Annotated in this window: 47 protein-coding genes (1 of these 47 running past the window's edge); 28 read left to right on the top strand and 19 right to left on the bottom strand. The window is 69.7% G+C overall.

All coding sequences use genetic code 11. From position 1 onward, the window contains the following. The 3 genes in view from VF106_RS07655 to VF106_RS07645 are tightly spaced (at most 5 nt apart) and all read left to right on the top strand, a layout consistent with a single transcriptional unit that may run on beyond the window. Nucleotides 1-1,521 carry the 3' portion of an FAD-dependent oxidoreductase gene (locus tag VF106_RS07655; protein ID WP_330838881.1) on the top strand. 231 nt of this gene lie to the left of the window's left edge, so 1,521 of the gene's 1,752 nt are visible here — the last part of the coding sequence; its start codon lies off the left edge, out of view; its stop codon occupies nt 1,519-1,521. 5 nt (nt 1,522-1,526) lie between these two features. Next, on the top strand, nt 1,527-2,582 hold the full coding sequence (locus VF106_RS07650; RefSeq protein ID WP_330838880.1) for a maleylacetate reductase: 1,056 nt from the start codon (nt 1,527-1,529) through the stop codon (nt 2,580-2,582). Next, nucleotides 2,579-3,466, top strand: coding sequence for a hydroxyquinol 1,2-dioxygenase (locus VF106_RS07645; protein WP_330838879.1), 888 nt, complete (start codon nt 2,579-2,581; stop codon nt 3,464-3,466). The genes VF106_RS07650 and VF106_RS07645 overlap by 4 nt, the downstream gene beginning before the upstream one ends. Nucleotides 3,467-3,499: 33 nt before the next feature. On the opposite strand, the gene VF106_RS07640 is transcribed toward VF106_RS07645, so the two are convergent. Next, nucleotides 3,500-4,237 (bottom strand): M15 family metallopeptidase, encoded by a 738-nt coding sequence (locus tag VF106_RS07640; RefSeq protein WP_414638892.1) that lies wholly within the window; start codon nt 4,235-4,237, stop codon nt 3,500-3,502. A 174-nt stretch (nt 4,238-4,411) separates the two neighbouring features. Here VF106_RS07640 and VF106_RS07635 point away from each other — a divergent pair, with 174 nt between their 5' ends. After that, on the top strand, nt 4,412-5,071 hold the full coding sequence (locus VF106_RS07635; protein ID WP_330838878.1) for a peptidylprolyl isomerase: 660 nt from the start codon (nt 4,412-4,414) through the stop codon (nt 5,069-5,071). Here VF106_RS07635 and VF106_RS07630 read toward each other — a convergent pair. Next, complete coding sequence (locus tag VF106_RS07630; RefSeq protein WP_330838877.1) at nt 5,068-5,577, bottom strand: GNAT family N-acetyltransferase; 510 nt, start codon at nt 5,575-5,577, stop codon at nt 5,068-5,070. The two genes, VF106_RS07635 and VF106_RS07630, sit on opposite strands and share 4 nt — an antisense overlap. Before the next feature lie 32 nt (nt 5,578-5,609). Here VF106_RS07630 and VF106_RS07625 point away from each other — a divergent pair, with 32 nt between their 5' ends. The 16 genes from VF106_RS07625 to VF106_RS07550 all read left to right on the top strand — a co-directional run bounded on the left by VF106_RS07625 (nt 5,610) and on the right by VF106_RS07550 (nt 24,302). Then, nucleotides 5,610-8,432, top strand: a complete 2,823-nt coding sequence (locus VF106_RS07625; protein WP_330838876.1) for a helix-turn-helix transcriptional regulator — start codon at nt 5,610-5,612, stop codon at nt 8,430-8,432. A gap of 196 nt (nt 8,433-8,628) precedes the next feature. Then, nucleotides 8,629-9,090, top strand: a complete 462-nt coding sequence (locus tag VF106_RS07620) for an AtaL-like protein (RefSeq protein WP_330838875.1) — start codon at nt 8,629-8,631, stop codon at nt 9,088-9,090. Next, on the top strand, nt 9,087-10,505 hold the full coding sequence (locus VF106_RS07615; protein WP_330838874.1) for an MFS transporter: 1,419 nt from the start codon (nt 9,087-9,089) through the stop codon (nt 10,503-10,505). The genes VF106_RS07620 and VF106_RS07615 overlap by 4 nt, the downstream gene beginning before the upstream one ends. 29 nt (nt 10,506-10,534) lie before the next feature. Further along, a complete protein-coding gene (locus VF106_RS07610) occupies nt 10,535-11,137 on the top strand; it encodes a malonic semialdehyde reductase (RefSeq protein ID WP_330838873.1) in 603 nt (200 codons plus the stop codon). Nucleotides 11,138-11,178: 41 nt separating this feature from the next. Continuing rightward, nucleotides 11,179-11,937 carry an SDR family NAD(P)-dependent oxidoreductase gene (locus VF106_RS07605; RefSeq protein ID WP_330838872.1) on the top strand — a complete coding sequence of 253 codons (759 nt, stop codon included), beginning with the start codon at nt 11,179-11,181 and terminating at the stop codon, nt 11,935-11,937. Further along, nucleotides 11,930-12,964 (top strand): methyltransferase, encoded by a 1,035-nt coding sequence (locus VF106_RS07600; protein ID WP_330838871.1) that lies wholly within the window; start codon nt 11,930-11,932, stop codon nt 12,962-12,964. Before VF106_RS07605 ends, VF106_RS07600 begins: the two co-directional genes overlap by 8 nt. A gap of 204 nt (nt 12,965-13,168) precedes the next feature. Further along, nucleotides 13,169-14,344: a 3-deoxy-7-phosphoheptulonate synthase gene (locus VF106_RS07595; RefSeq protein ID WP_330838870.1), complete on the top strand. Its 1,176-nt coding sequence runs from the start codon at nt 13,169-13,171 to the stop codon at nt 14,342-14,344. Beyond that, on the top strand, nt 14,337-16,283 hold the full coding sequence (locus VF106_RS07590) for an anthranilate synthase family protein (protein WP_330838869.1): 1,947 nt from the start codon (nt 14,337-14,339) through the stop codon (nt 16,281-16,283). Before VF106_RS07595 ends, VF106_RS07590 begins: the two co-directional genes overlap by 8 nt. Nucleotides 16,284-16,329: 46 nt before the next feature. Beyond that, nucleotides 16,330-17,577 carry an aspartate kinase gene (locus tag VF106_RS07585; RefSeq protein WP_330838868.1) on the top strand — a complete coding sequence of 416 codons (1,248 nt, stop codon included), beginning with the start codon at nt 16,330-16,332 and terminating at the stop codon, nt 17,575-17,577. Nucleotides 17,578-17,597: 20 nt separating this feature from the next. Further along, the gene (locus tag VF106_RS07580; protein ID WP_330838867.1) at nt 17,598-18,422 is read left to right on the top strand and encodes a 2-amino-3,7-dideoxy-D-threo-hept-6-ulosonate synthase; all 825 of its coding nucleotides are present in this window, start codon (nt 17,598-17,600) and stop codon (nt 18,420-18,422) included. A gap of 34 nt (nt 18,423-18,456) precedes the next feature. Next, nucleotides 18,457-19,557: a 3-dehydroquinate synthase II family protein gene (locus VF106_RS07575; RefSeq protein ID WP_330838866.1), complete on the top strand. Its 1,101-nt coding sequence runs from the start codon at nt 18,457-18,459 to the stop codon at nt 19,555-19,557. Then, nucleotides 19,547-20,479 (top strand): amidohydrolase family protein, encoded by a 933-nt coding sequence (locus VF106_RS07570; protein ID WP_330838865.1) that lies wholly within the window; start codon nt 19,547-19,549, stop codon nt 20,477-20,479. The genes VF106_RS07575 and VF106_RS07570 overlap by 11 nt, the downstream gene beginning before the upstream one ends. Next, nucleotides 20,373-21,629, top strand: coding sequence for an AMP-binding protein (locus VF106_RS07565; protein WP_330838864.1), 1,257 nt, complete (start codon nt 20,373-20,375; stop codon nt 21,627-21,629). The genes VF106_RS07570 and VF106_RS07565 overlap by 107 nt, the downstream gene beginning before the upstream one ends. A 28-nt stretch (nt 21,630-21,657) precedes the next feature. Beyond that, entirely contained in the window at nt 21,658-22,836 is a 1,179-nt protein-coding gene (locus VF106_RS07560) for an FAD-dependent monooxygenase (RefSeq protein ID WP_330838863.1), read from the top strand. Continuing rightward, entirely contained in the window at nt 22,833-23,627 is a 795-nt protein-coding gene (locus tag VF106_RS07555; RefSeq protein ID WP_330838862.1) for a 2,3-dihydro-2,3-dihydroxybenzoate dehydrogenase, read from the top strand. The genes VF106_RS07560 and VF106_RS07555 overlap by 4 nt, the downstream gene beginning before the upstream one ends. An 18-nt stretch (nt 23,628-23,645) precedes the next feature. Further along, complete coding sequence (locus VF106_RS07550; protein ID WP_330838861.1) at nt 23,646-24,302, top strand: isochorismatase family protein; 657 nt, start codon at nt 23,646-23,648, stop codon at nt 24,300-24,302. Nucleotides 24,303-24,306: 4 nt separating this feature from the next. Here VF106_RS07550 and VF106_RS07545 read toward each other — a convergent pair whose 3' ends face one another. Then, a complete protein-coding gene (locus VF106_RS07545) occupies nt 24,307-25,527 on the bottom strand; it encodes a helix-turn-helix transcriptional regulator (RefSeq protein ID WP_330838860.1) in 1,221 nt (406 codons plus the stop codon). Between the two features lie 189 nt (nt 25,528-25,716). On the opposite strand from VF106_RS07545, the gene VF106_RS07540 reads away from it, so the two are divergent. Continuing rightward, on the top strand, nt 25,717-27,336 hold the full coding sequence (locus VF106_RS07540) for an FAD-dependent monooxygenase (RefSeq protein ID WP_330838859.1): 1,620 nt from the start codon (nt 25,717-25,719) through the stop codon (nt 27,334-27,336). Next, nucleotides 27,330-27,557, top strand: coding sequence for an SGNH/GDSL hydrolase family protein (locus VF106_RS07535; RefSeq protein ID WP_330838858.1), 228 nt, complete (start codon nt 27,330-27,332; stop codon nt 27,555-27,557). The genes VF106_RS07540 and VF106_RS07535 overlap by 7 nt, the downstream gene beginning before the upstream one ends. On the opposite strand, the gene VF106_RS07530 is transcribed toward VF106_RS07535, so the two are convergent. Beyond that, entirely contained in the window at nt 27,558-28,223 is a 666-nt protein-coding gene (locus VF106_RS07530; protein WP_330838857.1) for a M15 family metallopeptidase, read from the bottom strand. It abuts the gene before it with no gap. 80 nt (nt 28,224-28,303) lie between these two features. Then, nucleotides 28,304-31,237: an AfsR/SARP family transcriptional regulator gene (locus tag VF106_RS07525; protein ID WP_330838856.1), complete on the bottom strand. Its 2,934-nt coding sequence runs from the start codon at nt 31,235-31,237 to the stop codon at nt 28,304-28,306. Between the two features lie 228 nt (nt 31,238-31,465). On the opposite strand from VF106_RS07525, the gene VF106_RS07520 reads away from it, so the two are divergent. Further along, nucleotides 31,466-32,812, top strand: coding sequence for an FG-GAP repeat domain-containing protein (locus VF106_RS07520; protein WP_330838855.1), 1,347 nt, complete (start codon nt 31,466-31,468; stop codon nt 32,810-32,812). Between the two features lie 50 nt (nt 32,813-32,862). Here VF106_RS07520 and VF106_RS07515 read toward each other — a convergent pair whose 3' ends face one another. After that, nucleotides 32,863-35,394 carry a hypothetical protein gene (locus VF106_RS07515; RefSeq protein WP_330838854.1) on the bottom strand — a complete coding sequence of 844 codons (2,532 nt, stop codon included), beginning with the start codon at nt 35,392-35,394 and terminating at the stop codon, nt 32,863-32,865. A gap of 283 nt (nt 35,395-35,677) precedes the next feature. Between VF106_RS07515 and VF106_RS07510 the strand changes: the two genes are divergently transcribed. Further along, the gene (locus VF106_RS07510; RefSeq protein ID WP_330838853.1) at nt 35,678-35,839 is read left to right on the top strand and encodes a hypothetical protein; all 162 of its coding nucleotides are present in this window, start codon (nt 35,678-35,680) and stop codon (nt 35,837-35,839) included. Between the two features lie 9 nt (nt 35,840-35,848). Here the strand turns inward: VF106_RS07510 and VF106_RS07505 are convergent, their stop codons facing one another. Further along, entirely contained in the window at nt 35,849-39,877 is a 4,029-nt protein-coding gene (locus VF106_RS07505; protein ID WP_330838852.1) for a glycosyl hydrolase 115 family protein, read from the bottom strand. 222 nt (nt 39,878-40,099) lie between these two features. Here VF106_RS07505 and VF106_RS07500 point away from each other — a divergent pair, with 222 nt between their 5' ends. After that, nucleotides 40,100-43,375 (top strand): S8 family serine peptidase, encoded by a 3,276-nt coding sequence (locus VF106_RS07500; RefSeq protein ID WP_330838851.1) that lies wholly within the window; start codon nt 40,100-40,102, stop codon nt 43,373-43,375. 70 nt (nt 43,376-43,445) lie between these two features. On the opposite strand, the gene VF106_RS07495 is transcribed toward VF106_RS07500, so the two are convergent. Further along, nucleotides 43,446-44,333, bottom strand: a complete 888-nt coding sequence (locus VF106_RS07495; protein ID WP_330838850.1) for an SAM-dependent methyltransferase — start codon at nt 44,331-44,333, stop codon at nt 43,446-43,448. A 92-nt stretch (nt 44,334-44,425) separates the two neighbouring features. On the opposite strand from VF106_RS07495, the gene VF106_RS07490 reads away from it, so the two are divergent. Next, nucleotides 44,426-45,967: an outer membrane protein assembly factor BamD gene (locus VF106_RS07490; protein ID WP_330838849.1), complete on the top strand. Its 1,542-nt coding sequence runs from the start codon at nt 44,426-44,428 to the stop codon at nt 45,965-45,967. Nucleotides 45,968-45,993: 26 nt separating this feature from the next. Here VF106_RS07490 and VF106_RS07485 read toward each other — a convergent pair whose 3' ends face one another. The 9 genes from VF106_RS07485 to VF106_RS07445 all read right to left on the bottom strand — a co-directional run bounded on the left by VF106_RS07485 (nt 45,994) and on the right by VF106_RS07445 (nt 55,278). Then, complete coding sequence (locus VF106_RS07485; RefSeq protein ID WP_330838848.1) at nt 45,994-47,130, bottom strand: mandelate racemase/muconate lactonizing enzyme family protein; 1,137 nt, start codon at nt 47,128-47,130, stop codon at nt 45,994-45,996. Next, entirely contained in the window at nt 47,127-48,026 is a 900-nt protein-coding gene (locus VF106_RS07480; protein ID WP_330838847.1) for a dihydrodipicolinate synthase family protein, read from the bottom strand. The genes VF106_RS07485 and VF106_RS07480 overlap by 4 nt, the downstream gene beginning before the upstream one ends. Beyond that, complete coding sequence (locus VF106_RS07475; protein ID WP_330838846.1) at nt 48,023-49,276, bottom strand: MFS transporter; 1,254 nt, start codon at nt 49,274-49,276, stop codon at nt 48,023-48,025. Before VF106_RS07475 ends, VF106_RS07480 begins: the two co-directional genes overlap by 4 nt. Before the next feature lie 181 nt (nt 49,277-49,457). After that, on the bottom strand, nt 49,458-50,102 hold the full coding sequence (locus VF106_RS07470) for a GntR family transcriptional regulator (RefSeq protein ID WP_330838845.1): 645 nt from the start codon (nt 50,100-50,102) through the stop codon (nt 49,458-49,460). A 97-nt stretch (nt 50,103-50,199) separates the two neighbouring features. Then, on the bottom strand, nt 50,200-50,799 hold the full coding sequence (locus VF106_RS07465; RefSeq protein ID WP_330838844.1) for a TetR/AcrR family transcriptional regulator: 600 nt from the start codon (nt 50,797-50,799) through the stop codon (nt 50,200-50,202). Between the two features lie 27 nt (nt 50,800-50,826). After that, complete coding sequence (locus VF106_RS07460) at nt 50,827-51,885, bottom strand: hypothetical protein (protein WP_330838843.1); 1,059 nt, start codon at nt 51,883-51,885, stop codon at nt 50,827-50,829. After that, nucleotides 51,882-53,330 carry an NAD(P)/FAD-dependent oxidoreductase gene (locus tag VF106_RS07455; RefSeq protein ID WP_330838842.1) on the bottom strand — a complete coding sequence of 483 codons (1,449 nt, stop codon included), beginning with the start codon at nt 53,328-53,330 and terminating at the stop codon, nt 51,882-51,884. The genes VF106_RS07460 and VF106_RS07455 overlap by 4 nt, the downstream gene beginning before the upstream one ends. Before the next feature lie 258 nt (nt 53,331-53,588). After that, entirely contained in the window at nt 53,589-54,587 is a 999-nt protein-coding gene (locus VF106_RS07450) for a pentapeptide repeat-containing protein (RefSeq protein ID WP_330838841.1), read from the bottom strand. 43 nt (nt 54,588-54,630) lie between these two features. Next, the gene (locus VF106_RS07445; protein WP_330838840.1) at nt 54,631-55,278 is read right to left on the bottom strand and encodes a TetR/AcrR family transcriptional regulator; all 648 of its coding nucleotides are present in this window, start codon (nt 55,276-55,278) and stop codon (nt 54,631-54,633) included. 45 nt (nt 55,279-55,323) lie between these two features. Here VF106_RS07445 and VF106_RS07440 point away from each other — a divergent pair, with 45 nt between their 5' ends. Both VF106_RS07440 and VF106_RS07435 read left to right on the top strand, forming a co-directional pair. Beyond that, a complete protein-coding gene (locus VF106_RS07440; RefSeq protein ID WP_330838839.1) occupies nt 55,324-56,115 on the top strand; it encodes a thioesterase family protein in 792 nt (263 codons plus the stop codon). A 66-nt stretch (nt 56,116-56,181) separates the two neighbouring features. Next, complete coding sequence (locus tag VF106_RS07435; RefSeq protein ID WP_330838838.1) at nt 56,182-56,571, top strand: hypothetical protein; 390 nt, start codon at nt 56,182-56,184, stop codon at nt 56,569-56,571. Here the strand turns inward: VF106_RS07435 and VF106_RS07430 are convergent. Next, entirely contained in the window at nt 56,568-57,188 is a 621-nt protein-coding gene (locus VF106_RS07430; protein WP_330838837.1) for a dihydrofolate reductase family protein, read from the bottom strand. The genes VF106_RS07435 and VF106_RS07430 overlap by 4 nt on opposite strands. Further along, the coding region (locus VF106_RS07425) for an SRPBCC family protein (RefSeq protein WP_330838836.1) at nt 57,188-57,671 on the bottom strand (484 nt) is incomplete at its 5' end. The genes VF106_RS07425 and VF106_RS07430, both read right to left, overlap by 1 nt.

Raw genomic sequence — 57,671 nt, 5'->3', positions numbered from 1 at the left:
GGTGACACCGTCTTCTGCACGTCGATCGCCGGTGAGGAGATCGGTCGCATCCGCACCTGGGGGACGCACCCGACCCGGGAGGGCGACTACCAGCTGGCGTCGCCGTGCCTGGTGGTCGACATCCCGCAGACCTACCTCGAACCGATCCTGGTCAAGAACGCGACCATGCGCGGCACACAGACGCGGTTCTCCACCGAGTACGTCTCCCACACCCAGGACGCCGAGGGCGTCGACGTGCTGGTCAGGGACCGGTTGACCGGGGTGGAGTACACCATCCGGGCGAGATACCTGATCGGCGCCGACGGCGCCCGGTCCATGGTGGCCGCCGACCTCGACCTGCCCTACGAGGGCGCGATGGACATCGCCGGGTCGATGAACATCACCTTCAAGGCCGACATCGCGGCGTACGTCGGTCACCGCCCCTCGGTCCTGTACTGGGTGATCCAGCCGGGGGCGAACGTCGGCGGCATCGGGGCCGGCCTGGTGCGCATGGTGCGGCCATGGCACGAGTGGCTGATCGTGTGGGGCTACGACATCGACGACGAGCCGCCCGTCGTCGACGACGCGGCCGCGACCCAGATCGTGCGCGATCTCCTCGGCATGCCGGACATCGACGTCGAGATCACCGGCATCAGCCTGTGGGGCAACAACGAGATGTTCGCCAAGCACCTGCAGAAGGGGCGCGTCTTCTGTGTCGGGGACGCGATCCACCGCCACCCGCCGAGCAACGGCCTCGGCTCCAACACCTCGATCCAGGACTCCTACAACCTGGCCTGGAAGCTCGCCATGGTGCTGCGTGGGCAGGCCGACCCGAGCCTGCTCGACACCTACTCGACCGAGCGGGCGCCGGTCGCCGAGCGCATCGTGACGCGGGCCAACAGGTCGAGCCGCGAGTTCGTGCAGTTCTTCGAGGTGCTCGGCCTTCTCGACGCGACGACGGAGGAGGAGATGGTCGCGGCCATCGAGGAGCGCAAGGCCGACACACCCGAGGGCGCCGCCAAGCGCGCGGCACTGATCGACGCGATGGAGCTGAAGAACTACGAGTTCAACGCCCACGGGGTGGACCTCGGGCAGTTCTACCAGTCGACCGCCGTCGTCCCCGACGGCTCGTCACTGCCGGAGCCCACACGGGATCCCGACCTGTACTACGAGATGTCGACCGTGCCCGGTTCGCACCTGCCGCACGCCTGGGTCGGCGACACCATGCACAGACTGGCGATGATGGACCTCGCCCCCTACCACCGATTCACCCTTGTCACCGGTATCGCCGGGGAGGCATGGGTCTCGGCGGCCGACAAGGTGGCACAGGAGTTCGGCGTTCCGCTCGAGGCGGTCGTCATCGGGCCGGGCCGGGAGGTCACCGACCTCTACTACGACTGGGCGAAACTGCGTGAGGTCGAGGAGAGCGGCGCCCTGCTGGTGCGGCCAGACAAGCACATCGCATGGCGCTCGATGACGATGGCCGGCGACCCCGAGGACGTGCTGCGCACGGCGATGGGCCAGGTCCTCGGGAGAGCGTGAGGGACATGCGGTTCGACCACGACACACTCGCCCAGCGCGTGCGGTTCGCCTCCGGCGCGGCGGCGGAGAACCTCGCCGTCGAGATCAAGGGGCTCGGGGCGTCCCGGGTCATGGTGATCGCCGCGGAAGCCGAACGCGCACTCGCTCGTCGGGTCGCCGCCGGCCTTCCCGTCGCGCACTGGCATCACGAGGTGGCCATGCACGTGCCCGTCGAGGTCGCCGAGCGGGCCAGGGAGGAGGCCGCCGCCCATCGGGTCGACGCGCTCGTGTGCGTCGGCGGCGGCTCGACGACCGGTCTGGCCAAGGCCGTGGCGCTCACCACCGGTCTGCCGATCGTCGCGGTGCCGACCACGTACGCGGGCTCCGAGGCGACCAATGTCTGGGGCCTCACCGAGAACGCCAGGAAGACCACCGGCACCGATCCCCGGGTGCTCCCGCGCGCGATCGTGTACGACGCGTCGCTCATGCTCACCCTGCCGGCCGCCCTGAGCGTCGCGTCCGGACTCAACGCGTTGGCACACTGCGTCGACTCGATGTGGGCGCCGCGCGCCGACCCGATCAACCTGGCACTGGCCGGCGAAGGCATCCGGGCACTGCGCGTCGGACTGCCACTGGTCGCCGCCGACCCCGGCGACCTCGAGGGACGGGAACACGCCCTGTACGGCGCCTACCTCGCCGCGGTGGCGTTCGCCTCGGCGGGATCGGGGCTACACCACAAGATCTGTCACGTGCTCGGCGGGATGTTCGACCTCCCACACGCCCAGACCCACGCCGTCGTCCTGCCCCACGTGCTCGCCTTCAACGCGCCGGCGGCGCCGGACGCCGAACGACGTGTCGCCGCCGCCCTCGACGCCGAGTCCGCGACCGAAGGGCTCGCCCGGCTGCGTGCCCGGCTCGACGCGCCGAGGGCACTTCGCGACTACGGCATGGCGGAGTCCGGCATCGTCCCCGCCGCGGAGGCGATCCTGGCGGTCGTGCCGACCGGCAACCCGACCGCCGTGACCCTCGACGGCATCACCAGGCTTCTGCACGCGGCATGGGAAGGAGCGGAGCCCCGATGACCGACGGCGTGTCCGCGAAGCAGGAGCGTCGCGAGGCCGATCTTCTCGAGCGCGTCGTGCGTTCGTTCGACGACTGCCCCGACCCGCGACTGCGGCAGCTGATGACCGCGCTCGTGCGCCACCTGCACGCCTTCGCCCGCGAGGTCCGCCTGACCGAGGAGGAATGGGCCAGGGGCATCGAGTTCCTCACCGCCACCGGGCACATCACCGACGACAGGCGCCAGGAGTTCATCCTGCTGTCCGACGTGCTCGGCCTCTCCATGCAGACCATCGCGATCAACAACGAGGCCTACGGCGATGCCACGGAGGCGACGGTCTTCGGTCCGTTCTTCGTCGAGAACAGTCCCGAGATCCCGACCGGTGGCGACATCTCCGCAGGCGCGAACGGGGAACCCTGCTGGGTCGATGGCACCGTCAGCGACAGCGAAGGCAACCCGGTCACGGGTGCTCGCATCGAGGTCTGGGAGGCCGACGAGGACGGCTTCTACGACGTCCAGTACGACGACGACCGGGTCGCGGCCCGCGCCCACCTGTTCACCGACGCTCAGGGGCGGTACTCGTTCTGGGGCGTCACACCGACGCCGTACCCGATTCCCCACGACGGTCCCGTTGGCGAGATGCTCGCCGCCGTGGGCAGATCACCGATGCGGGCCTCGCACCTGCACTTCATGGTCAGCGCCGAAGGACACCGCACACTGGTCACCCACATCTTCGTCCGGGGTGACCGGCAGCTCGACTCCGACACGGTGTTCGGCGTGAAGGAGTCCCTGGTGAAGGACTTCGAGCGCCAGGCACCTGGCACCCCGACACCGGACGGACGGTCGGTGCACGGGCCGTGGTCGCGGGTCGCCTTCCACATCGTGCTGGCCCCGGCTGGCACGTGACCTGTGTGCCAGGTCCCTCGGCCTCGGTCGTGGTCAGCTCAGTGCGCGATGGCTGACCGGGAAGTCGAAGTACGTGTCGGGGAAGGGCTCGTTGTTGAGGGTGAAGTGCCACCATTCCTCGGCGAGGTTGCGGAAGCCGACGGCCACCAGGGTGGCGCGGAGCAGGTCGCGGTGCTGGCGGGCGGCACCGGTGATGGCCGGGTTGTCCGTGTGGGACAACGGGTCGAAGCAGTCGTAGCCGGTGCCCATGTCGACGCCGTTGTCGGGAAAGCGCTGTCCGACCGGCGCGAAGCAGGCGACCAGCGGCTCGCCGGGGATGTAGGGCCGTTGCGGGCGTACGGGAAGCTTGACCAGCGTGACGTCGAGCGTGCTACCACGGCTGTGGCCGGACTTCTCCGCGATGTAGCCGTCGGCGAACAGCCTCGTCTTGTCGACGTTGGGGTAGAACTCGGCTTTCATCCGCTCGTCGTCGAGGTCCTCGGCCCAGCGGACGAAGTGATCGACCGCGCGCTGCGGGCGGTAGCAGTCATAGACCTTGAGCGTGTAGCCCTGCCGCAACAGCGCGCGCTGCGCGGTGCGCAGGGCCGTCGCGGCCTGACGGGTGAGGATGCACTCCGGCTGCCGGTAGCCGTCGATGCGCTCACCGACGAAGTTGTGCCGCCCGAAGTAGCGGATGTCGTACCGGATCGTCGGATCGACGTCGCGAAGCGCGACGAACCCAGGTGGCGCACTGTTCTTTTCGCTCGCGACGGCGGGTGAGGCGAGAGCCACGCAGAAGACGAAGGCGAACACAGCCGCGCTGAAGCGAGAGAATCGAGACACAAATTCCGACCATACACAAGCGATCATGGCTTCGGGAGGCGAGATTTGCCGCCGTCCGGGCTGACCTGGGCAAGCTCCCGCGGGGCTCGACGGCTGACGTGGTGAGGCGCTAGCGTGCGGCGCATGGTCTCGCGTCGCGTCGTCGCTGTCGTGTCCCTTCTCGCCGCTGTGGCGGTGTTGCCGGTGACGGGAGGCGGTGCCGCGGCGGCGCCGGCCGGGGGCGCCGCCGCGCGGTGCGAGTTCATCCCGACGCCGGAGAACCCGCCGGCCCGACCGGTGCGGCCGCCGAACCCGAAGGCGCCGGCCAGTGGCACCGCGACCGTGGTGCTCGCCACCAACTACGGACTGGTCGCGATGGAGCTGGACCGGTCGAACGCGCCATGCGCGGTGCACAACTTCACCCACCTGGTGCGCAGTTGGTTCTACAACGACACGCAGTGCTGGCGGCTGACCAACAGCGCCCGGCTCGGTGTGCTGCAGTGCGGTGACATCTTCGAGGTCGAGGTCGGCGGGCCCGGCTACCGCTTCGCCGACGAGGTCACCGGCGCGGAGACCTACCCGCGCGGCACGGTGGCGATGGGCAACCAGGGCCCGGACACCAACGGCAGCCAGTTCTTCATCGTCCATTCCCACGCGAACATCGCCCCGGCGTACACGATCCTCGGCCGGGTGACGCACGGTATGTCTACAATGGACCGCATCGTGGCGGCCGGCATCGCCGACGGCGCGCAGGACGGCCTGCCAGCCCACCCGGTGCGCATCCTCTGGGCCATCACGATCTAGGGGCTCACGATGCGGTGCTCGAGTACCTGACCCGGCCACGTGCCGACGGTGAACGGGTGCGTCGGGACGAAGCCGTTGCGTTCGTAGTAGCGGACGAGTGACCCGTCGCCGCCGCGGTAGCAGTCGACGCGGACCAGTGTCACCCCCTGCTCGACCGCCAGCGAGCGGGTGTACGCCAGTAGCCGGGCACCGATCTCGCGGCCAGCGTACTGCCGCGACGTCAACAGCAGCCTGACGTACAGCTCCGGTTCATCGACCGGTTCGACGCCGGCCGGTGGAACGTCGTGGGTGATCAACGCGCCCACCGGTGTTCCGTCCAGCTCGGCGATCCACAGGTCGGTCTCCTCGACCCTCTTCCTGATCGCCTCGACCTTCTCCGGTTGTGACGACCACGGCTGGGTGCCCCACTGCTCGGTGTTGCCGCGGGCCACCATCCAGGCGACCGCCTCGTCGAACATCGCCATCAGGGCGGGCACGTCCGCCGCGTCGCCGGACCTAATTCGCATGCGTCCCTGTCTACCCCCGTTAGGTTGTACCCATGGTGGTTGGGGGCGGTCGGGCACTCTCCCCGCTCGTCGGACGGGAGGACGTGTCAGAGCTTCTGCGTGCCGCGCTCGTGTCGGTGACGACGGGGAACGGTGACTGCCTCGTCATCGAGGGCCCCGCCGGCATCGGCAAGAGCAGAATGCTCGCCGAAGCGGCCGCGCAGGCCGGCGAACTCGGCCTGACCGTCGCGGAGGGCCGGGCGACCGAACTCGACCGGATCGCACCGTTCAGCACCCTCCTCACCGCGTTGAGCGTCTGTGACCCGCCGGTGCTCGACAAGGACGGCCTCGCCGGCCTCCGCGACCACGCGGACAGCCGGTTCTGGCTGATCGACCGGCTCGGCGGTGTCCTCGAGTCCTACAGCCACGCCCGTCCCCTCGTGGTCTCGCTCGACGACGTCCAGTGGGCGGACGAGCTGACGGCCCTCACCCTCCGAGTACTCGTCCCGGCACTGCGGTCCCTACCGGTGCTGTGGCTGCTGGCCCGCCGCCCCTTCCCGGGTCGGTCGGCGTCGCAGTACGCCTTCGACTGGCTCATCGCCGAGGGCGCTCGGCGGCTGCCCCTCAAGCCACTGTCCGAATCCGCCGTCGCCGAGCTGTGTGCCCAGACGATCGGGGCCGTGCCGAGGGACTCACTGCTCGAGCTCGTCGCCGGCAGTGGCGGCAACCCGTTCCTGCTGGAAAGCCTGCTGACCGGCCTCCGCGAGGGCAACCGGGTCCGGATCGAGGACGGCGCCGCGACCGTCTCGGGCACGGGGCTGCCGGTCGGGTTCGTCGCCGCGGTCGACCAGCGCCTCCGGGACCTCTCCGCCGAGGCCCGCCGCCTGCTCGACGCCGTCGCGGTGTTCGGCAGGCCATGCACCCTGCACGAGATCGCCGGCCTGCTCGAAACACAGGCGGTTCGGCTGGTCGACCCCGCCCAGGACGCCGTGCAGGCCGGCGTGCTCGTCGACAACGGCACCACCCTGTACTTCCAGCACGACCTCGTCCGGGAGGCCATCTACGGCGGCCTGACCGGCCCGGCCCGCCAGGCACTGCACCGGATCGCCATCGACGTGCTCCAGAACGAGGGCCGGCCTGCCCCGGAGATCGCCGAGCACCTCATCCGCGGTGGCAAACCCGGCGACGCGCGCACCCTGGCCGTGGTGCGGGACGCGGTGGCGGAGGTGGCGGCGACCGCACCGGGAGCCGGCGCCGACCTGATCCTCGGGGCGTTGGGCACGTCCGGCGGCCGCGACCCTGAGCGGACCCGGCTGGTCGCGGACGCGGTCCAGCTGCTGGCCTCGGCCGGACGGCTCGCCGAGGCTCGTGAGCTCGGCGAGTCCTACCTGCGCCGAGGACTCGAGGCGCCGGTGGAGGCGGCCGTCCTGCTCGGGTTGGCAGAAGCCCTCAAACACGCCGGCCAGGACGAGTCCGCGATCAGCTACACGCGACGCGCGCTCGAACTGCCGGACATCCCGGCGGGACAGCAGGCTCACCTGCTCGCGATCCAGGCGCACGCGCAACTGCAGACCAACGACATCGCCGGTGCGAACGAGGCGGCCGAACTCGCCGTCCGCCTTGGCGGCGAGGCTGGCGAGCACTCCGCGGTCGTGTTCGCGATGGAAGCCCGCGGTGTCGCCGCCTACGCGGGTGGCGAGCTGGCCGCGGCCGCTGGTTTCGCCGATGCCGCCGTCCGCCTCGCCGACACGGTCGCCGGCCCGGCCCGGCACCGCCATCCCCGGCTGTGGCAGGGCATGGTCCTGACCGCGATGGACCGCTTCGACGCCGCGGCCGACACGTTCGCCGCGGACAAGATCGCCGCGGACGAGCTGGGCACGGCGTGGTCCCGGCCGCTGTGGCATCACCTGCACGCCGACTTGCTGCGCGTGTCGGGCCGGCTGGACGACGCGGAGGCCGTCGCGGACGCCGGCGTGCGTGCCGGCCAGCAGTTGGGTGCCATCGCGGTGACCCCGGCACTGCTGGCCACTCTCGGCCAGATCGCCATCCACCGCGACGACCTGCCAGCGGCCCTCGACCACCTGCGACGGGCGCGGCACCACGTTCACAGCGGGATCGGGGTGATCTCGGAGGAGTTCACCTGGGAGCTGGCGCTCTACGAGGAGGCGGTCGGCCGGCCGGAACAGGCATTCGAACTGCTCACCCCGCTCTACGACGGTTTTCCGGACCGGCTGTACCTGGTGGTGCACGATCGGTCGGCCGGTGCGCGTCTGGTCCGGATCGCGCTGCGGGTCGGCGCCGCCGACCGGGCCGAGGCGGCCGTGGAGGCCACTCGCGTGGCCGCGGACCTCAATCCGGACAACGCCTCCCTCGCCGCGGCCGCCAGCCACGCCGCCGGTCTGTTGCGCGGCGACCTCGAACTCCTGCGTGCCGCCGTCGCCGCGTTCCGGGAGGCGCCTCGACCGTACGACCGGGCGTCCGCGATGGAGGACACGGGCGTGGCCGAGTGCGCCGCCGGTCAGGTCGCCGACGGAGTCGCGCTGTTGAAGGACGCGCTGACCGAGTACGCGGGTATCGACGCCAAGCGCGACGTCCGCCGCGTGCGCGGCCGGCTGCAGGCACTCGGCGTCCGGACCGGCGGGACACGTGGCGGCCGGCGGGCGAAGACCGGCTGGGCGAGCCTCACCGAGTCCGAGCTACGGGTCGCCCGGCTCGTCGCGCAGGGCAACACGAACCGTCAGATCGCGGCCAGCCTGTTCCTGTCGCCGCACACCGTGGACAGTCACATCCGGCACGTGTTCGCCAAACTCGGCGTGTCCAGCAGGGTCGAGCTGACCCGCCGCGCGCTGTCGGACGACCAGCCCACGTCCGGGTAGTTCGCGGTGTGACGGCGAAAAGCCCGCCGTCACACCGAATTCGCCGCTATCACGTGTTCACGTGATCCACGGGCCTGCGTTCGACTGGTCTGGACATCACGCGGATCGGGGATGTTCGCGGCAGCCGAATCCGGCAACCTCCTTGTCGGGACAGCGCATCGGCGCATGCGACGACGAGAGGCCCATCCAGATGATCATGTTCACGCACACGGTGCCGATCGGTCTGTTCCCCGACGAGAACGCGCCGGACCTGCTCGACCAGCTTTGGACGATCCTGGTGCACAAGGCGGAGAATCCCGTCGGCTATGTGCCCGCCATTACCGAGGCCAAGGTCATCGAGCACTATCCCGACGGGTTTCTGCGCGAGATCGTGGTGCGCGGCAAGGATCGTTACCGCGAGCGCGTCACGCTCGTGCCCAACAGGCGCGTGGTGTTCGACCAACTCGACGACCCACTGCACAGCCTGATCACCAACGAGCTCGGCCGGAGCGCTGATGGCGGATACACCTACACGTTGTGCGTGACGCTGTCCCCTGAAGGACTGGCGAGGGCCCAACAGGAGCCCAGTTTTCTGTGGGCCAGTGACACGATCTTCTTCGACACCGCACGGGCCAGCGCGAACAGCCTCCGGCTCACCGCGGAGAGGGCCGAAGGATGACGTCGCCGGCGCGCTCACCGTGGATGATCTTCAGCGTGCTGGCGGTCACCCAGTTCATGGTCGTGCTCGACGCCAGCATCGTCTATGTCGCGCTACCGTCCATCCAGCGTGATCTCCATTTCTCGCAGGCCGATCTGTCGTGGGTGATGAACGCCTACATCCTGGCCTTCGGCGGCGTGATGATGCTCGGTGGTCGCATGGCCGACCTGCTCGGCAGGCGCCGTGTGCTGCTCGCCGGTCTCGTCTGGTTTGGACTGGCCTCGCTGGCCTGTGCGTTGGCCGCGACACCGTGGCAGATCGTGGCCGCCCGCGCCGCGCAGGGACTCGGCGCCGCGTTCGTGGCTCCGTCCGCGCTCGCCCTCGTCACCGACACGTTCCCGGAGGGACCGACCCGGTTCAAGGCACTGGGCATCTTCGGCAGTATCGGTGGTTTCGCCGGCGCCGCCGGCACGCTGATCGGTGGCCTGCTCACCACGATCTCGTGGCAATGGGCCTTCCTGGTCAACATCCCGATCGTCCTCGCGATCCTCGTGATCGGTCCGAGACTGCTCCCATCCGCGCGACCGGCCGCGACCGGTGGTATCGACCTGGTGGGCATCGCCAGCAGCGTCGGCGGCCTTTGCCTGCTGCTGCTGGGAATCCTGCGTGGCGGCGTGCAGGGTTGGGGGTCGACGCCGGTGCTGCTGGAGTTCGCCGGCGCGCTCGTGCTCCTCGCCGCGTTCGTCTTCCGCCAGGCCAAGGCCCGGGCACCGCTGGTCCCGAGGGCACTCGTCGCGACCCGTGGCGTCATGATCGGTAATGGCGCCAACGTCATGGCCGGTGCCCTGCTGTTCGGGGTCTACCTCGTGCTCACGCTCTTCCTGCAGACGGTCCGCGGCTACACCCCGCTCCAGGCGGCACTGTGGACACTGCCGATCAGCGTGAGCCTGTTCCTCGGCTCGAACCTGGTGCCGCGCCTGTTCGGCCGCCTTTCGCCGAGAGGCGCGTTGGGCATGGCGTTGGGCCTGCAAGCCGTCGGTCTCGTCTGGTGGGCGCTTTCCCTTGCGTCGGAAGGGCTGTTGCTGACGAGCTTCCTGCTGCCGGCGATGGTCTGGGGCTTCGGCTGCGGTGGCGCGCTGGTGGCGGCGTTCGTGGTCTGCACCAGTGGCGTGCGCGGTCAGGAGATGGGGGCGGCATCGGGTCTGGTGAGCACCACCCTGCAGGTTGGCGGTGCACTGGGGGTCGCCGTGCTGACCACGCTGTCCGAAGTGGACGACAGCGCGAACGGCGTGGTCAGCACGGCGCACGGCCAGTCCATCGCGCTGTGGGGCGCGTCGGCGTTCGCCGTCGTCGGCGTCGTGCTGATGCTCTGGCTCCGTCGGGCCGATCCGGCGCCGGCCGTGACCCCGGCCGTCCGGGCCGGCACGCGGTCCTGACGTGCCACCAAGACAGGAAGGACACGTTGATGTCGTCGCGGCACCTGTTGCTCGACCCGCACGCGCAGGACCTGTTGTTCCGCAAGGCCCGCACCGCGCACGCCTTCACCGGCGAGCCGGTCGACGACGAGCTGCTCGCCGCCGTCCACGAGCTGGTGAAGTGGGCGCCGACGTCGTTCAACCAGCAGCCGCTGCGGATCGTGCTGGTCCGCTCGGACGAGGCGCGGCGCAGGCTCGTGCCTCTGATGTGGGACTGCAACCAGGCCAAGACCGCCACGGCGCCACTGGTCGCCGTGCTGGGCGCCGATCTGGGCTTCCATGAGTACCTTCCGGAGCAGTTCCCGGCCTTCCCACAAGCGAAGGACGTCTTCTTCTCGAACGACGACGTCCGGTGCGAGTCGGCCGTGCTCAACGCCTCCATCCAGATCGGGTACTTCATCCTCGGCGTTCGGGCGGCGGGTCTCGCGGTTGGCCCGATGACGGGCTTCCAGGCGGACAAGGTGAGCGCGGAGTTCTTCCCGGACGGCCGGCACCGCGCGCTCGCAGTGATCAACATGGGCCGGCCGAGTACCGGCGCGTGGTTCGACCGGTTGCCACGCCTGCCGTACGACCGGGTTTTCACATCGTGTTAGGCGGATCGCACGATCCGCGCACAGAAAAAGGAGACCGTAGGATGCGACGATTCACCGACAAGACAGTGCTGGTGACCGGAGGTGGGTCTGGCATCGGTCGGGCGACCGCGCTGGCTTTCGCCGACGAGGGCGCGATCGTGGTGGTGGCGGGCCGCACCAGGGAAAAGCTGGACGAAACCGTCCGGCTGATCGAGGAGAAAGGAGCCAAGGGCGGCGCGGTCATCGCTGACCTGACCCGTTCCGACGACGTCGCGAACCTCATCCAGACCACCGTGTCCAGCTACGGGGGACTGGACGTCGCAGTTAACAACGGCGGCGTCCTCGCGGCCGCCGGTCCACTCTCGATGATCGAAGAGGACCAGTTCGCCTCGGTGCTGACGACCAACGTCACCGGCACGTGGCTCGCCATGAAGCACGAGATCGCACACATGACCAGCCACGGCGGCGGCACGATCGTCAACGTGTCCTCCTCCGTCGGGCCGCACGTGACCGTGCCGTACCTCGGTGCCTACGGCGCGTCGAAGGCCGCGATCAGCTCACTCACGCGTACCGCCGCCCTCGAGTACATCGGCGCCGGTATCCGTATCAACGCGGTGAGCCCCGGCCCGATCGACACCCCGATGTCGCTCCTGCCCGGCGAGTCGGACGAACAGCGGGCGGAGCGGCTGCGCGAAGCCCTGCCGATCGGGCGCGTCGGGACGGTGGCCGAGGTCGCGAACGCGGTGCTGTGGCTCGCCTCGCCGGAGTCGTCCTACGCGGTCGGCGTCGACATCGTGCTCGATGGCGGCGGCCATGTCTGAGCAGGACGCGATCGAACCGCTCCGTGAGCTTTTCTACGCGCACTACCGTTTCCAATATCTGAGCGCGGGCTACCGGCTGGGCCTGTTCAGCGTGTTGGCCGAGCAGCCCGGCCTGACCCACCCGGAGATCGCCGCACGGCTGGGTCTGCAGCCGCAGCCCGCGCGGATCCTCCTGCTCGGCTGTACCTCGGCCGGCCTGCTGCGCAAGGACGACGACCGCTACTGGAACTCGCCCGTCGCCGAGCCGCTCGCCGCGTCGCCGACCGAGGTGCCGGCGGCGTTCGTGCCGTGGGAGCAGCACGTCAACTACCGGCCGATGGCCTGGTTCTACGAGTCGCTGAAGGAGGGCACGAACGTCGGGCTGCGCAAGGAGATCCCCGGGGACGCGACGACCCTGTACGGGCGGCTCGCGCTGAACCCGGAGCTGGAGACGACGTTCCACAACATGATGGGCTCGGTGAGCCGCCGGGTGGCCGAGGACCTGGTGGACCGGCTCGACCTGTCCGGCTACAGCCACCTGCTCGACGTCGGTGGTGGGACCGCCGTCAACGCCACCTATCTGGCCCGCCGGTGGCCGAACCTGCGCGTCACGATCATCGACCTGCCAACGGTCGCGTCCGCCGCCAACGAGAAGATCGCGGCCGCCGGCCTCGCCGAACAGGTGACGGCGGTCGGCCTCGACGTGTTCCGGGACGAGTTCCCGCGCGGGTGCGACGCGGTGCTGTTCGGCCACTTCCTGGAGATCTGGTCGATCGAACGGAACCGGGAGCTGATCGCGAAGGCCGCGCGAGCCGTCGACCCAGGCGCTGGCGCCTTCGTGGTGACCCCCGGCGCGGACGACGACGGGACCGGTCCCGACCTCGCCGCCGCGCTGTCCGCCTACTTCCTCACTGTCGCGTCTGGTGAGGGCATGACGTACACGGGGGCGGAGTACGAGGAGTGGTTGCTGGACGCCGGTTTCGAGCCGACCGGAAGACTGACCGTCGGCAATCTCGGCGACATTGTGATCACGGGCGTCCGGAAATAGTAATCGCGTCCGCACTCACGGTGGCGGGTTGATGTCGACGACATCGGCCCGCCATTGTGTTGTCGTCCGATCTACCCGTTCGAGTAGTGCTCCAATCCTGCTCGGCAATTAGAGTTGCCGCCGGGTGGGAGAAATTGGTTACTCGATGGGGGATCCGTTGTGGCTTCACCGCGACATCAAATTGATGCCGAATATCTTGAGCCGTTGACCGAGGGGGAGACGACCACCTGGCGGTCGATGCCCGCGCTGCAGCAGCCGGACTGGGGCAACAGCTGGCTGATCGGGAAGGTCCGGTCCGACCTGGCCACTATGCCCGCTCTGGTGCACCGCACCGAGATCGAACGGCTGCGGGTCCTGCTCGCCGAGGTCGCGCTCGGGGAGCGGATGGTCGTGCAGGCGGGGGACTGTGCCGAGGATCCGGTCGAGTGCGTGCCGGAGGTCCTCAGCCGCAAGGCCGGCCTGATCGACGCGCTGGCCGGTGTGCTGCGGACCGCCACCGGCCTGCCGGTCGTGCGGGTGGGCAGGATCGCCGGCCAGTTCGCCAAGCCGCGGTCCCACGAGACCGTGTACCACGACGGCACGGCGCTTCCGGTCTACCGTGGCCCGCTGGTCAACGGGCCAGAACCCGAGGCGAACGCACGACGTCCGGATCCGCTGCGACTCGTCGCCTGCTGCCAGGCCGCGACGACCGCGACCAGATATCTGCGCGGGGCCGTCGAGCCGACCGTGTGGACCAGCCATGAGGCGCTGATCCTCGACTACGAGCTGCCGTTCGCGCGTCGGGGCGGGGACGGCGCCCTGTTCCTGACCTCGACCCACTGGCCGTGGATCGGTGAGCGCACCAGGGATCTCGACGGTGTGCACGTCACTCTGCTGTCGGCGGTGCGCAACCCGGTCGCCTGCAAGATCGGCCCGAAGGCCACGACGGAGCAGGTGCTCGGCCTGTGTGAGCGGCTCGACCCGGACCGGGAGCCGGGCCGGCTGACGCTGGTCGCGCGCCTCGGTGCCGGGGTGGCCGCGCGTCGGCTGCCCGAGCTGGTCACGGCGGTACGGGCGGCCGGGCATCCGGTCATCTGGCTGTGCGATCCCATGCACGCCAACACCGTCACGGCCTCGAACGGCCGCAAGATCCGGCTGCTGCCCACGGTGCTCCGCGAGGTGGCCGAGTTCCAGCACGCCGTGACCGCCGCCGGTGGCGTCGCGGGCGGACTGCACCTGGAGACGACCCCGCACGACGTGCTGGAGTGCGTCGACGACGAGGCGGAAGCCCGGACCGTGGAGGCGGCCAGGTACACGACGCTGTGCGACCCGCGGCTGAACCTCACGCAGGCACTTGCCGTCGCGTCGGTGTGGCGGGCGAGCGGGGCGCACCATGGATGACCGGCTCCTGCAAAGGATCACGGTGCCGAACCCGCCGCCGTTCGCGCTGCTCCACCGGCCGGAGTCCGCCGCCGGACAACTGGACGTCCTGTTCGGCGCGGTGTCCATTGTGGACAAGATCGCCGACATCCCGCTGCGGACCGGCATGGCCGCCGGCACCCAGGACGTGCTCGCGCTCCTGCCGTACCGCCAGGTCGTGGAACGCGGGTTCGACTGCCTCGACGACGGCACGCCACTGGTCGTGCTGACTGTCGACGAACAGGAGTCGGTGCCGGTCGAGCAGCTCACACGGATGGTGCCGGACCTGCCGATCCAGGTGCGCGACGAACGGTTCGACCTCGACGACGCCGACTACGCGGACCTGGTTCGTCGGGTACTGGCCGACGAGATCGGCCGCGGCGAGGGTGCCAACTTCGTGCTGAAGCGCTCGTTCCTGGCCACCATCGTCGACTACTCGCCGGCCGTGGCGCTCACGGCGTTCTGCCGGCTCCTGCGGGAGGAGTCGGGCGCCTACTGGACCTACCTCGTGCACACCGGATCGCGGACGCTGATCGGCGCGTCACCGGAGCGGCACCTCACGGTGTCGGACGGCGTCGCCACCATGAACCCGATCAGCGGCACCTACCGGTACCCGCGGTCGGGTGCCTCCGTCGTCGACGCGCTGAGCTTTCTGTCTGACCGCAAGGAATCCGACGAGCTCTACATGGTCCTGGACGAGGAACTGAAGGTGATGGGCAGGATCTGTTCGTCGGGCGGCCACGTCATCGGTCCCCGGCTCAAGCCGATGGCCCGGCTCGCGCACACCGAGTACCTGATCGAGGGACACACCGACCTCGATGTCCGGCAGGTCCTCCGCGAGAGTGTGTTCGCCCCGACGGTGACCGGAGGCCCACTGCAGAACGCGTGCCGGGTGATCGCCCGGCACGAGCGGACCGGCCGCGGTTACTACGCCGGCGCGCTCGCCCTGATCGGCGCCGACAGCGGAGGGCGGACGACCCTCGACTCGGCGATCGCGATCAGGACGGCGGACGTCGATCCGGCCGGCCGGCTGCGCATCGACGTCGGCGCGACGCTGGTCCGCGGCTCCGACCCGGACGCGGAGGTCCGCGAGACGTGGGCCAAGGCGGCCACCGTGCGCGCGGCGTTCGGGCCGGGTGGCGGCCGCGTGTCCGGGGCAGACACGCGGCCGTCGGACGGATGGGCCCGGCACCCGGCCGTACTGGCCGCGCTGCGTGCCCGAAACGACCGCCTGGCACCGTTCTGGCTGACGTCGCGACCGGGGCGGGAACCGGAGTCCGGTCCGCGGGTGCTCGTCGTGGACTGCGAGGACGCCTTCACCTCGATGCTCACCCACCAACTGGTCTCGTTGGGGCTGCGGGTGGTCGTCGAACCGATCGGCGCCCGATCGGTCCCGTCGGACCACGACCTCGTCGTGCTCGGGCCCGGTCCTGGCGACCCTCGGGACCTCGCGGAGCCGAAGATCGCGGCGATGCACGCACTGGTGCGGCGATTGTTGGGTGACCGGATCCTGTTGCTCGCGATCTGCCTCGGCCACCAGGTGCTGTCCTCCGTGCTCGGCCTCGAGCTCGTGCGCAGGGCGATACCCAACCAGGGCACCCAACTGCCCGTGGATCTGTTCGGCCGGCGGATGGAGTGCGGTTTCTACAACACCTTCGCGGCCCGCGCCGACAACGACCTGATTACCTCACCATTGACGGGTGGCCTTGTCGAACTGTCCCGTGACGGGACGACCGGTGAGGTCAACGCGATGCGTGGCCGGGGCTTTTGTTCGGTGCAGTTCCATCCCGAGTCCGTGCTCACGAAATATGGCGTCAACATCCTGTCCGAACGTGTCACGGATCTGATTCGAATGACCGCACACGGTGAAGATCCCGGACTACTCGACCAGGTAGTGGGCGGAATGGGAATTACTCGATAGCGTGCTGGCGGGGACTTTCTTTGATCGAATTCCGGTGGGGGGCAGCGTGGATATTCTCGTGCGGAAGTACGGCGGCACGTCGGTGGCCGATCTGGACCGGATGCGTGGTGTGGCTCTGTCGGTGGCGCGGGCGCACCTGACCACGCCCACGGTCGTCGTGGTGTCCGCGCAGGGCGACGCGACGGACCGACTGCTGCGCACCGCCGTGGACGCCGGGATGGTGCGGCCGACACGCGAGACCGACCAGCTGCTCGCCACCGCGGAGTGCGCGTCGGCGGCGCTGTTGGCCATCACGTTGCAGGCGATGGATGTGCCGGCCGTGTCGCTGACCGGAGGGCAGGCCGGGATCTCGGTGGCCGGCCCGCCCGGCGCCGGCCGGGTCGTCCACATCGATCCGGCTCCCATCCGGGCTTTGCTCGAGACGGGAGCGGTGGTCGTGGTGGCCGGCTTTCACGGCGTCGACGACACGGGCACCGTCGTCACGCTTGGCCGGGGCGGCTCGGACACCACGGCCGTCGCGGTCGCCGTCGCGCTGGACGCGCTCCGGTGCGAGATCTACACCGATGTGGACGGTGTGTGCAGCGCGGACCCGCGCATCGTCGAGACGGCAAGGCAACGGCCGACGGTCGAGATCGAACCGATGGTCGAGCTGGCGTTCGCCGGCGCCAAGGTCCTCCATCCCAGGGCGGTGGAGCTCGCCGCGGCGCGACGTGTCGAGCTGCTGGTGGCCAACTCGCTCCACGACCGGCCTGGCACGGTCATCGCACCCAAGGGCGGCGACCATGCTGGGCTGGAGGAGCATCGCATCGTCGCCGTGACCAGTGATCTCGACGTGGCCCGAGTGCTGATCCGCGCCGGCACGACGAACCGGGACGCGGCCGTCGACGTGCTGAACGTGTTCGCGCGGCACAACGCGCCGGTGGACCTCGTCGCGAGGTCCGGTCCGTACGAGGACGAGTTCCGGATGGGATTCACCATGCGGCACAGCGACTTCGCCATCGTCGGCGACGAGCTGAACCGGGTCGTGACGGCGACCGGCGGCACCATGGTGCTGGACGAGCGGGTCGGCAAGATCTCCATGATCGGGACGGGACTGCTCAACCGTCCACAGTACACAGCCGACATGCTCGCGATCCTGGCCGCCGCCGGCATCGCGATGAGCTGGGTGTCCACGTCGCAACTGCGCACCTCGGTCATCGTGCCCGTCGACCGGGCCCACGAGGCGGTCGCGCTGCTGCACGAGCGGTTCCTGTGCGACGAACACGCCGACTCGATGGCGATCGCGACAGGATGACAGACAAGGAGAACTGGGGGATGTCGAGCATTGGGGCGTTCGGGCGGCAGGTCCGGTTGCGCCGGCTGTACCGCCACGACGACCACCGGCTGCTGGTCGTGCCGTTGGACCACGGGGTGACCGACGGACCGATCGCCGTCGGCCGGTCGCTGAACCACCTGATCGGCCAGCTCGCCGACAACGGCGCGGATGCCGTGGTGCTGCACAAGGGCACCGCGCGGCGGGTCGATCCTGGGTGGTTCAGCAGGATGTCGCTGATCGTGCATCTGAGCGCCAGCACCAGGTTCGCTCCCGACCCGGACGCGAAGTACCTGGTGGCCAGCGTCGAGGAGGCGGTGTGCCTCGGCGCTGGAGCGGTGAGCGTGCACGTGAACCTCGGCTCGCGCGAGGAGGCACGCCAGATCGCCGACCTGGCCGCCGTCGGCGCGGCCTGCGACCGCTGGAACATGCCGCTGCTGGCCATGATGTACCTGCGGGGACCCGAGATCGACGACCCACGCGACCCCGCGTGGGTCGCGCACGCGGCCGCGCTCGCGGCCGACCTCGGCGCGGACCTCGTCAAGACCGTGCACGTCGGCTCGCCGGAGCGGATGGTCGAGGTCACCAGGGCCTGTCCGGTGCCGGTCCTGGTCGCCGGCGGTCCGCGTGCCGGCACCACGGCCGAGTTCCTGAAGTCGGTCGCCTGGGGGCTGCGTGGCGGTGCGGCGGGCGTCGCGGTCGGCCGCAACATCTTCCAGGCCCCCGACCCCGGCCAGCTCACCCGCGAGCTGTGCGCCCTGGTGCATCCCGGATCCGGGTCGGGTCACGACGACGTCGCCGAACCCGTCCAGGTCGCCGCCGGCTGAGCGTTCGATCACGAAGAAGACCAAGGGGGAACACATGAAGCTGTGCTGGCTCGACCTGAGAAACGTCCACGCCCCGACCCGGGCCATCGTCGAGGAGGCGGTGCACCAGCAGGTCGACGCCATCGTCGCCGGCGACCGGGAGGTGTTCGCCGACCTGCCGCCGACGGTGCGGAAGGTGCTCTTCCCCACCGGCGACCTGCCGGCGGATCTCGACGGGGTCGATCTCGTGATCGTGGACCCCGCTGTCCACGGCGACACCGCGACCCTCGCCGAGCGCCACCCCGGCACCGAGTTCGGCCGGTACGTCGAGATCATCGACGCCGAGACCCTCGAACAGGCCTGCCACTCGGCGCGCACAGAACAGTGGAGCGTGCTGCTGTTCCGTGACCCGACCAAGATCCCGCTGGAGATCGTCATCGCCGCCGCCGCGAAGTCCAACGGCAGCATCATCACGATCGCCGAGGACATCGAGGAGGCCGAGATCATCTTCGGCGTCCTGGAACTCGGTTCGGACGGTGTGCTGCTGGCCCCGGCCAAGGTGGGTGACGCGACCGAACTCAAGGCGGCGGCCCAGCAGCGGTCCGCGCCGCTGGACCTGGTCGAGCTGCGGGTCACCAGCGTGCGGCACGTCGGCATGGGGGAGCGGGCGTGCGTCGACACGTGCACCTACTTCCGTGAGGACGAGGGCATCCTGGTCGGCTCGTACTCCAAGGGCATGATCCTCTGTGTCAGCGAGACGCACCCGTTGCCGTACATGCCGACCAGGCCGTTCCGGGTCAACGCCGGCGCGATCATGTCCTACACGCTGTCCACCAACGCCCGCACCAGCTACCTCAGCGAGCTGCGGGCGTCGGCGAAGGTGCTCGCGGTGGACGTCAAGGGCCAGACGAGGGTGGTCACGGTCGGCCGGGTCAAGATCGAGACGCGGCCGCTGCTGTCGGTCGACGCGGTGGCCGACGACGGCACGGTGGTCAACCTGGTCCTGCAGGACGACTGGCATGTGCGGGTGCTCGGGCCCGGCGGGGTCGTGCTCAACAGCACGGCCCTGGTACCCGGCGACGTCGTGCTCGGTTACCTGCCGAGCGAGGACCGCCACGTCGGCTATCCGATCAACGAGTTCTGCCGTGAGCAGTGACGTGGACGGCCCCGTCTTCGACTTCCACGCCCGACTCGCCCCGGTTCCCGGCGCGCTGGAGCGGTTGCTCGATGTCCACGACCGGTGCGGGATCGGCGCCGCGGCGGTCTCGGCGGGCGGCAGCATCGACCTGCTCCGCCTGTCCAGGCAACTCGTGCACGGCGGCCATGTCACGACCGACCCGGACAACGACGCGGTGCTGCGCGCGTGTGCCGGGTCGTCGGGCCGCCTGTTGCCGTTCTACTTCGCCAACCCGCACCGCGACCCGGAGCACTACCGGCAGCGGGCGGCGCGGTTCGTCGGCCTGGAGCTCTCACCCGCCGTACACGGTGTCCGGCTGGACGACCCGCGCACCACGGCGCTGACGTCGGTGGCGGAGGCGGCCGGCCAACCGGTGTACGTGGTGTGCCTGGCGCGGCCCGGTTGCGGCGTGACCGACCTGGTGGCGCTGGCCGAGCGGTTCCCCCGCGTCACGTTCGTGCTCGGGCACAGCGGCATCGGGAACATCGACTACTACGGCGTCGACCTGATCGCCCCGGCGGCGAACATCCACCTCGAGACTTCCGGCGGCTACACGAGCGTCGTCCGCGCCGCCATCGACCGGCTCGGGCCACACCGGGTGCTGTTCGGCAGCGAGCACCCACTGCAACACCCGGATGCGGAACTGGCCAAGTTCCGGGCGCTGGACCTGCCCGCCGCGGACTGGCGCCAGATCGCCTGGGACAACGCACACCGGCTGCTGAAAGGAAACGGCGATGACCCACACCATCACGCACCGACCGATGCTGGGGGACTGGTCGAACCACGAGGAACTGGTGCGGCTTCAGGAGGCCCCGCTGGCCGACCTGCTGGCACAGGCGGGTCGGTCGCCGTTCTACGAGGCCCGGTTCGCGGCGATGGGCGCTCCCCGGGACAGGGATAGCCTGGCCGCGCTGCCCTTGACCCGCAAGCAGGACCTGCGGGACGCCTACCCGTTCGGCCTGCTCGCCGTCCCGTCGGCCGAGTTGGCCACCTACCACGAGTCGAGTGGTACGGCCGGCAACCCGACGCCGTCCTACTACACCGGGACCGACTGGATCGACCTCGCCGAGCGGTTCGCCCGCAAGTGGGTGCCGATCACGGCGGACGACACGTTCCTGGTGCGCACCCCGTACGCGCTCATGATCACCGGGCATCTCGCCCACGCGGCGGCTCGTTCGTGCGGCGCCACCGTCGTGCCCGGCGACAACCGGTCCCTCGCGATGCCCTACTCCCGCGTCGTCCGGGTGCTGCACGACCTCGACGTGAGCCTCACCTGGTCGATGCCGACCGAAACCCTGCTGTGGGCCGCCGCCGCACGCGCGGCCGGCTGGCAGCCGGCGCATGACTTCCCGGCGCTGCGGGCGTTGTACGTGGGCGGTGAGCCGTTGAGCGCCGCGCGGCGGGCGCGGATCGGGGACCTGTGGGGCGTGCCCGTCGTCCAGGAGTACGGCTCGACGGAGACCGGCAGCCTGGCGGGCGAGTGCGAACACGGCCGCATGCACCTGTGGGCGGACCGCGCGATCTTCGAGGTGTACCACCCGGAAACCGGCGAGGTCACCGAGACCGGCGTTGGTCAGCTGGTGGTGACACCGTTGTTCCGGGAGGCGATGCCGCTGCTGCGGTACAACCTGGAGGACGACGTCGAGGTCACCATGGACGACTGCCCGTGCGGCTGGGCGCTGCCCACGGTCCGGGTGCTCGGGCGTGCCGCGTTCGGCTACCGCGTCGCGAACGCCAGGATCACCCAGGACCGGTTGGAGAACCTGGTCTTCACGCTGCCGGCGGAGTGCGGGGTGCTGTTCTGGCGGGCGCAGGCCGAACCGTCGGTGCTGCGCGTGGAGATCGAGGTGCCGGACGCGACGAGGACCGCGGCCTGTGTCGCGCTCACCGAGCTGATCAGGACGACCTACGACGTGCCGTGCGAGGTCGCCGGGGTCTCACCCGGCACGCTGGTGCCGGCCTCCGTACTGACCGGCGTGCACGACGTCATCAAGCCACGCAGCCTGTTCGGTCCCGACGAGGACTGGAGCAGGGCGCTGCTCTACTACTGACCATATTGGACACCAACGGGGGGTTTGGTTGAGCGCCAACGAGTTGCGGGTCGCCGTGCTCGGCGCCGGCATAGGGGGACTCACGCTGTCCGCCGCACTGGACCGGGTGGGTGTGCGCCACGAGGTGTACGAGCAGGCACGGCGGCTGACCGAGGTCGGCGCCGGTATCCAGTTGGCGCCCAACGCCGTTCGGGTGCTCGATCGGCTGGGGTTGGCCGAACACCTGCGATCCGTGGCCGTTCGGATCGACGCCATCGAGATGCGTCGGTGGGACGACGGCGACACGATCTCCCGGCTACCGCTCGGCGCCGAGTGCGAGCGCGAGTTCGGCGCCGCCTACTACACGGCACACAGAGCCGACCTGCTGGCCGGGCTCGCCTCGGTCGTACCGTCGGTCCAGCTCGGATTTCGGTGCGTGCGCGCGAGTTCCACAGAGGACCGCGCCCGGCTCGTGTTCGACGACGGCGTCGTCGACGCGGGCGTCGTCGTGGGGGCGGACGGCATCCATTCCGTCGTTCGGGACCAGATCGTCCCGGACCGGCCGAGGTTCTCCGGCCAGTCCATCTACCGCGGCCTGGTGCCCGCCGACCAACTGGGCGGGCGGCGGGCGCAGGTCGAGCTGTTCCTCGGTCCCGGCCAGCACGCGGTCGTCTATCCGGTGGACGGTGGGCGGCAGTTCAGTTTCGCGGCGACCGTGCCCGCCCGCGACTGGGCCGAGGAGTCGTGGTCGGCGACCGGCAGCGTGCCGGAACTCCTGGTGGCCTACCGGGGTTGGCATCCGGACCTGCTGGAGGTCCTCGCGTCGGCCGGGTCGGTGCGCCGGTGGGCCGTGCACGACCGGGATGTCATCCCGTGCTGGAGCGCGGGGCGGCTGACCCTGCTCGGCGACGCGGCGCATCCGATGCTGCCGTTCTTCGCGCAGGGCGCCAACCAGGCGATCGAGGACGCGGCGGTACTCGCCCGCTGTCTGTCCACAGAGGATGACGTGGCCGCCGCGCTGCGCGGCTACGAGGCCGAGCGTCGACCACGCACCGAGCGGATCCACCGCACGTCACGGCAGAACGACCGGCTGCTGCACCTGCCGGACGGAAGTGAGCAACGGGAACGGGATCGGCGCCTGGCCGCCGGTGCGCGGTTGAGCGCGCAGGAATGGCTGTACGGCTACGACGCCGACAAGGCACCGTCGTACCAGGGGAGTGGGACATGACGGACAGCGACCACAGCGGGATCATGGGCCGGGTCGCGATCGTCACCGGAGCGGGTGGCGGCATCGGCGCGGCGGTCGCGTTGGCCCTGGCCGCGCGGGGGGCGTCGGTCATCGGCGTCGACCACGACGAGATCTCGTTGCGTGCCACGGTCACCGAGATCACCGACAAGGGACACAGTGCCCTCGCGTACCCGCTGGACGTCCGCGACAGCGCGGCCGTCGACCACGCCGTCGACACCGTCGAACGGGATGTCGGGCCGGTCGGGATCCTCGCGAACGTGGCCGGGGTGCTGCGCCTCGGCGCCGTCGTCGACCTCACCGACGACGACTGGTCGTCGGTGTTCGCGGTGAACACCCAGGGCGTGTTCTACCTGTCGCGGGCCGTGGCCCGCCGCATGGTGGTCCGGGGGCGCGGTGTGATCGTGAGCGTCTCGTCGAACGCGGGCGGGGTGCCTCGGATGCACATGGCGGCCTATGCCGCGTCGAAGGCGGCGACGACGGCGTTCACCAAGTGCCTCGGTCTGGAGCTCGCGGCGCATGGCATCCGGTGCAACGTGGTGTCACCCGGCTCGACGGACACCGCGATGCTGCGCGGCATGTGGGCGGACGCGGACGGCGCGCGAGCGGCGGTCACCGGCTCACCTGAGTTGTTCAAGGTCGGCATCCCGCTCGGCAAGCTGGGCATGCCGGCCGACGTGGCGGAGGCCGTCGTCTTCCTCGCGTCCGATCGGGCCGGTCACATCACCATGCACGACCTGTACGTCGACGGCGGCGCCGCCCTGGGCGGCTGAGCGGAACGAGGACTGATCGTGTCGATTCCCACCATCGTGCCGTACGCGTTGCCGGCCGAGGAGAGCCTGCCCTACGGCCGCGCGGGCTGGCAGCTCGACCCGGACCGGGCCGTACTGCTCATCCACGACATGCAGCAGTACTTCGTCGACTTCTTCCCCTCGGGCCAGGAGCCGATGACCAGCGTCATCCGCAACATCGCCGCGATCAGGGCCGCCGCGGCGGCCCGGGGCGTGCCCGTCGTGTACACGGCCCAACCGGGCAGCATGACGGCGGCGCAACGCGGTCTGCTTAGCGACTTCTGGGGTGCCGGGATGGACGCCACGCCGGCACACCGGCGGATGGTGGCGCCGCTGGAGCCGGCACCCACCGATCTCGTCCTCACCAAGTGGCGGTACAGCGCGTTCGCGCGCACGGGCCTCGACCGGGTGATGCGCGAGTACGGTCGCGACCAGCTGATCGTGTGCGGGATCTACGCCCACGTCGGCTGCCTGATGACGGCATGCGACGCCTTCACACGCGATATCCAGCCGTTCCTCCTGGTGGACGCGATCGCCGACTTCTCGTTGCGTGACCACCTGATGGCCATCGACTACGCGGAACGCCGGTGCGCGGTGACACCGGGCACCGCGACGGTCGTCGCGGCCCTCACCGCACACGACCGCGTGTCACGCTGAGGGCTCAGTCGCCGTCCGACTTCGCCAGTATGGCCAGCTCGACGCGGGACGCGACGTCGAGCTTCCGGTAGATGCGGCGCAGGTGGTAGTTCACGGTGTGCGGGGAGAGGTACACCTGCGCCGCGATCTGCCGGTTCGTGAGCCCGGCGCTCACCAGCTCGGCGATCGCGCGTTCCGTGGGGTTGAGCCGGTTCAGCGTCTCGCCGGCCGGCGTGGCCGGGGCGTCGCCGACGGCCGGCGGTGGCTGCGCCTCGTCGTGGTCGGCATCCACCGACATGGCGCCGAACTCGTGTTCCAGCGCCAGCCGAATCGGCGCCGGCACCGTGCCGCGGACCGCGCGCCAGACCAACGTGCTCTGGAACACGAGGCGCTCGCCCCGCACGTCGAGGAGGTCCGCCGAGATCGCCTCTTCCAGCGACGGCAACGTCGAGGCGGTCGGTTCGCGAAGCGTTTCGGAGATGACGCCGAGGCGCAGGGTGCGCCCGAGGATCGCCGCGACCTGGAGCAACTGTCGGCAGCGCAACGAGAGTTGGTCGAGCCGCCGACGGACGAGGACGACGACGCGCTCGGGGATGTGTGCGCCGGTGAGGTTGGTGCGCCCGCCGGTGACCCGCAGCCGCCGTTCCTCCCGAAGACCGGTCACGAGTTCACGGACCAGCCGCGGGTTGCCGTCGGCCTGCGCCGCGAGCGCGGCGAGGGCGTCGCTGGGTCTGCCGCCCGTGAGATCGGCGATCATGTCCCGCACGGCCGCGTCGGACAGTGGACCGAGCCGGATGGTCACGGTGTCCGAGCAGGTTCGGCCGCGAAACCACTCGGTGGTCACACCACTGCGGCCGGGACGGCCAGCGACCATCAGCAGCGAACCGTTCGTCCTGCCGGCCAGTGCGGTGTGCGTCAACGATTCCAGCCGTTCGGGGTCACCGAGGTGGGCGTTGTCCACCACGACCAGCCGCGACACGTCCAGGCCGTCGGTGGACGCCGGTGGCACGTCCCACCCGACGTCGGCGCCGTCGAGCACGGTCGCCATAGATGTCCAACTTCGCGCCGCGTCCGCCAGCACCGTTCGCAGCAGACGGGTTTTGCCGGTGCCTCCCGCGCCGACGACCACGACCGCGCACCGTCCGCCGTGCCGAGCCTCGTCGAGCGCCGCGGTGACGGCCGCGTACTCGTCTTCCCGTCCGCGCAGCGGCGCAGCGGTATCCCCCAGATGTTCCGGGTCTGCCATGTGGGTCCCCCAACCCGTGCAACACAACCTACCGAGGTGTTCGGTGCGCGTCGTCGCGTCATGAACTCCCGTCCCCCCATTGTGACAATCGGCGTCGTCGTGAGAATCCCGCGAAGACGTGATGCGGACGCCGTCCTGGACCAGAAAGCTCGAAGTCGACACCGGTCGACGGCGGCGGGGAGGCACCTGGTGACCGATGCGGAGCGAACGGACGTGCTCGTTGTCGGCGCGGGGCCGGTCGGCGCGCTGCTCGCGTTGGAGTTGGCTCGCCATGGCGTGTCCAGCGTTCTCGTGGATCGCGCGATCGCGGCGTCCCGGCATCCCAAGATGGACTTCCTCAACGGCAGGAGCATGGAACTGCTGCGCCGGCACGGACTTGTCGAGGAGATCCGGCGGCGCGGTGTCGGCGCGGAGCACGCGTTCGACTTCCTGTGGCTCATCGACTACCGCGAGCCGCCGGTCGCCCGCTGGCACTACCCGGCCGTCGCCCAGGTACAGGAACGGATGGCGTCGGTCAACGACGGGTCGATGCCGCTGGAGCCCTACCAACGCGTGCTGGGTTCACGCCTCGAGGAGTTGGGGCGGCAGCGGGTGCGGGAACAGCCTCGGGTCGACTTCCGGCCCGGCGTGCGGTTCACCGGGCTGAGTCAGGAAAGCGACGGCGTGACCGCTGACCTGGTCACCGACACCGGCGCGGAAGTCCGGGTCCTGGCACGGTTCGTCGTCGGCTGCGACGGCGCCAACAGCACCGTGCGGTCGGCCGCGGACATCACGATGAACACCGTCGGCCCGACCGCGTGGCACCGCGACGTGTACTTCCGCAGCGCCGATCCCGTGCTGCGGAAGTACGGCAGGTTCTTCCTGTCCATCGTCGGGCGCGGCGTGACGCTCGTGTCGCGAGACGAGCAGCACACGTGGACCGCCACGTTCCCCATCACCGACGACGAGCGATCTGCCGGTACACCAAGCGATCCGCTCGCGGTCGTGCGGGAACGGATGGGCGTCGACTTCGCGGTCGACGAGATCATCGATGTCGCCGAATGGTACGGCGAACTGGCCGTCGCCGACTCCTACCGGGCCGGCCGCGTTTTTCTGGCCGGTGACGCCGCGCACCACTTCTACCCGACCGGCGGTCACGGGGCGAACACCGGTCTCGCCGACGCCGTCGATCTCGGCTGGAAACTGGCTGCGGCCGTCAACGGTTGGGCCGGACCGGGACTGCTGGACAGTTACGCCGCGGAACGCCGGCCGGTGGCGCTGTTCAACCGCGAAATGTGCTTCAACCTGTTGGAGGTCTGGGGCCGTTTTCCCCGGCTCGTCCACGCCGGCGCGTCCCGCGCGCAACTGGCCGGATTTCTCGCGGAGGAGGAACACCAGATAGACAACGTCGGCATACATTTCGGCTACAGGTACGAGAGTTCTCCCGTCGTGTGGTCCGAACCCGGCACCGCGCCCGACTGGCGGTGGCGACATGTCGTGCCGACCACCTGGCCGGGCGGGCGTGCTCCCAGCGTGCGCCTGCCCGGCGGGCGGGAACTGCTCGACTGTCTGGGTCCCGATTTCACCCTGGTCGACACGTCCGGCGACGGCAGCGGCACGCGACTGGTGGCGGAGGCCAACTCCCGCGGCCTGCCGACCGCCTATGTGGCGGTCAACTCCGCCCGGGTGGCAGCGGTCTGGGAACGCTCCCTCGTCCTCATCCGCCCGGACCAACACGTCGCCTGGCGCGGTGACATCCCACCGGACGACTGGCCCGCCGTCGTCGACCACGTCCGCGGCGGCGCGCCCTGTACCCGGTCAGCGTGGTGAACCCGGCTGCCGGCAAGGAGTGGCGCGCCGACCTGGACCCGAAGATCCAGGTCGTGCGCGAGCTGGCCAGCACGTACGGCGCGCACCTGCTCGCCGCCGACGGCATGTTCGCCGAGCTCGCCGCGTCGACGGGGCCGGAATACTGGGCCGAGGACGGTGTGCACCCGACACCCGCCGGTCACGCCGCACTCGCGGCGGCCTGGCTGCGCCTGGTCGCGTGACTAGGACTCGTCGTGATTCAGTGTCGCTGGGCCGTAGCGGGCGTGGTTGGGGCCGGTGACGAACGCCCAGTACCGGTCTCCGTGGGACCAGTGCCACCATTCGCTCGGGTAGTTCACGAAGCCGGTGGCGGTCATCGCGTCGATCAGTGTGTCGCGGTTGGCGCGGGACTTGGCGTCGATCAGCGTGGACGCGGTGAAGCACTCCAGGCCGTGTTCGGGCGGTGTCGCGTTCACCTCGCTACCCATGGGCAGCTCGACGCCGTCGACGGTGCACAGGGTGACGTCGACGGCGCCGCCGGCGACGTGCGGTGCCACCTCGGGGGGTGACACGTAGGTGGCCGCCTCGGCGTGCACCCGCTCGATCGACCACGTCGGGTTGGCCCGCGCGATGCGGGACATGCTGCTCGCGAAGTACCGCTTCTGCACGGCGTGGGGCCGGTATGCCTCGATCACCAGCAGGCGTAGTCCGCGCGGGAGTTGGCTCTGCGCGGTGATGAGCTGGTCCGCGACGGACAGTCGCACGTGCGCGTAGGCGCCCTGCTCGTCGGCGAGCCTGGTGTCGACGCGGATGGCGCCCGTGTCGCGCAGGTCCACCAGTGGCTCGCCGCACTCCCGGACGGGCACGGCGACGACCCGGGGGTCTGACAACGAGACGAAAGGCGGCATGGGTCTTCGTTCCTTCGGCGTGGCACGGGCAATCCGCGGCCACCGTTCACCGCTGCCCTTCAGGAACGCTGTAGCCGCTGTTACAGCGAGAGCTCGGTGTACTCGCGGGCGCCGTAGGTGCGGAACGTCTCCATGGCCACGGTCGTCATCTGCCGCGCGGTCGACGCGTCGCCGAGCGCCGTGTGCACCTTGGCCAGGGTGTGCAGGGTGCGTGCCCGCAGCAGTTCGGTGTGCAGGTCGGTCCACCGGCGCAGCGAGTCCTCCAGGCAGTCCTTGGCCTGGTAGAGCCGGCCGTCCGCGAGGTGGATCTCGCCGACGACGCGGAGGGTGCACGCGTGGCCGAACGCGTCGGCCAGTGTGCGGCAGACCTCCAGCGCGTGCTCAGCCAGCGGCAGCGCCGTGGCCGAGTCCCCGCGCCGCAGCAGCGCCTTGGCCAGCGCACGTTCGGAGTAGGCCACCAGGATCCGGTCCTCGGTCTGCTCGAAGATCGCGAGTGCGGCACGGGCGAACTCCTCCGCCTGTGCCCACTCGTCGCGGGCTCGGTGATACAGCGAGAGGCTGCGCAGTGTCAGTCCCTCGCCGCGCCGTGAGCTCGCCGCGACGAAGAGCGTTCGTGCCTCGCTCAGTGCGGCGTACGTGCCCGGGTAGTCACCCATCTCCAGGCGCACCGTGCCGATGAGACGCTGGACGTTGCCCATCGCCGCGGGCTCCGCGAGACCGGCCCACTTCCGCCCTGCCTGGCCGAGGAAGTGCAACGCCTCGGGCAGGTAGCCCTGTTCACGGCAGGCTGCGCCGAGCGCGGCGAGCGTGGTGGCCTCACCGCGGGCGTCGCCGGCGGTGCGGAAGACCGACAGCGCCTGGCTGAGATGGGCACGGGACCGGGGAAAGTCGTCTCGCTCGTAGTACAACTGGCCCAACCCGGCCAACAGCGTCGCCTCGCCAAGAGCGTTGTCGTTGCGGCGGGCGGCGGTGAGCGCCGCGTCGTGTGTGCGGTGCCATGACCCGAACGGGTCGTCGAGAATCCGGTGGTGGCCGCCGAAAGCGGCGCCGGACAGGGCGGTGGCGAGTTCGACGGCGATGCCGTCCAGGTCCAGGGCAGCGGCCAGCTCGACCGCGGTGGTCAGCGCCTCCTCCTCGGCGCGGAACCACTCGTACGGTCGGGCCACGACGCGCCGCGTGATCTCCGGGTCGACGCTACGGCCGTTGCGGAAGGTGGGCTGGATCGACGGCAGGATCGGCGGCACGTTCTCGTTGATCCGCTCGACCAGGTATATCCAGCCCCCGAGCACGCGTTCGACGGTGGCGGCCCGTTCCTTCGGCGGCTCCTCATCGAGTGCGCGTTCCAATGCGAACAGGCGAACGAGGTCGTGCGGCCGGTACCGCATGAGACCGAGGGGATCCATGCCGTCGACGTCGAGGAGGGACACGTCGACCAGGTCCTCGAGTACGCGTTCTGCGTCGTCGAGCTCGGCGTCCAGTGCCGCCGCGGCGACCCAGGCCGGACAGTAGGGCAGGCCGAGCAGACCCAGCCTGCGCAGCGCGGTCCGCGCCAGCTCGGGCAGAAGCTCGTAGCTGAGCTTGATGCTCGCCCGTACCTGCTGGTCGCCGACCGCCAACTCGTCGAGCCGGTGTTGCTCGCGGGCCAGCCGGTCCGCCAACCGGGACAGTGACCAGTGTCTTCGGGAGACCAGCCGGGCGCCCGCGATGCGGATGGCGAGCGGCAGTTGTCCACACAACCGCGTGATCTCGGTGGCCGCCGCTGGTTCGGTCGCCGACCGGGCGGCGCCGACGATGCTGGTGAACAGGTGGACCGCGGCGTCGGTGGGGAGCACACCGAGCTCGACGAACGTCGCACCGGCCAGCGCGGCCAGCCGGTTGCGGGAGGTGATGAGTACCGCGCAACCCGGGCTGCCGGGCAGCAGCGGCCGCACCTGCGCCTCGTTCGCCGCGTCGTCGAGCACGATGAGCGTGCGGGAGCCCGCGAGCAGCGTCCGGTACCGGCTGACGCGCTCCTCGAGCGACCCGGGCGCGGTCGACGCGGGTTCGAACTCACGCAGGACGCGACCCAGCACCTCCTCGGCGGTGGTTGGGCTGGCGGTGGAGCCGTGCAGTTCGACGTGGTACTGACCGTCGGGGAAGTGCTCCGCGATCTCGTGCGCGACGCGGTGCGCCAGGGTGGACTTGCCAACACCACCCGCGCCGGAGACGACGGCGATCGGCATCGTGGTGCGCCGCACCAGGGTCGTGCGCAGCGCCTCGATCTCCGGGTCCCGGCCGGTGAAGTCCGGTGGCGGGGACGGCAGCTGTCTCGGTGTGCGTGAGGCGGCGGCCGGCAGCAGGGCCACGTCGCACCGCAGGATCGACTCGTGCACACCGCGCAGCTCCGGGCCCGGGTCGATGCCCAGCTCGTCGAGCAGCGCCTGCCGGCCACGGTCGTACACCTCCAGCGCGTCGGTCTGACGACCCGCTCGGTACAACGCGACCATGAGGCCGCAGCGCAACCGCTCGCGCGTGGGGTGCAGGGTGACCAGCTCGGTCAGCTCCGCGAGCAGCTGCGGTCCCTGCCCGATCGCGAGGTCCGCGTCGATCCGCTCCTCGGTCACGGTCAACCGCAGCTCGTCGAGCCGGGCAGCCTCGGCCCGCAGGAACGACTCACCGATCCCGCCGAGCGCGGGGCCGCGCCACATGGCGAGCCCGGCCCGGAAGCTTTCGCCTGCCTCGACGTGGTTTCCCTGCTGCGCGGACTGTCGTCCCCGCGCCACGAGCCGTTCGAACAACCGCACGTCCAGGGCGTCCTCCGGGATCTCGGCCCGGTACCCCTGCTTGTCGAAGGTGATGATCGGCGGCAGTCCCGCGTCGCTGAGCGTCCGGCGCAGCGTCGCGACGTAGGTCTGCAACACCGCGCGTGCGGTGTTGGGCGGATCCTCGCCCCACACCACGGAGTGCAGCCGCTCGGCGAGCACCGTGCGGCCGTGCTCGAGCAGCAACGCCGCGAGCAGCGCGCGAGGCTTCACCCCGGGGAGGGCGACTTGTCCGGATGGTCCGACCGCCTCCATAGGCCCAAGAAGGCAAAACTTCACGCGTCCTCCCCCAGAGAACCGGACGTGACACCGCGAAGGCAAGCGTCACGGATCAAGACTAGCCGACCGGACCGCCCCGCTGTAGTCCTCATTGAACCGTTCCTACAGCCGCCTCCCAGAGCCTTTGTGCTGTCAACGCATTCACGTTCAGGGAAGGTCGTCATGAACAGAACCGGTTCACGACTCGCGAGGCTCCGGGACCACAAACTGGTCTCCGCGGTCGCGGTCGTCGTGATGCTCGTCGCGGGCCTGCTCACACTGCAGCTCACGGTCGGGAAGCAGGAAGCCAGCGCGGCGTCCTCGGTGGGCGGGTCGATCACCCGCGCCGAGGTGATCGCCCGTGCGAAGTACTGGTATGACCGGGGAGACACCTGGTACAGCCAGGACCAGGCGGACGCCAAGCCCGACGGCGACGGCCACACCTACCGCCCGGACTGCTCGGGTCTGGTCGCGATGGCCTGGCACCTGCCGAAGAAGTCGGACGGATGGGATCTCAACACCGACGACTTCCACTCGTACTCGGGGAAGACCTGGCTGTCGAGCCTGCACGACCTGCTGCCCGGCGACGCCCTGCTCAAGGACGGCCACATGGAGCTGTTCGAGAAGTGGGTCAACCCCAACGACCACACCGACGGCGCCTGGGTCTACTCCGAGAACACCTACGGCCAGAAGACCAACCACAACACCAACTCCTGGTCGGAGATGACCACCTACCGGGGCATCCGCTACGACAAGATCGTCGAGCCGACGCCGCCGGTTTCGGATGGTGGGGATTTCGATGCTGATGGTGTGGGGGACATCTTCTCCGCCGCTACGGGGACGTTGACGGTGTGGAATGGTCGCGGTGACAACAACTTCAGCTCCGCGACGGCTGTTGGCCCGGGTTGGTCGACGTTCAGCCGTCCGATTGCGGGTGACTTCAACGACGACGGCATCAGTGACCTCGCCGCGGTCGAAGGCGGCAGCACCCTGCACATCTGGAACGGTCGTGGTGACAACAACTTCACCTCCGCGATCGCGGTCGGCCCCGGCTGGGGTGACTACGACAGCACCCTCGTGTCGCTCGGTGATGTGAACGGCGATGGCCACGCCGACATCGGTGCGGTGAAAGAAGGTACCGGCACCCTCTACATCTGGAACGGCAAGGGCAGCAACAACTTCGGCTCCGCCACTGCCATTGGGCCCGGCTGGGCCGCGTTCAGTCGTCCGACTGCTGGTGACTTCAACGGCGACGGGATCGGTGACCTGGCCGCGGTCGAGGGTGGCAGCATGCTGTACATCTGGAATGGTCGTGGTGACAACAACTTCAGCTCCGCGGTCGCTATCGGCCCGGGCTGGGGCGACTACGACGACACGTTGATGACGTTGGGCGATGTCAACAGCGACGGGCACACCGATATCGCTTCCGTGAAGGAAGGCACCGGCACCCTCTACATCTGGAACGGCAAGGGCAGCAACAACTTCGGCTCCGCCACCGCCATCGGTCCCGGCTGGACCCCTTATTTCTGAACAACGGAAGGATGAGTCGAGCGGTTGCGAGGACCCCGCACCCGCTCGACTCAGTCGTGTTCGGGGGCCGGGTCGACGGCCTCGCGGGTCAACAGGACGAAGCGGGATCCGCCCAGATCCACGTCGACCGGGCGGTCCAGCTCCAGCGTGAGCGGGTCGCCGGTGATCCGGTACGTGTGGGTCGAGCCCGTGCGAAGTGGTTCCCGGTCGGTCACCTCGTGCCGCGTCTCGCCGTCCACCAACGACCACGTGCCGGACAGCAGCAACACCTGCCGCACCTCCAGCACACCGGGCGCGGTCTCCCACCATCGGAAGCGCACGACGCTGAACTCCGTGCTCCAACTGCACCAGTACGTCCAGCCGGTGCCGTCGCCCCGAAGCACGAGGTCGGAGTACTCCGGGTCGTGGGGGTGGAGGTCGCCGTCCGACCAGTGGCCCACCGGGTTCCCATCCAGCGCGCGGCGCAGCGCGGCGAGGACGAGCATGTCGTCGGCGATGCTGTCGCCGGAGGTGGGGATGCGGGTATCCGCATCCAGGATCCGAGCGAGCGCCCGCGCGACGTGGTCCCGCAGGTCGGGCCGCGTGGTGAGCGATGCCCGGAGCACCCGCGTGGCAACCGGCGCGACGGCGATCGCCGTCCCGATGGGAAGTGCGGCGAGCAGTGACGCGGTCACCCGGTCCGTCGCCTCGGCCGGGATGATCTCCCCCAGGTCCTGGAGCGACTCCAGCGCGACCGCGCTCGCCCAGTGGTCCCGTTGGCCCGACCAGTCTTCGCGACCGTTGCGTGCGATGTCTCCCAGCAGGTCCACCCACTCCTGGCGGCGACTCGGTTCGAGGGCGACAATCCGGTTCCCCACGGCGATACCCTCCGGCAGTGGGTCGCCGGCTTCGTCCACAATGGCGCGGACCGTGGGCCACGCACGTGCCGCGTCCCCGGTGTCGACCACCGCTCGCGCTGCCACCACCTGGCGCAGCCGAGCGGGGGAGGACGTGTGCGCCACCCCGTCGAGCAGCCGCAGGCAGGTGGCATGGAACGCCGGCGAAGGACGCCGGGCCCAGATCGCCAGGAGGCTTGCCGGGGCGTCCTCGTCACCACCGGCCAGCTCCCACGCGCGTTCGAACGCCTCGTCACGCCGGTCGGTCGGGTCCAGGACGGCCCGCGCGGTCACGAGCCAGGCCGCGTCGCCTTCCGTGCGCAAGGCCGCCACGACCAGCGGGCGCAGTTCCGGCGTGAGCACCTCGGGGTGGTCGACCCCGATCCGGGCGAGCAGCACGCATGCCGGCGCGTGAGGCACGGCGGTCAGCGCGGCGCGGACCACGGCCTCGTCGGCCGGGAGTTCGGCGAGCACCTCGATCCATCCCGTCGAAGCCCGCGGCCACGCGGCAATGGCACGGCCGGCCAGGTCGACCAGCTCCCGTGCCGCCCACGCCGTGGCTCGGCGGTGGGCGGGGAAGCCGATGAGGGCGGTGGAGAAGCGCGTCTGTTCCGCACCGACGAGGGGCTCCTCCGGGCTCGCGGTGACCACCGCTGTCGCCAGCGCTGCCCAGCGCCGGTCCCGCGCGGCGAAGAGCACGACGGCCGCGTTCGCCAACACCGCTGTCTCGGCGGTCCCCTCGGCGATCCGCGCGATGGCGTCGCACACCTCCGGCGTCCGTTCCGGTGCGCCGGGAAGAACCCGCGCGAGCGCCCCGACGAGACCGGCCGCGATCTCGGGCGTGTCCGGCATGAGCGCCATCAGCCCGTCCAGCGCAGGGGCCGCGCCGGAGCGGGAGACAACGGCGAGGGTGACCCAGCCGCCGATCAGCTCGTCGATCCGTGCCGCTCGCGCGGACTGGAGCCGTCGTACCACAGGCACGGCTCGCGCTCCCGCGGCGCCGACCAACAGGTCGAGGGAGGTCTGCTCGCCATCGCCGGCGTCGTGCCGCGCGTGGTCGGGCCACAGGCGCACGAGGTGGTCGACGGCGCCTGGGAGGTCGCGTCCGGCCGCGACGGCGGACGACACGGCCGCGAAGATCACGGTGTCATCGTCGCGTGCGACCACGGTGGCCAGATCGGCGGCGTCGAACATCCCGTGCCACACCAGTGACTCCATCAGCGCGACGGCGGCCTCCGGGTTGTCCTCGCGCTCGAACCGCGCCCGCAGGACCGCGAGGACCTCGGCGGTACCGGTGGCGTGCGTGGTGCAGTGGTAGACCCCTTGGCGCACGGACGGATCGGCGTCCTCCAACAGCGGCAGCAGGTTCCGGACCGTTTCGTCCAGCGCCGCGCGGGCCTGCCGGTCGAACGCCTCGACGTCAGCGCCGTCGGGCAGGCGTGTCGACTCGGCGTAGATGCCGAGCAACCACAACGCGCTCGCCCTGCCCGGCGCGGCCCGATCATGGGCGATGTCCACGAGGAACGGCAGGGCCGCCACCGTGGCGGGGTACACGCTTCCCTGGTGGAGCAGCGAGTTGAACAGCTCGCCGAACGCCTCCTCCCAATCCTCGCCCCGGAGTTGCTCCAGCAGCGCAGGAATGTCGTCGGCCGCGCCATAGGCGTGTCGCAGCCGCGACCAGTCGAGCGGCTCCCCGTGCGTGATCACGTCGGGAGACTAACGGGCGGTGCCGATCACCCACCCTCATGTCCGTGGACGATCCCGAGCCGCGCAGGGCGGTGATCACCGCGCTCAGTGATAGCTCACGGAGTGGGAGCAGACCTCGACGTCAGCGTGAATCGTCACCGGGCGAAGATGTTCGGTCAAGAGCGAATTCAGAACATCCGCGCGGTCGTACCCACAGAACCGAACACGCGTCTGGCACGTCCCCTGGTCGGGAGGCTGAAGACGAGTCTCCTCGCCCGACCCCGCCGTCTCGAGAAAGCTGGTCATGACCCCACCACCGACCGAACCGCAACCCGCGTCTCCGCCCGGCCGGCGTTCCTCGTGGCTATGGGTGATCGTCGCCGCACTGGTGATCGTCGCCGCGGTGGCGGCCGCGATGATGCTGATCACCGGCCACGCCACCGGCGCCACCCAACCGGCGTGGTGAACGCGCCTTTCACCGGCGGTCGGGCCGCTCCGGTTGTTCGCGCTCGCTCGGGGTCTGGAATCCGGTGAATCCTGGTGCGACATTCGTGGTCAGTGCGATCTGGTTCGCCGCGAAGCCGGCTTCTCGGTCCCACAGTGAGATGGTGTGCCGGCCCGGCGTGAGGGTCAGCGCCGCGGCGCTGACCGACGTCGAGCCGTACCACGTCTCGACGCCGGTTTCCGAGGTGCCCTTCGAGGAGTGGTAGCGCCACCGGCCGTCGACGGCCACGTGGTAGGAGTCGGCGTCCTGGTTCGGGTTGCTGGAGTTGACGAACAGGTAGTACGTCCCGGCGGTCGTGATGTCGACGGTGAACGCCAACCGCGGTGGCGTTCCCGCCGCCGCGCTGCCGTTGACGCGGTCCGCCGGCCCCGCCGCCAGCAACGCCTCGGCCTGCGCGACGTTGTTGGCGAGCCAGTTCGCCTTCGCGCCGCTGTCCGCCACGGGGACAGCCTGGAGCCCGTTGCGCGCCAGCGCCCACGTGTGGGTGCCGTTGTTGCTGTCGACCACGGTGGCGTACTCGCTCCGCTCCAGCGCGTCCGACGGATCGATCACGACCAACCCGTCCCGCTCCCGGTACGCGCCGCGCGGGGCACCATCGGCCTGTGTCACCGTCGCGGTGAGGACGGCAAGGCCACCACCGGCCGTGATCGTGATCTCCGCGATGCCCACCCGGTTGCCGGTGATCGTCACCACCCCGTCGTCGATCACGGTCGAAACGGCGGTCTCGTTGTTCGATGTCGCCGTCACCGCATCGTCGACATCGTCGACAGCGAGGGTTTCCCCGACCGGCACGGTGATCGCGGGCAGCACCCGGAAGTTCGCGACCTCCGGCGGAAGCTGCGCGACGGTTGCCTCCCGGACCGGGGCGATCGTGTTCGGGCTCTCCACCGGACCGACGAGGCCGTCCCCGACAGCGCCGCTGCGCGTCTCGATGACGATCCAGTCGAAGGCGATGGCGGCGTCCGACCGGTAGACCACAAGGTCGTGCCAGCCGGGCTTCGCGACGTCGACCGTGAACCTCAGCGGCTCGATCTGACGCATGACGTTCTCCGCCCATGCGTTGCCGCAGTTGGTCGTCGCACAACCCGCCAGCAGCACGGGAGCGTTCCCGTCGAGCCCGATCGCCGTCTGCGCGGTCCGCCGGGTGCCGTCGTCCTCCCGTCCCTCGTTCAGTGTCGGCACCCGGAAGTAGGTGCCGGTGAACTGTCCCGTGGAGGAGAAGTGAACGCGATACCTCAGCTTCGCGGTCGACGCGAAGTCGGCGTCGACACGGGGTGCGGTCTCCGGGAACGCCTTCATGGCGTCGCCGCGTTGTGCGAGGCGCTTGACCGGACGCCACTCGCTTCCGTCGGCGCCGGCCACGTTCTCGGCGAAATGCTCGGCCTCGACGGCGACGTAGCCGTTCGTCTCGATGTGCCCGCCGGGTTTCACCGCGGCGGTTTCCGCGTCCTTCTGGACCGCCCGGTCCGCCTGCACCGTGAACGCCGCCACCGGGTCGCCGCCGGTCGCGCGGTGGACGCGGATCGTGCCGGTCGCGCTCGCCGGCAGCCGTGCCCAGTCGACGGTCACGGTGACCCGGTGCTCGGTGGCGGTGGTGCCCGAGGCCTCCGAGAGGATGATCCACGGGGCGTCCGCCTCCACGACCCACTCCTGTGCGGTCGCGTTCCGCGTGAACACGTCGAAGAAGCGCTCATCCTCGGGCGACGCCGAGTAGAACCGCAGCGTGCCACCGCCCGGCGTCCTCTGGCCTTCGGCGTTGGCGCCGATGCCGTCGACCGGACTCGCGACGCCGGCGTACCTGTTGTCGGTGAGCATCACAACGCCCTGGTTGCCGCCGTGCGGGTGGTTGAAGCCGATCGCCTTGTCCCACTTGCCATCGCTGCGTGCGTCCCAGTACTCCTGGTCTTCTCTGATGCGTTCGCGGGCCTGCTTCGACAGCAGCGCGTAGATCGCCGCGCTGCCGTAACGGCCCTGATGCGCGGACAGCTGGTTCTTCCAGTAGTAGCCGATCTGCTCGGCCATGTTCCGGTACGAGCGAACCCGGTGCGTGACCTGTTGGTAGAACGCGGACCGGTAGTCCTCGTCCAGGTCGGTGTCCGCCAGGATGTCCACCAACTCGTTGGCCTCGTTGACATATCGCTGAAGCTCGTCGCCGTCCGAGGTCGGGCTGAACGGGTACGAGAACTCACCGGGGAACACCCCGGAGTCGGCACTGGCCGAGCCTCCCACGCCCCAGTACTCGGCACGCTTCGTGCTTTCCAGCCGCGAGAACCGGTTGAGCACGTCCACCACCACGTCCGCCCGCCGGCCGCTGAGTCCGAAGTCCCGCGCCACCTGGTCGGTCAGGAACCTGTCGATGTCCGAGTCGTCGGTGTCCCAGGCCAGCTTCGCGAACAGCTCGGTCTTCATCTCGCCTGGCTTGATGTCACCGACGTTGAGGATCCAGAACCGGCCTGCGCCGGAGTTCCACGCCCGCCGCAACTGCTCGACCATCAGTGTCATCGGCGTGGAGTTGAGCCAGAGATAGCTCTTCGGCCAACCCCAGTACGAGCTGTGGTAGTAGATGCCGTTCCCGCCCGGCCTCGCGGCCTCGGTCGCCGTCGGCACCTGGCGCACGTAGCCTGCGTTGTCCTCCGCCCACACGAGGGTCACGTCGGGCGGGATGTGCGCCTTCAGCCCGTTGTTGTAGAGGTCGCCCATCTCCTTGTAGGGGATGAACACCTGCGGCATGGCGTCGACGCTGCCGTAGACCTCCGCGATCAGTGCGCGCTGCTCGACGAGCACGTCGCTGACCATCGCCAACACGTCGGCGAACCCGTACGGGTTGCCCGGGGTGAACGCGGGTGCGTCGTCGTGCACGCCCCGGAGACCGAGCGGGATGACGCTTTCGAACCGCGCGTTGGCGACCAGTCGCTCACGCCAGTACTGGATGATGGCGGGCTTGTTGATCGAGTAGTTGTACGCGGCGCGGTAGTCCGCGCCCTTGATGTCGAGGGCGACCTTGTTGCGTTCGTAGAATGGCCGCCACTCCTCGACGTTGCTGCGCAGCATCAGTTCGGCGTGCGAGGAGGACATGATCACGCCGTACCCGGCGGCTTCCCGCGCGTTGACCGGGGTTCCCGTGTCGTACATGCCCGTGTCGGTGGCCGCGTTGAACGACGTGGTGCCCTCGTGCATCGCGGGCCACAGCGTGTTCAGCCGGAGGCGGAGCATCATCTCGTAGACGTGCCGGTAGTAGTTGACCTCGGGTGTGCCCCTGCCGGTGGGGAACTTCGCCTTCGCCCACTCGATGGTGCGTTCCTCGTCGTTGATGAAGATCCCTCGGTACTTCACGTCGGGCCCGTCGTCGACGAGAGTTTCGCCGCGCACCACGATCTCGTTCCGTTGCCGCACAGGGACGTCGCTGAACCAGTACCAGGGCGACACCCCGATCTCCTCGGAGAGGGAGTAGATCCCGTAGATCGTGCCGCGAGCATCGCTGCCCGCGATCACGAGAGCCCGGCCGACCCCCGCGACGGGCGCGTCCACGACCTTGACCGCGTACGCCTCCCACGCACCGGCGATCCGCGCGGCCTCGTCGAACCTGCCGGCACCGATGATCCCGTCGACCAGCTCGCTCTGCCCGACCACCCCGACGATGACCGCCGTCTCCTCGCCGTCAGGCTCGGACAGCAAGGCAGGAACCTTGCTGGGATCGGCGCCGGCCAGACGGGCCTCCTTCGCCGCCTCGTCGTCAACAAAGCGGTTCCGCACCACACCGGCGTCGATCGCGCCGGTGACCATGGCGACGTCCTGGCGCAGATCCTGAACCGCGCGACGCACCTGACGGTAGTCGCGGTCGTCGTGGTCCCCGCCGTAGGACCCGTCGATCAGGATCGGCGCGGTCGCCGCGCCGTCGTAGATCGTGAAGCGGGTGTCGGCCGCCCGTGCCGGCGTCGCGGCCGTCAGAAGAGCGCCGTGCAGTGCGCAGGCAGCCAGGACGGCGATGAAGCTCCGCATCCTTTGTTCCTTCAGCCAGTAGAAAGCTGATCTCGTGCGCTACCGGCGGATGCAGGGGAGCGACGCCGATAGGTGAGCGAAGCGAGCTCCTCATCTTCAAAACCTTTGTGTGGCTTGTCAATACCCCGGACGTTCCATGCAACCTCGCGGGGCTCTGGCGACTTAGTCGAGTGGATCAAGCGGTGGCCGGTGAGGTGCCGCCGTGTGACTCAGGGAGAGTGAATGATCCACCGAAGAGTCCGCGCGACGGTCGCGGGCTTGTTCGCCGTGGCGACCGTGGGCACGGTTGTGTCGGCCGGCGGTCCCGTGGCGTTGGCGGCCATGCCCACGCCGAAACCGGGCCCGTCCGCCACCGTCACGCTCGTGACCGGCGACGTGGTCACGATCGGCGGCCCCAGGATGGTCGACGTCACCGCGGCGAGAGGCCGTGAGCACATTGGTTTCCGCGCGACGCTCGACGTCGACGGTGACATCACCGTCATCCCGGAGGACGCCGCGCCGCTGGTGGTCTCCGGTCGGCTGGACCCGCGCCTGTTCGACGTCAGTGAGCTGGCCAGGTCCGGATACTCCGACGCCGACCGCAAGGACCTGCCGCTGATCGTCGACTATCCGGGCGCCACCCCGAAGGCGGCCGGCGCGCGGGCGGTCCGGGAGCTGCCCGCGGTGGGCGCGGTCGCGACGATCGCCGAGAAGAGCCCTGATTTCTGGACCTCGGCACGTGACTCGGCGACGAAGATCTGGCTGGACGGCCCGGTGAAACCGAGCCTGGACCAGAGCGTGCCGCAGATCGGCGCGCCGGAGGCGTGGGCCGCCGGGCACACCGGCGCCGGCGCCACGGTCGCCGTTCTCGACTCCGGCATCGACAGCACGCACCCCGACCTGGACAAGGCGGTGACCGCCGCCCAGGACTTCACCGAGAGCCCGAGCGGCACCGACGACGCCGTCGGCCACGGCACGCACGTCGCGTCGACGATCACCGGTGGCGGCGCGAAGTACAAGGGTGCCGCGCCGGACGCGAACCTGTTGAACGGCAAGGTGATCCACGACGCCGGCCTCGGCTTCGAGTCGTGGGTCATCGCCGGCATGGAATGGGCGGCCGCGAACGGCGCCGACGTGGTCAACATGAGCATCGGCAGCTCGCAGCCGAGCGACGGCACGGATCCGGTGTCGTTGGCGCTCAACAGGTTGACCGCCGAGACGGGCACACTGTTCGTCGTGGCCGCCGGCAACGCGGGCCCGTACGCGGGGTCGATCGGCAGCCCCGCGGCGGCCGACGCGGCGCTCACCGTCGGCGCGGTCGACCGGAACGACGAGCTGGCCGAGTTCTCCAGTCGCGGGCCCCGTCCGGGCGACGGCGCGATCAAGCCAGACATCACCGCGCCGGGGGTGGACATCACGGCCGCGAAGGCCACGAACGGCTGGATCGGTACCCCGGTCGAGGACGGCTACGTGATGCTGTCCGGCACCTCGATGGCGACTCCGCACGTGGCGGGCGCCGCGGCGATCCTCGCCGGGCAGCACCCGCACTGGACCCCGGAGCTGCTCAAGTCCACGCTCGTGTCCAGCGCGAAGGCGAACCCCGACCGGACCGCGTTCGAGCAGGGCGCTGGCCGGGTCGACGTCGCCGCCGCGGTCGATGCGACCGTGTCGGCATCGCCGGCGAGCCTGAACCTGGGCACCGTCCAGTGGCCGCACGGCGACGACCAACCAATCGCGAAGACCGTCACCTATGCCAACAGCGGCACCGGCCCGGTGACCATGGACCTGGCCGCCGAGATGACCGGCCCGGACGGGAAGCCGGCGCCCGCCGGCATGTTCACCGTGTCCCCGGCCCAGGTCACCGTGCCGGCCGGCGGGACGGCGTCGGCCACCCTGACCGCCGACACCCGGGTGAACGGTGCCGACGGCGACTACACCGGCGCGGTGGTCGCGACCCACGGCGACGCCACCGTGCGGACCGCGGCCGCCGTGAACCGTGAGGTCGAGAGCTATGACGTGGAGTTCACCTTCCTGGGCCACGAAGGGAAACCCACCCCGTGGTACGGGTTCCGGTTGGTGCCCCAGGACGTCCCCGTCGCGATCCACGCCTGGGACGAGTCGGGGACGGTCGTCGCACGGGTGCCGAAGGGCACGTACTTCTTCGACGCCTGGGCACAGACGGAGACCGACGAGCGGTGGCCGTCGACCGACTTCAACGAACCCGCGTTCGTGGTGGACGGTCCGGCCAAGCACACGTTCGACGCCAGGAACGGCGTGAAGCTCGGGTTCACCGTCGACCGGCCGGAGGCGAAGACCGTCATGGTGGCGGTCAAAGCCTTGATGGAAACGGAGTTCGGGCTGACCGGCAGCATCTTCCTCGACACCACGGGCGCCAACCGACGTCTGTACAGCCCGTCGCGCACGACCGCGCCCGGTGACTTCACCTTCACCATGGCCGCCCAGCTCGCCAAACCGGACGGCACCGGCCAGGAGCCCGGGTTCCATGCCAGCCCGTACCTGTACAACCTGGAACACGCCGACAAAAGCGGTGGTGTGCCAACCGATCTGACCCACCACGTCACCGACCGGCAACTCACGAAGGTCAACTCGACCTACGCGGTGGCGACACCGGGCAAGATCGGCATCCGGGACGACATCCTCACCATGCCACTGCCACACACCATGACCGAGTACTACACGCCCGGCAGCGAGTGGCTCCCGAAGTTCGCGGAGGCGACCGACTGGAACGAATGGCAACCCAGCGGCGTGGTCAACGAAACTTGGCTGCCCAGGTCCTACGACGCCGGTCGGACCTACCGGGAGCGTTGGAACGTAGGGGTTTTCGGGCCGGGCTTTCTGTCCTATCGCATCAGCCAGTTCGGACCGCCTTACCCGCCAGGGGAGCGCTTCGCGAGGACCGGTGACGAACTCCTGCTCGACCCAGGCCTGCGCAGCGACCAGAACCCTTCCCGCGGTGGGACTTCCGAGTCCATGACGGGCACGTGGGAACTCCTCCGGAACGGCCAGCCCTTCACGAAGGGCACCTACCCCGGCTGGATCTGGGCCATGCTGCCGCGCGACGAGGCCACCTACACGGCACGGTCGACGACCGCCATGCCCGGCCCACTGTCCACTCGGGTCGACGCGGAGTGGACGTTCCGCTCGGCGTCCACGCCCGGCAACGCCCCGACACCGATCCCGGCCCTGGCCGTGCGGTTCGCCCCGGATCTGGACGACCACAACGCGGCGAAGGCGGGGAAGAGGTTCAGCTTCCCGGTCCACGTGCGGCGCAACGGCGCCGAGGACCCGGGCCGGGTGAACACGCCGGTCGTCGAGATCTCCTACGACGACGGCAAGACCTGGCAGAAGGTTCGCCTCACCCGACACCACGGCCAGTGGAGAGCGGAGGTCATCCACCCGGCGAACGCTGAGTTCGCGTCACTGCGCTCATCGGTGTCCGACGCCGACGGCAACTCGGCAAAGGCAACGATCATCCACGCGTACGCACTGACGAAGTAGACCGCACAGTGTGAGCCGGGGCCCCGCTTTGTCGTGGCGGGACCCCGGCCGTGCGATTGGCCGGCGCTTGTCAGGCCGGCTTCCTGCCCACGCCCGCCCAGCCAACGGCATGGTTCGGTGTGGGAAAGGCGATCGGCCGGACCGTGGGCCCGGTTTCCTCCGGATGCCACTCGGTGAGCCAGGTCCAGCCCGGTTCGAGGACCTCGAAGTCACCGAGCATGGCCTCGATGTCCTTGTGTGAGCGCCAGATGGCGTTGCTGCTGCTCGAGGTGTCGTACATCCGCTTGAGTTCGACGAGGTTCTCGCCGACGTCCGGTGGGACGCCCTCGTCGGTGATGTGTGACATGCCCAGGTAAGAGCCGACGGGCAGTCGGTCGCGCAGGCGCGCGACCGACTTCGGGCCGATGTCGGTGACGCCGTCGGGACCGGGCTGGTGGACGTGCAGGACGGCGATCAGCAGGAGGGCGATCGGCTCGTCGGGGTCGAGCAGACCGGTGGCCATGGCGCGTCGCCACAGGTCTCCTGGTTCTCGTAGGTCGGCGTGGATCACGCCGTGCCGGTCGGTGTTGCCTTCGTTCTCGAGAAGGATCTCGGCGTGGGCCACCGCGATCGGTTCGTTGTCGACGTAGACGACATGGGCGTCGGGTGTCCGGCCGAGGTCGACGGCCAGTTCGTCGGCGATCTGGTGGGTGTTGCCGACGGTCGGCATGCCGGCGCCGACGTCGAGGAACTGGCGGATGCCCAGCTTCGTCAGGTGCCGCACCAGCCGGTTGAGGTAGAGGCGGTTGGCGATGGCGATGTTCCGCAGGAGGGGGAACTTCTGCAGTACCCGCGCGCCGAACTCCCTGTCGATCGCCCAGTTCGCGTTACCACCGAGGTAGTAGTCGTACACGCGCGCCACGCTCGGCCGCTCCACGTCCACACCCGCCAGGCGAAGGTCCGGCGTTCCGTTTTCCACGAACCAGATGCTATCGAACGGCCGAATGCGCGCGCGGTCGAGATCACGCGTGTGGTTTCCTTTGCTTCTCGACACTCACCTGGGGGAAACACATGGACACACCGGAGAGACCTGACATCCAACAGGGGTTCGGCGACGACCCGCTCGAACCGACCCCCGAACCTCCGGTCGCGATCATTCCGGTCGTCGCCTACGAACCGACCGTCCAACCGGCGATCTCCTACGCGCCAACACCTCCGCCGACGCCGCCCGGCCCACCGAAGTCGGTCGCCGGCGCCTTGCTGCTCAACCTCACCGGGCTCGGCCTCGGCTACGCGTACCTGCGCAACCGAGGCCTCCTTGTCGCCACGCCGGTGTTCACGGCCGCACTGGTCACCTTCGCGTTCCTGAGCCCCGCCGCCGCCCAGCCCTGGCTGTGGCGCGGGGTCATCGTGGGCTGGCTGGTCGTTCTCGGCCTGCACGCGGCGTTCCTCGCCTCCCGGCGGGCACCCGGTGCGTCCCAACGCACACCGGTCCTCGCCGGTGCGGCCGCGGTCGCGGTCATGGTCGCTGGCTACGTCGGGTACGGCATCGCGGGCGGGGCCGTGTACGACGACGGTGTCGCCGCGCAGGAGGACGGTGACTGCGCGACCGCGACGAGCGCGTTCGAGAAGGTGACCGGTCCGTTCGAGCTGACGCTGAGCCCCGAGGTCCTCCACGCGCAGACCCGGCTGACGGAATGCGCCGCCTACGAGCAGGCCGTCGCCGCGCAGAAGCGTGACGACCACGAGTCGGCGATCACCCTGTACAACGACTTCGGCAAGATCCACCCGGACAGCGTGCTGACGAAGTACGTGCACACCAACCTCGCCGACACCCACTTCGCGAAGGCCACGAACTGGCAGCCGCCGGTGACGTCGAACGACGCGCAGGTCTCCGTGGACACGCTTCTGATGCTGCGTAAGGACTTCGGCGACACCGAGGCCGCGAAGAAAGCACCGCGGGCGATCACGGACGTGTTCGCGGCGGCCACGACGCCTTACGCGGAGGGCAAGTTCTGCGACTCGCTGGAGGTGCTCACGTACTTCGCCGGGCTCGAACCGGCGGGCGCGGGGGAGCAGGTGGTGGCCGAGGCGAACGCCTACCGGGCGCGGTCGCTGTACGAGTGCGGGCTGAGCCAGGCCAGGGAGAACCTGGCCCCGCAGGCGATCGAGACGATCGAGACGTTCCTCACGGCGTACCCGAACGACCCGGGCGTCCCGCAGGCCAGCTCGGCCGTGATCGCGGCGAAGGTCTCCATGGCATCGGGGGTGCCGTTGCCGGTGCCGCCTCCGCTCGGCGGCAACGACCCCGGCTCGATCCCGGTGACGTTCTACAACGACAGCAGCAGGCCGGTGACCATCCTCGTCGCCGGCCCGACCGCACACGAGATCACGCTCCCCCCGTGCGGTGTCTGCCCGGAGAGCTACCCGCAGAAGGACGACCCGGCCGCGTGCAAGGACAAGAACGGCCGCCCGTCCGTGACAACGCACCTCACCCCGAACACCTACTACTACATGACCGTCGACGACTCGGCGGGTCCCGGTTCGACAGACTCGGTGACGCCGATGGTCGGCTACCAACACTGGCAGTGCTCATACCGGTGGCGCCCCTGACGGGACCAACCGCCTGCCGGCGACGATCACATCCATGCGGTCGAACCGTCCGGGCGGACCGGGACCCGCCGGGTCCACGACACCCAGTCGTCGGTCGTCAGGGCGGACTCGTCCACCTCGACGCCCCAGCCGGGCCGGTCCGGCCGCAGGTCGAGGTGACCGTCCACCGGCAGGTAGGGGTCCTGGCACCACGACACGTCGTCGACTTTGTACTCCAGGAGGCCGAAGTTCGTCGTGGCCGCGGCGAAGTGCACGTTCGCGGCGGTCGCGAGCGGGCCGAGCGGGTTGTGCGGCGTGACCGGGACGTAGTGCGCGTCCGCGATCGCGGCGATCCTGACCAGCTGGGTCAGCCCGCCGACGACGCAGATGTCGGGTTGCACGATGTCCGCGCCGCCTGCGGTGAGCAGGGCGAGGAACTCCTGCGGCGAGTACAGGCACTCGCCGGTCGCCAGCGGCACGGCCAGTTCCGACCGGATCCGTGCCCACGCTGGCACGTGCTCCGGCCGGATCGGCTCCTCGAGGAACAGCGGCTCGTTCGGCGCGAGTGCCGCGCCGAGCTCGACGGCCTGGCGCGGCTCCCACAGGCAGGCGTGGGCGTCGAACGCGAACTCGAACTCCTCGGGGTGGCTGTGGCGGACATCCCCGAAGTACTCGCCGATCGCGCGGGCAACGAGCCCGAACCGCGTCCGGTTCGGGTCGCGCCGGTACGGGCTCAGCTTGAACGCGGTGAACCCGTACCGATCGTGCAGTGCGGACGTAGTGTCCCGCAGTTCCGCGACGTCCGGCGCCGAGTACAGCCCCGCGTAGACCCGAACCCGGTCCCGGACCGCGCCACCCAGCAACCGGTAGACCGGCACGCCGAGAGCCTTGCCGGCGATGTCCCACAGCGCGAGGTCGATCGCGGCGATGGCGGCCAGCCCGAGCGCGCCCTGCGGGAACCGGCTGGACTGCAGCAGGAACTGGTTGATCGCCGTGGGACGCAACGGATCCATGCCCTGGATCTGCTCGAAGAGGTAGGAGAGCAGCGGAGGGTAGGCGAGGTCCGGCCCGTGGTTGTACACCTCGGACCAGCCGGCGACGCCCTCGTCGGTCGTGATCTTGACGAGCACGCGCGGCCGGTCGCCCACCCGCTGACGGAACGTCTCCAACGACATGATCTTCATGGCACGAGCTCCCGCCACGGCTTGATCGCCTCGGTCACCTCGTCCGCCAGGTCCTTCGGCAGCACATGGCTCGGCGGGCGGACGTCGCGGCGGCACAGGCCCAGTTGGTGCATCGCCTCCTTCACGGCCGACACGTTGTTGGCGGCGCGGTCCCGTGCCCGCAGCTCCTCGAAGTGCCGGATCTGCCGCCACACCACCGCGGCCTCCTCGTAGTCGCCCGCGCGCAGCGCCGTGAGCAGGCGCAGCGACACCGAGGGCGCCAGGTTCACCAGACCGGACGTGAACGCTCGGGCGCCGGCCTGCCAGTAGGCCGGCGCGTAGGACTCCGCCAGCCCGGCGATCCACAGTAGACCGTCGCCGGCATGCGCTTGTGTCGTCGCGAACACGACCGGGTCCGGCACGGAGTACTTGAGCCCCACCACGTTCGGCGCCCGCTCCACCAGGCGCGCGATGTGCGTGCCGGACACCGCAGGGTTGCTGAGATAGGGCAGCACACCGATGTCCGGTACGGCGGCCGCGATCGCCGCGTTGTACTCGACCCACCCGTCCGGAGCCACGTACGGCAGCACCGGCTGGTGGATCATGACCGCGTCCGCGCCGGCGTCGCGGGCGAAGCGGGCGTCGGCGACCGCCGTCGGTATGTCGAACCCGACCCCGGCGACGATCGTCGTTTCGGCGCCGCGGGCCGACACGACGGTGGTGAGCACCGCGCGGCGCTCGTCGGCGGTCAGCGCGTAGAACTCGCCGGTGTTGCCGTTCGGGGTCAGCGCGGTGATCCCGTTGTCGACGAGCCTGCCCGCGAGGGCGGCGGCCCGGTCGTGGTCGACCTCGCCGTCCTCACGGTAGGGCACGACCGGGATGCCGATGACGGTGCTGAGCCGCTCGACCAGGTTCACTCAAGGGTCCTTTCCGCTTCGACGGCCGGGGTGACGGGCTTGATCCGCACCCAGAACAGGTAGATCGACGCGCTGATCAGGCAGCAGGCCGCCGCGCCGACCAGCGGGCCGACGTAGGAGCCGCTGCCGAAGGTGAGGAAGAGGCCGATCACGATGGGGCTGGTCAGGTTGCCGAGCTGCGAGCCGAAGTTCTGGAACCCGGCGAACAGGCCGACGCTGCCCGGGGACGGGGCGACCTCGGCCGGCAGGCTCAGGATCGCGGCGCCCGCGAAGGAATGGGCCGCGCTGCTGACGGTCAGGACGATCATCAGCACGAGGTTGCTCTCGATGAACGGCGCGAAACCGATGCACGCGGACACACCGAGGCCGGTCACGATCGGGACCTTGCGGGCCAGGTTCGTGGACATCCCGCTGCGGAGCATGCGGTCCGACACGACGCCGCCGAGAATGGTCGAGCCGATCGAGATCAGCGCCGGGATCGCGCCGACCATGCCGAACTGTTCCTCGGTGAAGCCGCGGTCCTCGAGCAGATAGCTGGGGTACCAGGTCAGGAAGAACGCGCCGGCGAGCGAGCGGAACACGTAGCCGACCGTCAGCGCCCACACCTGGTTGTCCCGCAACAGATCCCGCCACGACACCCGGTCGGTGGCGGCCACCATCTCGCCCTGGTCGGACCGGATGTGCGCCAGCTCGGCGGGGGAGACCCTCGGGTGGACCTCCGGGTCGCGGTAGACCGCGAGCCAGCCGAGGATCCACAGCACCCCGGCGGCGCCGATCACCAGGAACGCCAGCCGCCACCCGCCCCAGACGGCGAGCGCGGTCACGATCGGCACCGACAGTGCCGTGCCGATCTGCTGGCCCATGTCGAACAGGCTGGACGCGAACGCGCGTTCCCGCCGCGGGAACCACCGCGACACGACCTTGACGTTCGCCGGTTGCACGGGCGCCTCACCGACGCCGAGCCCGAGCCGGAACACGATGACGGAACCGACGCCGTGCGCGGCGGCGGTCAGCGCGGTCCAGATCGACCACCAGCCGACGGCGATCGGATAGATCACGCGCGGCCCGAAGCGGTCCAGCAGCCAGCCGGACGGGATCTGGAACAGCGCGTAGGTCCAGAAGAAGGCGGAGAGCAGCACCCCTTTGACGGCGGGGCTGATGTGGAACTCCTCGGACATGAACGGCACGGCGACGGACAGGGCGGCGCGGTCGAGGTAGGCGATCGTCAGCCCGAGGGCCGAGAATCCCACGACCGTCCACCGTAACCGGCTGCGTTTGACGATGTTTTCCGGCGACGCTGGCGAGATCGTGGGCGCGTTAGACTGGGGCATCGTTGCTCCTGGTGGGGGTGACGGTGGCGCTCCGGGCAAGGAGCGTGGATCTGAAGAGCTGCGGCCCGGGATCTTGGCGGAGAACGGGCCGCATCTCGTGTCAGTGCGTGTTCCTCCTCAGGTGTCTGGTGACGAAGCCGTCGATGTGGCGGCGGAGCAGGTCGGCGGCCTCCGCGCCGTTGCCGGCACGGACCTGGGCCAGGACAGCCGCGTGTTCGGCGGCCTCCTCCTCCCAGGAGGCTTCGCGGGCCCACGACGAGGCGGAGACCAGCGCGGTCTGGTCCCGGAGCGCGTCGAGGGTGCTCGTCAGCAGCGGGTTGCCGCACCCGGCGTAGAGGCCGCGGTGGAAGTCGCGGTTGGCCGTGCTGCGGGTGGACGCGTCCTCGGCCAGAGCGGCTCGCCTCAGTGCCTCCTCCGCCGCGGCGAAGTCGCTGCCTGCTGCCACGCTGCGCTTCAGTGCTTCCGGTTCGAGCAGCAGCCGCATGTCGTAGATCGCGAGGGCGTCCTGCTCGGTCAGCTCACGGACCGTCGTGCCGGTGTACGGGCGGATGACGACCAACCCCGAGCTCTCCAGGGTCTTGAGCGCCTCCCGCACCGGCGTCTTCGACACGCCGTACTGCCCGGCCAGGTCGTTCTCGACCAGTGCGGCGCCGGGCTTGAACTGCCCGTTGAGGATGCCCGCCTTGATGGCCTCGAGCACGTGCGCCGTCCGCGAGGGCAACGAACCGGGGCTGAGGGTGGTCACTGCGCAACACTCCATCGCGTATCATACGTCATATATGATGTGCGACTATAAGTCGTCGGAAGCCTCAGTGCAATGCACCCGCTGAGGAGCGGCGCGGTCAGGCGCGCAGTGCTGGGCCGATCCACCGGCGGACGAGGGCCCGCAGCTCGTCGTCGGTGAGTGGTGGGGTCGAGGGGTACTGCAGGAACGACATGAACAGTCGCATGAGGATCTCGGCGAGTCCTTCCAGGTCGGCGTCGGTTCTGACGCCGACGGCGGACCAGTCGACCGGCAGGTTGCCGAGGATCCGGGCGCCGAGGGAGAAGGACAGGGGAGAGGTGACTCCCGCGGTGAAGGAGTCGGTTTCGCCGGCCTGGAGGAGAAGGCCCAGGTAGGGCTCCTCGGGGACGGCGCGAACGGCGAACACCACGGACTCCACGGCGGCTTCCTCCGCGCTGCCGAACGTGGCCAGGTGGTTCTCCATCCGCTCGGCGAACTCCTCGGCCCCGGCCACGGCGACCGCGGTCAGGATGTCCGCCAGGCTCGGGAAGTAGCGGTAGACGGTCTGCCTGGTCACCCCGGCCTCGGTGGCGATGTCGGAGAGGCTGGTCTTGGCGAGCCCGAGCCGGTCGATGCACGCCGTCGCCGCCTCGACGATCCGGCGGCGCGCCTCGTTCTCGGTGCCGGGCGGGTTGCCCTGCCATCCGTGGTAACCCATGTGGTTAGTCTTCCCGAACGCGGCACGTCAGACGGTCGCAGGGGCCGTTCGACGCCGGTAGAGCGCGGCGAGCGACAGGCCGGCACCGACAAAGCACGCGAGTGCGTAGGGCCCGCTGCCGATCGGGGTGCCGTCGCTGGTGACACCGTCGTCGGCGGCGAGGTACGCCGGCAGTGCGCTGAGCCAGATGACCGCCATCCCACCCAGGTAGACGGCCGGGTAGAACCGTACGAAGGCCGACAAGGGCTCGCGGTCCGTGGCACGCGACAGGAGGATCCAGAGGCCCGCGACCCAGAGCAGGCCCAGCTCGACGCCGAGGACCCAGGCCTGCGCCGTGGGGTTCCCCTTGAAGAAGCTGGAGGGGATGCCGGCGATCGCCATGCTCGGTGGCGTCAGCACTCCGGCCACCAGGATGCTCGGCACGAGCGACCACCGTCTGGTCAGGCGTACGACCAGGTAGGTCATGGCGCCCATCGAAATCGAGGCGAACAACAGCATGCTGTTCATCGGCACCGACGCCATCGCGGGGTGGTTGACGATGTCGTTGTCCATGTTCCAGGCCCACCACTTCAGCTGGGGTCCTATGTGGTCGAAGACCTCGTAGAACACCTGGCAGGTGAAGGCGACGGCCACCGACCCGATCGCCGCGCCGCGGCGGGCGAAGATCCCGAGCGACCGCACCAGCTCGTAGGCGAGCTGGCTGAACGCCGGGTAGAACGCCACGATGTAGAGCGGCAACCGGTCCCACATGAACTGCACGGTGAACTGGTTGTGGGCGAAGATGAACCCGTACAGCTCGTCGAGACCGAACCATTCCGGGAAGTACAGCGGCGGCTCGGTCACGAAGAGGTAGACCAGCGAAGCGAACCACAGCGCCAGGTTGGTCGGATCCCCCGCGCGGTAGCGGCGGATCGCGTGTACCAGCGCGAAGACCGCGCCGCCGATGATGATCAGTTCGAGCAGCGGCATCGTCCAGTTGGCCAGCTCCCACGGGAAGCGGAACGAGACAACGGGGGAGACGTCGTGGCAGTCGAAGCCGAGGTCGCGGGTGACAGCCTCCGCGCCGGACCCGCAGTCCACATTCATCGGACGGCCGCCGTCGCCGGTGAGTAGTCCGTTGCCGGCGGTTCGGCACGAGGGTCGAACCCGAAGGGAACCCGGTGCCGACCCAACGTGGCACGGATGCCGTGGCGCACGAGCCGTGCGAGCACACCGGGGTTGCCCAGCATGTCGCCCAGCGACTCGTCGAGGTTGAACACCTTGGCGAAGTGCTCGTCGATCACCGGGTCCTCGCGGGCGGCGCCGACGATGAAGCTGAACGCGGGATCGGACACGGCCGCGAGGATCCGGCGGCGCCACTCGGCCGGCTTCTCGGTGCCCACCGCACACGCGTAGGCCTGGTCCCGTGCCATCGCCAGGCGCCACGGCACGCCGAGTAGTTTGCGTTGTGCCGTAAGGAATCGGGCGGAGAACGCCGCGTCGAGGTGCGCGGCGCGGGAGAGGTGCTCGCGCAGCAGCAGCGCCGAGCTCGACGCGGAACTGATGCCCTGGGCGTAGAACGGGTTGAACGCGCAGATCGAGTCGCCGACGAAGACCAGGCCCTTGGGCGGCGTCGCCCACCGGTCGTAGCGCCGCCACGTGTTGCCGGTCGACCGTGTCAGGTGGACCTCCGAGGTGGGGGTGCACCGCTCCATCGCGGCCGCGAACAGCGGTGTCCGCACCCGGCGGGCCGACTCGACGAACGTGTCGTCGGTGCGCGGCATGTCCAGCCCCCACGAGCCCATGCAGGCGATGACCCGGTTGCCCTCGATCGGGAAGAAGTTCACCAGGAACTCGTGCTCGGCGGGATGCTCGCCCTTGTCCCGCGTCGGCATGACCACGATGTGCTGCCACCACCAGGACGGCGGTCGCTCCGAGGGCAGCTCGTACCAGCGTGAGGTGTAGGTGACCTTGGCGTCCAGGGTCTGCACTTCCAGCTCGGGCCAGCCCGCCGCCATCAGCCAGCTACCGACCGACGAGCCACGCCCCATCGCGTCCACCACGAAGTCGGCGTCGAGATGCTCGTCGCCGGCGAGGTCGACCCCGGTCACCTCACCGGCGCGCGTGGTCAGGCCGGTCACCGTGACACGCTCGCGAATGGTCACGTTGGCCAGCTCGCGGACCTTGTCGCGCAGCACCCGCTCGATGAGCACGCGCGAGCTGTAGATCATCGTCATCGTGCTGCGCTTGCGTGCCGACCAGCCCTCCCCGTCGAGGTAGGCCGCGTCCATCGACGGCATCAGGTGCAACCCGCCCGCGGCGACGAGATCGTCCTCGAAACCGGGGAACAGCGCCCCGATCGCGCGCCGGCCCGAGTTCAACAGGAAATGGGGGTGCTTGCTCTGCGGCACGCCACGCCGGTGCTCGGCCTCCTCCGGGAGCTCGTCACGTTCCAGCACCAACACCTGGCTGAAGTACGGGGCGAGCGCCCCGGCCGCGCAGAGACCAGCGGCACTCCCACCAAGGACGACGGCAGTCCTGCCCAGCTTCATCGCCGACCAACTCCCTCGTCATTCATACAAATTGATCGCAAATGTATGAATGACGTGGGTCAGGTGTCAAGGGACGGTGATGGCACCGATCGGTTCGATCAGCGTTCGTCCTCGTCCCCGGCATGTGCCACAGAGACCGGAACCGAGCGCTCCTCCGCTCGCCGCCACCACGTCGACGACCTCGTGATCATCGGGGCACGGCAGCATCGAATGATCGAGGGTGGCTCGTCCTGCTGCGCTACCCCACAGTCGGGCGCGTCACTTCGGACGTATGAGGCGAACTCCCGCGAGTTCGATCCGCTCGAGGTCAAAATCGGCTGGCCAGGTGGTAGTGGCGTCAGCCACCGCGCCTTCCAGTCGTGCTCCGTCCAACTCGGCGTCACTGAGGTCCGCGCCGCGGAGGTCTGCCTTTCGGAGATCAGCGCCTCGTAGGTTCGCGCCGCTCAGATAAGCTCCGATCAAGCTGGCTTCGACGAAGCTGGTTTGTTGGAGGCGGCACCTGCGCAAGTCGGCTGACTTCAGGTCACTGTGGTCGAATATTGTTCCCTCCAGCCAGGAGCGTGCCAGATTGGCGTAGCGGAACTGCGTGTTGACCAACTGGCGACCTCGGTACAGCTGCATTCCGCGGAGGTCGACCCGGGACAGGTAGAGCCTCGTTTCGGTCGGTGACTCCCCCCGGGTAACCGGCGCGGGTAATCGTCGAGCCAGGACGCCGACAGCGGCTTGAACATCTGGGGCAAGGATTTGTAGCCATGCGCGTTCCTCGACGGTAGCTGTGGGGTGTTCTGGTCCGTTGGGTGCACCGACGTGCCATGCAGCGTGGTTGCGCACAAACGCCGCCAGCATGAACTGGATCGTGTGGCGGTCTGTCGGAGAGTTTCGGGAGATGCGCTCCAACGCGTAGATGGCGCCGAGGCGGATGTCGACGTTCTCGCTGCCGATCTGCTCGATGGCGCGGGTGAACCGCTCGGTGATCTGACCTTCGCGGTTGACCTGCACCTGGCGCCATGTGGCGACGGCACCGGCGATGACCAGTAGGCCGGCAACGGCCTGCAGAATGGTGGAGCGTGCGTTGTTCTGGAGCTGCCCTTGAGCCTGTTGCAGCTGGATGCGGGTTTCTGTGCTGGGTACTGCGTGCAGTTCAGCATCCGTCAGGTGCGGATACAGCAGTTGGGGAACGAACGCCAGGCCTCCGAGGACCGCGACCAGAAAACAGGTGAGGCCGACGACGAGGGACCAGAAGACTCTCCGTGTCACGAGGCGAATCCTGCTACACCCGCGCGAGACCGGGGCCGGCCCGTCAGAGGGCGTCGAAGACCGCTTTGAGTTCGGCGCTGGAGGACAGTTGGGGGACCCGGGTTTGCACGGCGGCGCCGAGGCCGGCCATGCGCACGACACCGTCGACGAACTGGTCCAGGTCCGCCGGCCACGGCAGGTGCGGCTGGGCGATGATCAGCGAGACGGCGCCGTGTACGGCCGACCACAGCTGGAGGGCGAGTGTTCTGGGGTCGCCGTGCAACAGGCCAGTGTGGACAGACGCTGAGATCGCCTCGGTCATGAGGCGGAAGCAGGACGCGGCGGCCTTGTTCTCGTGGATGGCGGGGCGCATCAGCAGTACCCGGTACTGCACGGGATGGTCGATGCCGAACCTCGCGTAGGCGCGGGCGAACCGGCCGATCGACTGGAAGGGGTCGTCGCCGCGAGCCTCGTGGAACAGGGACTCCAGCTCGCCCCACACCCGGATGCACACCGCCTCGAGCAGCGCCTCCCGGTCGGCGAAGTGCAGGTACACCGACGGTGTCGAGACGCCCGCCGCCGCGGCTACCGCACGCAGCGTCAGCGCGTCGTCGCTGCCGCCCTCGACCAGCAGCCGTTCGGCGGCGTCGAGGAGCTCCTCCCGCAACCGTCCACCCTCGCCCCGTCGTGCCCTCGTCCGTCGTGCCTGCACGAGATCACCTTGACACCGTTAACTTGACAATGTCAACCTGACCGCATGCAGACCTTCGCCGAAGCCACGGCGGTGCTTCCCCGCGGCGACGCGTTCGAGGCGGACCTCGACCCGCAGTGGGCCGTGGGAGACAAGCTCCACGGCGGCTACCTGATGGCGGTTCTCGGCCGGGCCGTCGCGGCCGCGTCCGACCATCCGCACCTCAACGCGATCAGCGCCGTGTTCCTGCGGCCGCCCGTGCCGGGGAAGGCAACGGTGTCGGTGGAACTCCTGCGCAACGGCCGTCGCTTCGACCAGTTCCGCGCCCGTCTGGCCCAGGACGGCGACGTCTGCGCGGAAGCGCTGATCACCCAGGGCGGCCTCGAGGAGGTCGACCCGTGGTGGACCAACGCGACCCCGCCGCCCCTGCCCGACGAGGCCGACTGCTTCCTGTTGCCGTCGACCCCGCCCGGCTCCGATTTCTCCGTCCCCCTTCTCGACGTCGTCGAGCACCGCCTCGATCCGGCCGCCATGGGCTTCGCGGTCGGCAAGCCGGCGACCGACGGCCGCGTCGGCGGCTGGCTCCGCCTGGTCGACGGCTCCGACTGGGATCCGCTGAGCGTGCTGGTCGCCCTCGACATGGTCCCGCCCGTTTCCCTCGTCCTGGGTGTACCGGGCTGGGCCCCGACGATCACGCTCACCGCCTACCTGCGCCGCGTTCCCGCGCCCGGGCCGCTGCGCGTCACCATGCACGCCACCGACATCACCGCGGGCCGCATGGACGAGACCGCACAGGTCTGGGACGCCAAGGGAAACCTCGTCGCCCAGGCCACCCAGCTGGCGGCGATCCGTACCTAGCGGGCAACCCGAACCGCCGGTCATTCCGTCCTCGAAACGCCATCCCCGTTTTCGGAGGACAAGACAATGAAGCTCCGGCGATCGACCGCCACGCTCGTCGCGGTGACAACGCTGACGCTGTCCGCGTGCGTACAAGATCAGGACGGGGCAGCGCCTGCCGAACCGCCGGCCGGTACCAGTTCCACCAACGCCGATCCCGGCGTGGCCCACGACCTCTACGCGCACTGCGGCCCCAACTACGCGACCTTCGACGGCCGGACGTGGAAACTGGAACGTCCAGTGGCGGACCCGCCTGGTGAGCCCTTCTCCCGAGGTAGCGTCAACTCCCTGCGTGGCACCATGCGACTCACCGCCGATGACCGGCTCCGGTTCACCGTGGACGCGGCCAGCCCGGTGATCCCGAACGCGGTCCTGACCTACCGGCCGACCACGGAGTCGCCGCCACCGTGCGTCTAGCGTGGGCGCACGGCGTAGGTCAGGTGCGTCACCCGCGACGAGGACTCCGAACGGACCGGCTCCAGCGCGACCCTGGACGCGTCCACGCCGTCGAACAGGCGGATTCCGGAGCCGAACAGCACGGGTGAGAGAGCGATCGAGAACTCGTCGACCAGGCCGGCGTTCAGGTGCTCCAGGATCGTCGCGCCGCCGCCGGCGATGCGGACGTCGCGGTCGCCGGCGGCCTCGCGCGCCTGGTCGAGGGCGTGTTCGATGCCGTCGTTGACGAAGTGGAACGTGGTGCCGCCCGGCCGCTCCCACGGGTCACGCTTCTCGTGTGTCACGACGAGGACCGGGGTGTGGAAGGGCGCCTCCTCCGGCCACATCTTCTCGCCCGCGTCGAACATCCGCTTGCCCATCACGCTCGCACCGGTGCGTTCGAACGTCTCCCGCACGATGTCGTTGTCGCGCCCTTCCTCGCCGCCCTCGCCGAGCTTCAGATTCTCCCGGAAGAAGCGCTGCGGGAAGATCCACTGCTGCAGTTCCATCCACTGGCGCCCCATCAGTTCCTCGGGGGACTCGGGCGCGATGAAGCCGTCCAGCGACATCGACACGCTGAAGAACACCTTCCCGGCCATCAGCCCTCTACCTCCTTCCGCGCGAGGTCGGTGACGTAGGCCGCCAGGCTGTTCAGGGTCTGCTGGCCTCCCTCGATCGCGTGGTACTTCTCGACCGCCTCGTCACGCAGTTCCTTGGTGGGGAACACCGTGCGCATCACGATCCGGGTCGCCGCACCGTCCGGCGCGAAAGTCAGCACCGACTCGAACGCGTTCGGGTCGTCGCGCGACTCACCGTGCAGCAGCGCGATCCGCTCCGGCGGGGCGATCTCGGTCCAGGAGATCCACTCGGTGTAGTCCGTCCCGTCCGGCCCGTGCATCACGAAGTCCCACTCCCCGCCGACGCGGAACTCGAAGGACCGCGTGGTGGTGGTGAAGCCCTCCGGTCCCCACCACCGTGACAGGTGCCCCACCTCGGTGAACGCCTCGAAGACCAGCTCCCGGGGGGCACCGATGACGCGGGAGATGACGATCTCGCGGTCGGCGGTCGAGCTCATCGCTGCT

The sequence above is a fragment of the Actinophytocola sp. genome (genome assembly GCF_036378875.1).
GTDB lineage: Bacteria > Actinomycetota > Actinomycetes > Mycobacteriales > Pseudonocardiaceae > Actinophytocola.
The sequence above is the reverse complement of the archived record's forward strand: the minus strand, read 5'-3'. Positions and strand labels throughout refer to the sequence as shown.

What these genes read in the sequence shown, in the direction of transcription:
- VF106_RS07435 (WP_330838838.1), top strand. Translation starts at nt 56,182, where the DNA reads ATGAAGCTCCGGCGATCGACCGCCACGCTCGTCGCGGTGACAACGCTG.
- VF106_RS07555 (WP_330838862.1), top strand. Translation starts at nt 22,833, where the DNA reads ATGACGGACAGCGACCACAGCGGGATCATGGGCCGGGTCGCGATCGTC.
- VF106_RS07580 (WP_330838867.1), top strand. Translation starts at nt 17,598, where the DNA reads ATGTCGAGCATTGGGGCGTTCGGGCGGCAGGTCCGGTTGCGCCGGCTG.
- VF106_RS07465 (WP_330838844.1), bottom strand. Translation starts at nt 50,799, where the DNA reads ATGGGTTACCACGGATGGCAGGGCAACCCGCCCGGCACCGAGAACGAG.
- VF106_RS07505 (WP_330838852.1), bottom strand. Translation starts at nt 39,877, where the DNA reads ATGCGGAGCTTCATCGCCGTCCTGGCTGCCTGCGCACTGCACGGCGCT.
- VF106_RS07605 (WP_330838872.1), top strand. Translation starts at nt 11,179, where the DNA reads ATGCGACGATTCACCGACAAGACAGTGCTGGTGACCGGAGGTGGGTCT.
- VF106_RS07520 (WP_330838855.1), top strand. Translation starts at nt 31,466, where the DNA reads ATGAACAGAACCGGTTCACGACTCGCGAGGCTCCGGGACCACAAACTG.
- VF106_RS07490 (WP_330838849.1), top strand. Translation starts at nt 44,426, where the DNA reads ATGGACACACCGGAGAGACCTGACATCCAACAGGGGTTCGGCGACGAC.
- VF106_RS07590 (WP_330838869.1), top strand. Translation starts at nt 14,337, where the DNA reads ATGGATGACCGGCTCCTGCAAAGGATCACGGTGCCGAACCCGCCGCCG.
- VF106_RS07645 (WP_330838879.1), top strand. Translation starts at nt 2,579, where the DNA reads ATGACCGACGGCGTGTCCGCGAAGCAGGAGCGTCGCGAGGCCGATCTT.
- VF106_RS07460 (WP_330838843.1), bottom strand. Translation starts at nt 51,885, where the DNA reads ATGAATGTGGACTGCGGGTCCGGCGCGGAGGCTGTCACCCGCGACCTC.
- VF106_RS07530 (WP_330838857.1), bottom strand. Translation starts at nt 28,223, where the DNA reads ATGCCGCCTTTCGTCTCGTTGTCAGACCCCCGGGTCGTCGCCGTGCCC.
- VF106_RS07545 (WP_330838860.1), bottom strand. Translation starts at nt 25,527, where the DNA reads ATGGCAGACCCGGAACATCTGGGGGATACCGCTGCGCCGCTGCGCGGA.
- VF106_RS07635 (WP_330838878.1), top strand. Translation starts at nt 4,412, where the DNA reads ATGGTCTCGCGTCGCGTCGTCGCTGTCGTGTCCCTTCTCGCCGCTGTG.
- VF106_RS07630 (WP_330838877.1), bottom strand. Translation starts at nt 5,577, where the DNA reads ATGCGAATTAGGTCCGGCGACGCGGCGGACGTGCCCGCCCTGATGGCG.
- VF106_RS07620 (WP_330838875.1), top strand. Translation starts at nt 8,629, where the DNA reads ATGTTCACGCACACGGTGCCGATCGGTCTGTTCCCCGACGAGAACGCG.
- VF106_RS07610 (WP_330838873.1), top strand. Translation starts at nt 10,535, where the DNA reads ATGTCGTCGCGGCACCTGTTGCTCGACCCGCACGCGCAGGACCTGTTG.
- VF106_RS07485 (WP_330838848.1), bottom strand. Translation starts at nt 47,130, where the DNA reads ATGAAGATCATGTCGTTGGAGACGTTCCGTCAGCGGGTGGGCGACCGG.
- VF106_RS07615 (WP_330838874.1), top strand. Translation starts at nt 9,087, where the DNA reads ATGACGTCGCCGGCGCGCTCACCGTGGATGATCTTCAGCGTGCTGGCG.
- VF106_RS07625 (WP_330838876.1), top strand. Translation starts at nt 5,610, where the DNA reads ATGGTGGTTGGGGGCGGTCGGGCACTCTCCCCGCTCGTCGGACGGGAG.
- VF106_RS07510 (WP_330838853.1), top strand. Translation starts at nt 35,678, where the DNA reads ATGACCCCACCACCGACCGAACCGCAACCCGCGTCTCCGCCCGGCCGG.
- VF106_RS07500 (WP_330838851.1), top strand. Translation starts at nt 40,100, where the DNA reads ATGATCCACCGAAGAGTCCGCGCGACGGTCGCGGGCTTGTTCGCCGTG.
- VF106_RS07575 (WP_330838866.1), top strand. Translation starts at nt 18,457, where the DNA reads ATGAAGCTGTGCTGGCTCGACCTGAGAAACGTCCACGCCCCGACCCGG.
- VF106_RS07455 (WP_330838842.1), bottom strand. Translation starts at nt 53,330, where the DNA reads ATGAAGCTGGGCAGGACTGCCGTCGTCCTTGGTGGGAGTGCCGCTGGT.
- VF106_RS07600 (WP_330838871.1), top strand. Translation starts at nt 11,930, where the DNA reads ATGTCTGAGCAGGACGCGATCGAACCGCTCCGTGAGCTTTTCTACGCG.
- VF106_RS07440 (WP_330838839.1), top strand. Translation starts at nt 55,324, where the DNA reads ATGCAGACCTTCGCCGAAGCCACGGCGGTGCTTCCCCGCGGCGACGCG.
- VF106_RS07650 (WP_330838880.1), top strand. Translation starts at nt 1,527, where the DNA reads ATGCGGTTCGACCACGACACACTCGCCCAGCGCGTGCGGTTCGCCTCC.
- VF106_RS07430 (WP_330838837.1), bottom strand. Translation starts at nt 57,188, where the DNA reads ATGGCCGGGAAGGTGTTCTTCAGCGTGTCGATGTCGCTGGACGGCTTC.